Below are 55,905 nucleotides of genomic sequence, written 5' to 3'. Positions count from 1 at the left end.
GCGCACCACCGGCAGGATCTTCTTCGCCAGCAGCTCGTGACACAGCGGGGAGTCATCCGCCCAGTTGTCGCCATCCGACGCCTGAGCGGCGTAGATGTTCCACTGCGCGGGGTCGTAACGCTCGCGCACCACCTCGTCCATCAGCTTCAGGGCGCTGGAGACGATGGTGCCGCCGGTCTCCTGAGAGTAGAAAAACTCATGTTCATCCACCTCTTTGGCCTGGGTGTGGTGGCGGATATAGACCACCTCGACGTTTTTGTAGGTGCGGCTCAGGAACAGGTAGAGCAGGATGTAAAACCGCTTGGCCATGTCCTTGGTTGCCTGATCCATTGAGCCGGAGACGTCCATCAGACAGAACATCACCGCCTGGCTGGAGGGCTCGGGGCGTTTCTCGTAGTTTTTGTAGCGCAGATCGAAGGTGTCGATAAACGGCACCCGGGCAATCTTCTCGCGCAGCTCGGCGATCTCCTTGCGTAGCCGCTCCTCTTCAAGCAGCTGTGCGGGTTCGCTTTTCGCCACCGTCTCCAGAACCTCCTCCAGCGCCCGCAGCTGGCGGCGTTTACCCGCCGACATCGCGGTGCGGCGCGCCAGCGAATTTTGCAGGGAGCGCACCACGCTGATGTTGGCCGGTACGCCGTTTGAGGTGAACCCGGCGCGGTGGTTTTTGTACTCGTTGAGCTGGCGATGCTGATTTTTCTTCAGGTTGGGCAGGGCGAGATCCTCAAACAGCAGATCGAGGTACTCGTCTTTGGAGATCTGAAACACGAACTCGTCCTGGCCTTCGCCGTCGGCGCTGGCCTGGCCCTGACCGCTTCCCGAACCGCCGCCGCCACCCTGAGGGCGTTCGATGCGATCGTTCTGTACAAAGTGGTCGTTACCGGGGTGGACGCGATGGCGCAGGCCGCCGCGCCCCTGATGGAACATCGGTTCGCTGATGTCCTCGTTGGGAATCGAAACGGACTCGCCGCTCTCGACGTCGGTCACCGAACGCTTGTTGATGGCTTCGGAGATCGACTGTTTAATTTGCGATTTATAACGGCGTAAAAAGCGCTGGCGGTTAACCGTGCTTTTGTTTTTGCCGTTAAGACGCCGGTCGATAAACCAGGTCATATGCCTCTCCCGTTTTGTGCCGGTTTCGTTCAGCCTGCGTGACGACAGCGCCACGCAGGCTGAGGCGGTGAGCAGCGTGATGGTGCCTTACGAGGATTTGCGCACGCGCAGATACCACTCGCAGAGCAGGCGTACCTGTTTGCGGGTATAGCCTTTCTCCATCATGCGATCGACAAAGTCATCGTGCTTTTTCTGCTCATCGGTTGAGGTTTTGGCGTTGAACGAGATAACCGGCAGCAGCTCCTCGGTGTTAGAGAACATTTTCTTCTCGATCACCGTGCGCAGCTTCTCATAGCTGGTCCAGTTTGGATTGCGACCGTTGTTATTGGCCCTGGCGCGCAGCACAAAGTTGACGATCTCATTGCGGAAATCTTTCGGGTTGCTGATGCCCGCCGGTTTCTCAATTTTCTCCAGTTCCGCGTTCAGGGCTTCACGGTCAAACAGCTGACCGGTATCCGGGTCGCGGTACTCTTGATCCTGGATCCAGAAATCGGCGTAGGTGACATAGCGGTCGAAGATGTTCTGCCCGTATTCGGAGTAGGACTCCAGATAGGCGGTCTGGATCTCTTTGCCGATAAACTCGGCGTATTTCGGGATTAGATAGCCTTTCAGGAATTCGAGATAGCGTTCAGCCTGCTCCTGCGGGAACTGCTCGCGCTCAATCTGCTGCTCCAGCACGTAAAACAGGTGCACCGGGTTAGCCGCCACTTCGACATTATCAAAGTTGAACACCCGCGAGAGGATCTTAAACGCAAAGCGCGTCGACAGGCCGTTCATGCCTTCATCGACCCCGGCGTAGTCCCGGTACTCCTGATACGACTTGGCTTTCGGGTCGGTGTCCTTGAGGCTTTCCCCGTCATACACCCGCATTTTCGAATAGATGCTGGAGTTTTCCGGCTCTTTCAGGCGCGAGAGGATCGAGAAGCGCGACAGGGTTTCGAGGGTGCCCGGCGCGCAGGGCGCGTGGGTCAGCTCGCTGTGATTAAGCAGCTTCTCGTAGATTTTGATCTCTTCCGAGATGCGCAGGCAGTACGGCACCTTGACGATATAGACACGGTCAAGGAAGGCTTCGTTGTTCTTGTTGTTACGAAACGTCACCCACTCCGATTCGTTGGAGTGCGCCAGGATAATGCCGTTAAACGGCAGGGCGGAGATCCCTTCGGTACCGTTATAGTTACCCTCCTGGGTGGCGGTGAGGAGCGGGTGGAGCACCTTGATCGGCGCCTTGAACATCTCAACGAACTCCATGATCCCCTGGTTGGCGCGGCACAGCGCACCGGAGTAACCATAGGCGTCCGGGTCGTTTTGGGCGTAGTGCTCAAGCTTGCGGATATCCACTTTCCCGACCAGCGCCGAGATGTCCTGGTTGTTTTCATCCCCAGGCTCGGTTTTGGCGATGGCCAGCTGCTGCAGAATCGACGGCCATACCTTCACCACGCGGAATTTGGTGATGTCGCCGCCGAATTCGTGCAGGCGTTTGGCCGCCCAGGGGGACATAATTGTCCCGAGATAGCGGGTGGGAATGCCGTACTCTTTTTCGAGGATCTGCGCGTCCTCCTGCGGATTAAACAGGCACAGCGGATGGTCGTTGACCGGGCTGCGCTCGCCGTTGGCGCTCAGGACGTAAATAGGGACACGCTGCATCAGCGATTTAAGGCGTTCGGCCAGCGACGATTTCCCGCCGCCCACCGGGCCGAGTAAATAGAGGATCTGTTTCTTCTCTTCCAGCCCCTGGGCGGCGTGTTTGAGGTAGGAAACAATCTGTTCGATGGCCTCTTCCATGCCATAGAACTCTTCAAAGGCGGGATAGCGTGCCACTACCCGGTTTGAGAACAGTCGAGAAAGCCGCGGTTCCAGCGCCGTATCCACCATCACCGGTTCGCCGATGGCGGTCAGCAATCGCTCCGCCGCATTAGCATAGGCACTGCGATCCTGCCGGCACAGGGTGAGAAATTCCTGCAGGGTGAACTCTTCGTCCCTGGCAGCTTCATAACGCTGACGATAGTGATCGAATATATTCATAGCATGCCGTCCTTTCGTTTTAGCACAGGTATAAGAGCCGTTCGTATAGAAAGAGGAGGCTCTGGAAGACGTATACTGAATGCAGCAACCCTTATGCCAGGTTAGCGGATAGCGAGAAATAAAGGCGTGCGGCAAGGTAGCTTCTCTTAAATTTAAGCGTAGATGGCATTTGCGAAACTTGCATACGGCCCAAATTCAATTTCAATGACATATCAATAACTCATCCAAAATTATCCGCTTTTGTGATTAAGCTCCGCTGCGACATTCATGCCGCCGTCATACTGGCGTAAGCTGTGTGTCATCAATATCGGTCAGGCTGACGTGTTATCAGAAGTTTCTCGGGGGTAAATAGCTTGGGCGGTAGGAAAAGGGCGGTTACACTTATCGCGCGGATTATTCGATTATAGGAATGACGGACTGTGACCAATTTCAAACTTCTTGCTTTGGGTGCGCTGATTGCCTCATCTGCAACGCTGGTACAGGCAGAAGACTCCTTCTCCCTGGGAGCAGGTGTCGGGGTGCTGGAAAGCCCGTATAAAGACTACGACCGTGATGTGGTGCCGGTCCCGGTTATCAACTATGAAAGCGACAGCTTCTGGTTCCGCGGTCTTGGCGCAGGCTATTACCTGTGGAACGACGAGGCCGACAAACTGTCGGTGATGGCGTATTACTCCCCGCTGCACTTTAAGCCGGGCGACAGTGACGACGCGCAGCTTAAGCGCCTCGACAAACGTAAAAGCACGCTGATGGCGGGCCTCTCTTATATTCACAACACGCAGTATGGTTTCCTGCGCACCACGCTGTCAGGGGATACCCTGGATAACAGCAACGGTATCGTCTGGGATCTGGCGTGGCTCTATCGCTACACCAACGGCAACCTGATGATCACGCCGGGTATCGGTATTGAGTGGAACAGCGAAAACCAGAACGACTACTACTACGGCGTGTCCCGTAAAGAGTCCAACCGCAGCGGCCTTGCTCGCTACCGTGCGGACGACAGCTGGAACCCGTATCTGGAGCTGACCGCGGCGTACCGTCTGAGCGATAACTGGAACGTTTACGGCCTGGCGCGTTACACCCGTCTGGCAGACGAAGTGACCGACAGCCCGATGGTGGATCAGTCATGGGGCGCGGCGATGTCAGCCGGCATCACCTACCGCTTCTGACGGTCAGGTCGTGCACAACAACAGGGCGCTTGCGCCCTGTTTGCATTTCTGCGGTGCAGCGATGTAGTGCACGATGGTGCAACCACACAATCCCCTCATTCTCGTTCCGCCGCAACATAGCGTAATCGCCCACGCGTACTACGCTCAACGAACCCGACGCTATCTCAGGAGGACGTATGGCAAAGCAATCAGTAATCTTCCCCGAAGCCCTGGCGCTGCCCGCTATCGGACAGGGTACCTGGTACATGGGTGAGCAGGCCCATCAGCAGCGTGCGGAGGTTGCCGCGTTACAGGCGGGCATCGACGCGGGCCTGACGCTCATCGACACGGCGGAAATGTATGCCGAAGGCGGCGCAGAGCGGGTGGTCGGTGAGGCGATCCGCGGGCGACGTGACGAGGTGTTTCTGGTATCTAAGGTCTACCCGTGGAACGCGGGGGGACAAAAAGCGATAGCCGCCTGTGAAGCGAGCCTGAAACGGCTTGGCACCGACGCGCTCGATCTTTATCTGCTTCACTGGCGCGGACCCTTTGCGCTCGAAGAGACCGTAGCAGCGATGCATACCCTGATCCAACAGGGGAAAATCCGCCGCTGGGGCGTCTCTAATCTCGACTATGACGATATGCAGGCGCTGTGGCAGCTCGGTGCCGGTCGGGAATGCGTGACCGACCAGGTGCTGTACCATCTCGGGTCGCGCGGGATTGAGTATGATTTACTCCCCTGGTGCCAGCAGGAGCAGATCCCGGTGATGGCCTACTGCCCGCTGGCGCAGGCAGGACGTTTACGTCAGGAGCTGATGTCCGATCCGGTAGTCAAGGACGTGGCGCATCAGCACAACGCCAGCGTGGCGCAGGTGCTGCTCGCGTGGGTTATCAGCCACCGCGGCGTGATGGCGATTCCTAAAGCCGGGAGCGTAGAGCACGTGCGGGAAAACGCGGCGGCGCTGGCGCTAACCCTTTCCGATGAGGCGCTTGTCCGGTTGGATCGGGCGTTTCCGGCACCGGGGCGTAAAACGCCGCTGGATGTGGTATAGCGCTGAACGTTTCAGGCAGGCAGTACCGGGGGAGGAGAGCGGGGCAAGGCGAGCCTCACCCCGGCAGGCAGGATCAGGCTTTGCGAACCACGCGCAGGGTCTGGGACAGGCGCGACGGTTTCTCTTCGCTGGCTGTCTGCGGACGCGTCACGCAGGCCGTTTCCACACAGACGAAGGTTTTGTAGCCGTCATCCGGCATGTCGCCCATGCTGGCGGAGAGCGCCGGGCCCGGGTTCCAGCCAACCACGTTGCTGTGATGATGATGCACCACTTCGATGCAGCGATTAAGCGCACCGTCGTGAATCAGGCTGCACGCTTCCGGGTTCAGGTAAACGCGATCGGTGCGGTCCGGGAAGGTCTGCACGCCGTCAGCCAGCACGTCCTCTTTGGCATCGTTCACTTTATCGATAAAGCGATCGCCAAGGCCGCTCACCTTCACGGCGGCGATATCACCGACGTTGAAGTAGGTGTGCAGCGCCGAGGTGGTAGCAAACTCACCGTGCGCTTCGATTTCCGCTTCGCAGGTTTTTCCAAGACGGAAACGGGCATACAGCGTGAAGTCATGCGGCCAGTAGCGCTTTGACGCGTCGCTGCTCTGCAGTTCAAGGGTCAGCACCACGCCGTTGTCGTCTTCGTTATGCGCTTTCAGATGCCAGTCCAGGTTACGGGCAAAACCGTGCGAGGGCAGGGATTTGTCCTCGGCCGGGCCAAACCAGGGCCAGCAGATCGGGATGCCGCCGCGCAGCGCGACGCCGGTTTTAAACGGCGTGGTGTCGCTGAGCCACAGCACCTCGTCTTCACCCGCCGGTTTCCAGGAGAGCAGATGCGCGCCCTGCAGGGCCAGCGACGCTTTGACCTGCGGATGGTCAACCACGATAACATCCAGCTCGTCCATCCGACGGCGTGACAGTACCGGGGTCAGCTGTTCGACTACCGGAAGCGAAAAAATAGTATCGATCATCAAGTGAGTCCTCTTCATGACGTCGGCATCCCGACGCGTGCGCAAAAAAAAGAGCGACCGAAGTCGCTCTTTATTGTCAGATGCTCATCTCACTTATTTGGAGATGTGAGCGATCAGATCCAGAACCTTGTTGGAGTAGCCAGTTTCGTTGTCGTACCAGGAAACCAGTTTCACAAAGTTGTCGTTCAGCGCGATACCTGCTTTCGCATCGAATACGGAAGTGCAGATTTCGCCGTTGAAGTCGGTGGAAACCACGTCGTCTTCGGTGTAACCCAGAACGCCTTTCATTTCGCCTTCAGAAGCGGCTTTGATGGCTTTCTTGATTTCTTCGTAGGACGCTGCTTTTTCCAGACGTACGGTCAGGTCAACCACAGACACGTTCGGAGTCGGAACGCGGAACGCCATACCGGTCAGTTTGCCGTTCAGTTCCGGCAGTACTTTACCTACCGCTTTAGCAGCACCGGTAGAGGACGGGATGATGTTCTGGGATGCGCCGCGGCCGCCGCGCCAGTCTTTGTGAGACGGGCCATCAACGGTTTTCTGAGTCGCGGTGGTCGCGTGAACGGTGGTCATCAGGCCTTCAACGATACCGAAGTTGTCGTTGATGACTTTCGCCAGCGGTGCCAGGCAGTTGGTGGTGCAGGAAGCGTTAGAAACGATGTCCTGGCCTTCGTATTTGTCAAAGTTCGCGCCTTTAACAAACATCGGGGTGTTGTCTTTAGACGGGCCAGTCAGCACAACTTTTTTCGCGCCAGCGGTGATGTGCTTACGAGCAGTCTCGTCGGTCAGGAAGATACCGGTCGCTTCAGCTACAACGTCAACGCCGATTTCGTTCCACTTCAGGTTAGCCGGATCTTTTTCTGCGGTAACACGGATGGTTTTGCCGTTAACAACCAGGTGGCCGTCTTTGACTTCTACGGTGCCGTTGAAACGACCGTGAGTGGAGTCATATTTCAGCATGTACGCCATGTAGTCCGCATCCAGGAGATCGTTGATACCAACGATTTCGATGTCAGAACGTTCCTGGGCAGCACGGAAAACAATGCGACCGATACGGCCAAAACCGTTGATACCTACTTTGATAGTCATATATTCCACCAGCTATTTGTTAGTGAATAAAAGGTTGGCTGTAAAATTACAAAAACCTTACGCAGCGTCAAGCGGAATCGTGTCAATCATTGCGACAAATCAATACAGTGCCACACCCTTGCTCGACCGATCGCCTCACTATTCCTGTTGTGCTCCTTAGCACATGGGGACGACGCGTGGAAATTTAAAGGGCGGCGGGTTTTTAAATGTGAACCAGGTCACATTTGTTCCTCCACCCCTAACACAGGGCTAAGTGTAGAACAAAAGTGTACGCGTGGCTGTTAATGTTTTGTTAGAATCTGGGTGCAGATGTAACCTGCCCACTCATCAGGATGTACGCTTATGAACGATGAACATTCTCAGGATGACCTGAAAAAAGACCTGACGGAAATGCAGTTCTACGTGACCCAAAAACACGGTACCGAACCGCCGTTTACCGGGCGTCTGCTGCACAACAAGCGTGATGGGGTCTACCACTGTCTGATCTGCGACGCCGCGCTGTTTAACTCCCAGTCCAAGTACGACTCCGGGTGTGGCTGGCCGAGCTTTTATGAGCCGGTAAGCGACGATGCGATCCGCTACATCAACGACTACTCGCACGGCATGCAGCGCATTGAAATTCGCTGTGGCAACTGTGATGCGCACCTGGGGCATGTCTTCCCCGATGGCCCGCAGCCGACAGGGGAGCGCTACTGCGTTAATTCGGCGTCACTGAACTTCACCGATGACAGCAACGGCGAACAAATTAAGGGCTGATGAAACGTTTCAGCAAACTATTCCAACGGGAGTGGGAAAACGATGAATCTTGACGATGTGATTGCCAGCATGACCCCGGAGGTTTATCAGCGTCTCGCGACCGCCGTGGAACTGGGAAAATGGCCGGATGGCGTGGCCCTGACCGACGAGCAAAAAGAGAACAGCCTCCAGCTGGTGATGATGTGGCAAATGCGCCATAACACCGATCCGCAGCATATGACCATCGGCCCGGACGGGCAGATCGTGACCAAAAGCAAACAGCAGCTGAAAAGCGACTTTGGTATTGTCCCGCCGCCGCTTGCCACTCTCAAACCGCAGTAAGCCTGCCGCCCGTCGCTGAGTGTATCTGCGCCGGGCGGGGGACCGCCTTACGCCTGGGTTTCGCGCCAGTCGTCGAGCGTATAAAGCGTCGCGCCCGCCGCGGCCATCTCCATAAACGCCTGGGCGCTGTCCTGCGGGGACAGGTTTACGCCGCGGCAGCCGTCGGTGATGACGTTGACGCTGTAGCCCAGCTGAAGGGCGTCCAGCACGGTGTACTTCACGCAGTAATCCGTCGCCAGCCCCATCACCGTCAGCTCGATAATCTCATGATGGCGCAGCCAGGTATCCAGCGCGGTCTTCTGGCGGTGACCGTTATCGAAAAAGGCGCTGTAGCTGTCGATCGCCGGATTCTCACCCTTGTGGAACACCGCGTCGATGGCCTTGCTGTTGAGCAGCGGATGCAGCGCCGCGCCTTCGCTCTCCTGAATACAGTGATCCGGCCACCAGGTTTGCGGCAGCCCGTCCAGCTCCCCCTGGGTAAACGGCTCGGCGTCATGCTGGCTGGCAAAGCTGTCGTGATGCGCCGGATGCCAGTCCTGGCTTGCCACGACCGCTTCACCCCTGGCTTTGCTCCAGTCGATCAGCGTGTTTGCCACATCGATGGTGCTGTCGCCCTCCGCCACGGCCAGAGCGCCCCCGGCGCAGAAATCATTTTGCAGATCTACCAGTAACAGCGCACGTTGTTTCATACCTTCTCCTTAATGACGTCCGGCTCACTCGTCTGGGGTCAGCTCGCCGCGCAGGTTCGCCATCATGGCGTCGCGGATAGCCTGGGTATCAAGACCCTGAGAGAGCAAATAGTGCAGTTTAGTCAGCGTTGCCTCGACCGTCATGTCGAACCCGCTGATAACGCCCGCATGGGCGAGGGCGTTGCCGGTGGCATAGCCGCCCATATTCACTTTGCCGGACATGCACTGGGTCAGGTTGACCACCACGATGCCGCGCGCACAGGCATCGCGCAGCTCGTTAAGAAAGTCTCCGCTCTGCGGCGCATTCCCGACCCCGTAGGAGCGCAGGATCAGCGCTTTTACCGGCTGGCGCAGGAAGTTGCGCACCACATCGGCGCTGATCCCCGGATAGATGGTCACCACACCGACCGGCTGCGGGGTGATGGTATGCACGATCAGCTCCCCTTTGCCGTGCAGGGCCGGCGGCGTGTTCAGACGGCGGATATGGATCCCCGCTTCCAGCAGCGGCGGCAGGTTAGGGGAGGCGAAGGCGTCGAACCCGTCGGCGTGCGCTTTGGTGGTGCGGTTCCCGCGGTAGAGGCGGTTGTTGAAGAACAGCGTCACTTCGTTGATCGGATAGTTGGCCGCCACGTAGAGCGCGTTCAGCAGGTTGGTTTGCCCGTCGGAGCGCAGCTCCGCCAGCGGGATCTGCGAGCCGGTGACGATCACCGGTTTGCTAAGGTTCTCCAGCATGAACGACAGCGCCGAGGCGGTAAACGCCATGGTGTCGGTGCCGTGCAGGATCACAAAGCCGTCGTAGCGCTCGTAGTTGGCTTTGATGTCCTCGGCGATGTGCTGCCAGTCCTCGGGAGTCATGTCCGAGGAGTCCATGAGCGGATGATACTCATGGATGGTAAACGCCGGCATCTCCGGGCGGTGGAACTCCGGCATTAACGCCAGCTGCTGTTGCAGGTGTCCGGAGACCGGGATATACCCCTGTTCGGAACGCTGCATCCCAATGGTGCCGCCGGTATAGGCAACGTAAATCGATTTCTTTTGCATGAGTAGGCTTAGTGGTTGTGCGTGTGCGCGATCCGGCGAAGTATACCTTAACCCGGCGCGTGTGGCAGCGCAGGGGCATGTGGTCGGCGCAGAAAGAAAAAACCCGGCATGCGCCGGGTTTGGGTTTAGCGAACGTCGCCGCAGGTGAGGCAGAACGCGTAGCGGTTTTGCGGGTCGTTGAAAGCGGCGAACTTATCGCCCTGCACCTTCAGCTCCCGGGCCGCATCGGCCACCGGGGCCGGGAAATAGGCCTGCAGCGCCTGAGGCAGCATGGCGTGTACCGATCCGGTGACGCTGTCGAGCACCATATCGAAGAAGCCTTGCTCCTCCTGATAGTAGGCCAGATGCCAGCTTTTCAGCTTCGCCAGCTCGGCCGCTTTCTTAACTGCGTCGTCGAAGTCGCCGAGGCTGTCCACCAGCCCGTTGTTTTTGGCATCAAGCCCGGTCCAGACATGGCCCTGTGCAATCTGGTTAATCTGCTCCGGGGTGCGCTTACGCGACTCGGCAACCAGCGTAATAAAGCGCTGATAGCCGTTCTCGATGCCCAGCTGCATGATCTTCTGCACTTCCGGCGGCAGGTTTTTGGTCACCGCCACATCCGCCAGCGGCGAGGTGGATACGCCGTCGGTGTGCACGCCGATGCTGTCGAGGCTGTTTTCAAAGGTGTTGATCACCCCGAAGATGCCGATAGAGCCGGTGAGCGTGCTCGGATTCGCCACGATGTAGTTGGCCGGGGTCGAGATCCAGTAGCCGCCCGAGGCCGCCATACCGCCCATCGACACCACCACCGGTTTGCCTGCCTGCTTCGCGGCCGCCAGCTCCTCGCGGATAAGCTCGGAGGCGGTAACGCTGCCGCCCGGGCTGTTGACGCGCAGCACGATGGCTTTCACTTTCGGATCGAGACGCGCATCGCGAATTTGTGACGCGGTGGTATCCCCGCCCACGTTACCCGCGGTTTCCGGCCCGTCCATGATGGCACCGTTAGCGTAGACCACAGCGATGGCGCTGCCGTTATCCAGCGGTTTCTTCAGGGCATAGTCATACAGGCTGACGGCGCTGAAGTTTTTATCGACGCTGCTCCAGCCAAACTGTTTGGTGAGCGCTTTCTCGATGGTGGCGCTGCTGCCCAGCTCATCCACCAGCTTATTTTTCAGCGCGTACTGGGCGGTATCGCCGTTGGTGTTGGTCAGCCCCTCCAGCAGCCCCTGGGCGCCAGGGAACACCTGCTGCGCCGGAATGCTGCGGTTGGCGGCGATGGTGTTGAGGTAGTTCTGCCATAGCTCGCCAATCCAGCGGCTATCGGCTTCGCGCGCTTCCGGCGACATATCGTCGCGGATAAACGGCTCAACCGCCGACTTATAGGTGCCGACGCGGAACACGTGGGTCGAGACCTTCAGCTTGTCGAGCAGCGATTTGTAGTACAGCCCGTTGGTGGCAAACCCGTGCAGATCCACCACGCCCTGCGGCGAGAGCCACACTTTGTTGGCGAAGCTTGCGAGGTAGTACTGGCTCTGGCTGTAGCTCTCGCCGATGGCAAACACCGGCTTGCCGCTGTCGCGGAACTCGCGCAGCGCTTTACCGATATACTGCATCGAAGGCTGATCGGCCCCGGCGAAGTCTTTCAGATCCATCACGATACCGGTGATGTTACGGTCATCTTTCGCCTGACGAATGGCGTTGACGATATCGAACAGGGAGTTTTCCTGCAGGCGATCGGGGCTGGCACCAAACAGCTGGCGGCCGAGCGCCCCGAGCTTGTTGTTGACGGAGGGCTTATCAACCACCACCCCGGCGATGTCCAGCAGTAGCGCGCCGCGCGCGGGAGCAGACGGCCCGCTGCTGAGCTGCATCCAGATACCGACGCCGACCAGCACCAGTAAAATGAAGAACAGATTCAGCACCAGTTCCCTGATGAAATTCAGCAGGCGCCACGTCCATTTAAAGAAACCGGCAATAATTCGCCACAGGGTATGCATGTATTCTCCATATCCATTAATTGACCCTACTGGCTGGAACAGCCAGATGTGTCGGTTATCCTAAATACCCGGCGGCGCGTTGTCAGCAGGAATCGCTGCCGGGGCTGTAACAAAATCAGTCGCTATGCTAGCTTCCACGTTAAAAAACATATCAGGAGTGAATAAATGGATGCATTAGATCTGCTTGTGAATCGCCGTAGCGCCTCTCGTCTGGCGGAGCCTGCCCCCACCGGCGAGGCGCTGGAAAAGATCCTTCAGGCCGGCATGCGCGCCCCGGATCACGGCACGCTGCAACCCTGGCACTTCTTTGTTATCGAAAACGACGGCCGCGATCGCTTCTCCGCCGTGCTGGAGCAGGCGGCGCGTGAAAACGGCGGCGATGAGAAGGCCATCGATAAAGCGCGCAACGCCCCGTTCCGCGCCCCGCTGATCATCACCGTGGTGGCGAAATGCCAGGACCACCCCAAAGTCCCGCAGTGGGAGCAGCTGCTCTCTGCCGGTTGTGCGGTGATGGCGATGCAGATGGCGGCGCTGGCCCAGGGCTATAACGGCATCTGGCGCAGCGGCCCGCTGACCGACAGCCCAATCGTGCGCGAGGCGTTCAACTGCAGTGAGCAGGATCGCATCGTCGGTTTCCTCTACCTCGGTACCCCGCAACTGAAGGCCTCCACCACCATCAGCGTACCGGACACCCGTCCGTTCGTGACCCGTTTCTGATTCCCTTTCGCAAATCTGTCTGGATTGTGAGCAACCGACCGACCAATTCAGACAGGCAGACTTATCACCCGGGTATTTGAGCGCTACCATAGCGCGTTGCCAATGACAGGAGACGTCCATGAGCGAGTCAACCATTCGTTTGACCCAGTACAGCCACGGAGCAGGTTGCGGCTGTAAAATTTCCCCGAAGGTGCTGGATACCATTCTGCACAGCGATATGGCGAAGTTTATCGATCCCAGGCTGCTGGTCGGGAATGAAACCCGCGACGATGCCGCGGTATACGACCTGGGTAACGGCACCAGCGTCATTAGCACCACCGATTTCTTTATGCCGATCGTCGATTCACCGTTTGATTTCGGACGCATCGCGGCCACCAACGCCATCAGCGACATCTACGCGATGGGCGGTAAACCGATCATGGCGATCGCCATCCTCGGCTGGCCAATCAACACCCTCGCGCCGGAGATTGCCCGCGAAGTGGTTGAAGGCGGGCGCTATGCCTGCCAGCAGGCCGGTATCGCGCTGGCGGGCGGCCACTCTATCGACGCCCCGGAGCCGATCTTCGGCCTGGCGGTGACCGGCATCGTGCCGACCGAGCGCGTGAAGAAGAACAGCACCGCGGAAGCGGGCTGCACGCTCTACCTCACCAAACCGCTTGGCATCGGCGTGCTCTCCACCGCCGAGAAAAAATCCCTGCTGCGCGACGAGCACAAAGGGCTGGCAACGCAGGTGATGTGCCAGCTCAACAGCATCGGCGCGGAGCTGGCGAACATTGAGGGCGTGAAAGCGATGACCGACGTGACCGGCTTCGGTCTGCTCGGTCACCTGAGCGAGATCTGCCAGGGCGCGGGCGTGCAGGCGCAGGTGCGCTTTGCCGACGTGCCAACCCTGCCAGACGTGGCGTCCTACATCGAACAGGGCTGCGTTCCCGGCGGCACCGCGCGTAACTTCGCCAGCTACGGCCATCTGATGGGCGAGATGAGCGATGCCCAGCGCAGCCTGCTGTGCGATCCGCAAACCTCCGGCGGCCTGCTGCTGGCGGTCTCCCCGGATGCTGAAGCGCAGGTGAAAGGCCTGGCGGCGGAGCACGGCATTACCCTGACGGCCATCGGCGAGCTGGTTGAAGCGCGCGCCGGCCGCCCGATGATCGAGATCCGCTGACGCAATGCGCCTGTTTATTGCCGAAAAACCCAGCCTTGGCCGTGCCATCGCCGACGTGCTGCCGAAGCCGCATCGCCGCGGCGACGGCTATATCGAATGCGGAAACGGCCAGGTGGTGACCTGGTGCGTCGGGCATCTGCTGGAGCAGGCGCAGCCCGACGCCTACGACGGTCGGTTTGCACGCTGGGATCTCGGCGATCTGCCTATCGTTCCGGAAAAGTGGCAGCTGCAGCCCAGGGCCTCGGTCGCTAAACAGCTCAACGTGGTCAAGCGCTTGCTGAACGACGCCACTGAAGTCATCCACGCCGGTGACCCGGATCGCGAAGGGCAGCTACTGGTGGACGAAGTGCTGGACTATCTTCAGCTGGCGCCGGAAAAGCGCCAGCGGGTGCAGCGCTGTCTGATAAACGATCTCAACCCTCAGGCGGTGGAGCGCGCCATCTCACGTCTGCGCGCCAACAGCGAGTTTATCCCGCTGTGCGTCTCGGCGCTGGCCCGTGCCCGCGCCGACTGGTTGTACGGCATCAACATGACGCGCGCCTACACCATTCTCGGGCGCAACGCTGGCTATCAGGGCGTGCTTTCGGTGGGGCGGGTGCAGACCCCGGTGCTGGGGCTGGTGGTGCGGCGCGACGAAGAGATTGAGCACTTCGTGCCGAAGGATTTTTTCGATATCAAAGCGCACATCGTTACCCCGGCCGACGAGAGGTTTGTGGCGCTGTGGCAGCCGAGCGACGCCTGCGAGCCGTATCAGGATGAGGAGGGGCGTCTGCTCCACCGTCCGCTGGCCGACCACGTGGTTAACCGCATTGCCGGCAAACCGGCACTGGTGACCGCATGGAACGATAAGCGGGAGTCGGAAACCGCGCCGCTGCCGTTTTCACTCTCGTCGTTGCAGATTGAAGCCGCAAAGCGCTTTAACCTCAGCGCCCAGAACGTGCTGGATATCTGCCAGAAGCTCTACGAAACCCATAAGCTTATTACCTATCCGCGCTCCGACAGCCGCTACCTTCCCGAGGAGCATTTTGCCGGACGCCACGCGGTGCTGAAGGCCATCGGCGTGCACGCCAGCGAGCTGCTCCCGCAGCCTGCGGTGAACCCCGATACCCGCAACCGCTGCTGGGATGACAGCAAAGTGGATGCCCACCACGCGATTATCCCTACGGCGCGCAGCAGCGCGGTGACGCTCACCGCCCAGGAAGCGAACGTCTATGCCCTGATTGCCCGCCAGTATCTGATGCAGTTCTGCCCGGATGCGGTGTTCCGCAAGTGCGTGATTGAGCTGGATATCGAGGGCGGCAAGTTTGTCGCCAAAGCGCGCTTTCTTGCCGAAGCCGGGTGGCGGGCGCTGCTTGGCGGCAAGGAGCGTGATGAAGAGAACGACGGCACGCCACTTCCGGTGGTGGCAAAGGGCGACAGCCTGCTGTGCGAGAAGGGCGAAGTGGTGGAGCGGCAAACCCAGCCGCCGCGCCACTTCACCGACGCTACGCTGCTCTCGGCGATGACCGGTATCGCCCGTTTCGTGCAGGATAAAGATCTGAAAAAAATCCTGCGCGCCACCGACGGGCTGGGCACCGAGGCGACGCGCGCCGGGATTATCGAACTGTTGTTCAGGCGCGGCTTCCTGGTGAAAAACGGCCGCTACATCCGTTCCACCGATGCCGGACGGGCACTGATCCACGCATTACCTGAGCTGGCGGCGCGCCCGGACATGACCGCCCAGTGGGAATCCACCCTGACGCAGATCAGCGAGAAGCAGTGCCGCTACCAGGACTTTATGCAGCCGCTGGTCAGCACCCTCTACACGCTGATTGACCAGGCGCGCAGCACCCCGACCCGCCAGTTCCGCGGGATCGTGGCCCCGGCCTCCGCCAGTGCCAAAGCGAAAGGGGGCAAGCGTGCCGGAGGGAAACCGCGCGCCAGAGCGCCCAAAGCCGATGCGCCGCCCGCCTGATCTATCGCCAAAAGTGACGCCGGAAACAGCGCCTCATTTTGCCAATGCGCGTCATGGCAACGTATAGTTAAGGCGACAACATTAAGAAGCAGGAGTGAAGCGATGGTGAAGGTAACACAGGGAATACTTATCGCGGCGGCGCTGCTGGTGAGCCTGCCTGCGGCGGCAGACCGCTACCGCCCCGAGGTGCCGGACGTAGAGGTGAACGTGCCGGCTGAAGTGTTCAACAGCGGCGGGCATCGCGCCCAGCCCTGCGCGCAGTGCTGTATCTATCAGGACGAGAACTACTCTGAAGGGGCCGTGATCAGAACCGAAGGCGTGCTGATGCAGTGCCAGCGCGACGATAAAACCCTGAGCACTAATCCGCTGGTGTGGCGCCGCGTGCGCGAATAAACGCCTCCAGCAGCGGGATATCCGCCGGGGCGAGCGCGACATCGAACGCCTCGTGCGGATAGCACCAGCGCAACGCGCTGTGGCACAGGGCGTTTAGCGTCCCGCTGAAGGCCGGCACGTGCCAGGCGTGCAGGTGGATGTTGCGCCCTGACACCTCCCGCTGGTGGCTGGCAACGTAGTGACCGACCGTGGCATCAATGCCTAACTCCTCCAGCAGCTCACGGCGCAGCGCCAGCGGCTGCGACTCACCGGCCTCCACCTTGCCGCCGGGAAACTCCCACAGACCCGGCTGATCGCCGCTGGCCGGACGCTGCGCCAGCAAAATTTTTCCTTGCCGCTCAATAATGGCCGCGACCACGTCGATGGTTTTCATAGCCTGCCTTTGGGTACGGCTCTCCGGACGGAGAGCCTGAGATATCAGAGTTTGAAGGTGGCCCACACCGGCGCGTGATCGGAGGGCTTCTCCATGGCGCGGATGTCGTAGTCGATGCCGGTTTCCACGCAGTGCGGCATCAGCGCGTTGCTGGCCATCAGCAGGTCGATGCGCAGACCGCGGTTGTCGTCGAAGCCGCGGGAGCGGTAGTCAAACCATGAGAAACGGTCGTTCACGTCAGGATTGGCATCGCGGAAGGTATCCACCAGCCCCCAGTTTTTCAGGCGCGCCATCCACTCGCGCTCTTCCGGCAGGAAGGAGCACTTTCCGGTACGCAGCCAGCGTTTGCGGCTCTCTTCCCCGATACCGATATCGAGATCCGTCGGGCTGATGTTCATGTCACCCATGATCAGAACCGGTGCATCGGCAGCGAGTTCGGTCTCCAGGAACTGCTGCAGATCCTGATAGAACTTCTCTTTCGCCGGGAACTTGGTGGGGTGATCGCGGCTTTCACCCTGCGGGAAGTAGCCGTTGATCACGGTGATGTCGCCAATCGGGGAGGGGATCTGCGCCATGATAATGCGGCGCTGCGCCTCGTCGCTGTCGTTCGGAAAACCGCGGCGCACCAGTACCGGGGTGGCTTTGGTCAGCAGCGCAACGCCGTAGTGGCCTTTCTGACCGTGGTAGAAGACGTTGTACCCGAGCTTCGCGACGTCTTCGAGCGGAAACATGTCGTCATGCACTTTGGTTTCCTGCAGGCCGATCACATCCGGCGCATGCTTTTCAACCAGCGCCTCGAGCTGATGCGGTCTGGCGCGCAGGCCATTGATATTAAAAGAGACAAATTTCATAAATCGCAGTCACCGTGCAGAGAATCGAAGCCGGGATGGTAGCAGAAAAGGCGGGCGCATGCTGCACCGTCCGGCAGGTTTCTGCCTGTTGCAGCGAGTGGTGCCGTGGCGTGCTTTATTGCACGCTCATGTCGCGTTCTGCTCCGTTTCGGTGCATCCCGTGCCCTGAAATAACGCGGGGGATCACAGTTCCAACATGAAATTCTGACCTTGCATAATATTGCTGATTATTACCCCACCGAACGCCATCTTTCCCTAATTATTCACTTTTTATGCAAATATAGTGAATATCGCTGGGTTTTAAGTTGTTGATATTACGTTGCTGAACCCGGTTTATGCATTTTTAACGCTGGCTGGCACGAACCGTGCAATCTACAGTTACAGCGCTATGAACCATATTCATTAACATCTCAATAACTTTTTATTCACCGGATGAGGTCGCTATGTCGCAGTCAATTACCCGTCAACACTTTGATGAATGGATGCTCCCGGTCTATGCGCCGGCCCCCTTTATTCCGGTGAACGCCCAGGGATCCCGGCTGTGGGATCAGCAGGGCAAAGAGTATGTGGATTTCGCCGGGGGCATTGCGGTCAACGCGCTCGGTCACGCCCATCCGGCGCTCCAGGCTGCGCTGATGGAGCAGGCCGGCAAGCTGTGGCATACCGGCAACGGCTACACCAACGAACCGATTTTGCGTCTGGCGAAAACCCTCATCGACGCCACCTTCGCTGAACGGGTGTTCTTCTGTAACTCCGGGGCGGAAGCTAACGAGGCAGCGCTGAAGCTGGCGCGCAAATATGCCCACGATAACCACGGCGCACAGAAGAGCGGCATTGTGGCCTTCAAGAACGCCTTCCATGGCCGGACGCTGTTTACCGTCTCCGCCGGCGGGCAGCCCGCCTACTCTCAGGACTTCGCCCCGCTCCCGCCGCAGATCGACCACGCGGTGTTCAATGACCTGGACTCGGCGAGCGCGCTCATCGGCGACCACACCTGTGCGGTCATCGTTGAACCGATGCAGGGCGAGGGCGGCGTGGTGCCGGCGACCCGCGAGTTTTTACAGGGGCTGCGCGCGCTGTGCGATCGCCACAATGCGCTGCTGATTTTCGATGAGGTGCAGACCGGTGTCGGACGGACCGGATCGCTCTACGCCTACATGCATTACGGCGTTACGCCGGATGTGCTCTCCACCGCCAAAGCGCTGGGCGGCGGCTTCCCGATTGGCGCCATGCTGACCACCGATCGCGTCGGGCAGTGCATGGGGGTCGGTACCCACGGTACCACCTACGGCGGCAACCCGCTGGCCGGTGCGGTCGCCGGGCGGGTGATGGAGCTGGTGAATACCCCGGAGATGCTGGAGAACGTGCAGGTGCGTCATCAGCAGTTTATGACGCAACTTACGGCGCTGAATCGCGATCTGAATCTGTTCAGTGAATTCCGCGGGCTGGGGCTGCTGATTGGCGGCGTACTGCGCGAGGAGCACGCCGGAAAAGCGAAGCTTATCGCCCAGGCGGCAGCCCAGGAGGGGCTGATGATGCTGATTGCCGGCGGCAACGTGGTGCGCTTCGCCCCGGCCCTGAACATCAGCGAATCGGACGTGACCGAAGGGCTGACCCGCTTTACCCGCGCCTGTGAACGCTATCTGGCAGGAGGTTCATCATGATGATCATTCGACCCATTGAGCGCGGCGATCTCAGCGCCCTGATGCAGCTGGCGGGTAAAACGGGCGGCGGCCTGACCTCGCTGCCTGCGGATGAAGCCACTCTCTCAGCGCGCATTGAGCGTTCGCGGGCGACCTGGGAGGGCACGCTGCCTCCCGGCGAGCGCGGCTACGTTTTCGTGCTGGAAGAGCACAAAACCGGCACGGTGGCGGGGATCTGCGCCATTGAGGCGGCGGTGGGACTGAACGATCCCTGGTACAACTACCGGGTCGGCACTCTGGTTCACGCCTCCAAAGAGCTGAACGTCTACAACGCGCTGCCGACGCTGTTCCTCAGCAACGACCACACCGGCAGCAGCGAGCTGTGCAGCCTGTTTCTCGATCCGGAATGGCGTAAAGAGGGCAACGGCTATCTGCTCTCCAAGTCGCGCTTCCTGTTTATGGCGGCGTTTCGCGAGCACTTTAATGAAAAAGTGGTCGCCGAGATGCGCGGCATCATCGATGAGAACGGCTACTCGCCGTTCTGGGAGAGCCTCGGGGAGCGCTTCTTCTCGATGGAGTTTTCCCGCGCCGACTACCTGTGTGGCACCGGCCAGAAGGCGTTTATCGCCGAGCTGATGCCGAAACACCCGATCTACACCCATTTTCTTTCCCCCGAGGCGCAGGCCGCCATCGGCAACGTTCACCCGCATACCGCCCCGGCGCGTGCGGTGCTGGAGGCGGAAGGCTTCCGCTTTCGCAACTACATCGACATCTTTGACGGCGGCCCGACGCTGGAGTGCGACATCGACCGGGTGCGCGCCATCCGTAAGAGCCGCCTGGTCGAGGTGGCAGAAGGCCAGCCGGCGGACGAGACGCAGCCGCTGTGCCTGGTGGCTAACGAGCAGTACCACGCGTTTCGCGCCACCCTGGTTAACGCCAGCCCCGACGTGGAGCGGCTGGTGCTCGACGCCGCCACCCTCGATGCCCTGAAGTGTAAAGCAGGGGATCGCGTGCGCCTGGTGCGCCTGTGCCCTGAGGAGAAAACGGTATGAACGTATGGATCAACGGCGTCTGGCTGGCAGGCAGCGGCGAGGCGATGGAAAAACGCAACCCGGTGAGCGGGGAGCTGCTCTGGCAGGGAACGGCGACGGGACGTGAGCAGGTGGCAGACGCCTGTGCGGCGGCCCGGCGCGCCTTCCCCGGCTGGGCGAAAACGCCGTTCAGCGAGCGAGAGGCGGCGGTCAACCGGTTTGCCGTGCTGCTGGAGCAGAATAAAGTCCGGCTGGCGGAAACCATTGCCCGCGAAACCGGCAAGCCGCGCTGGGAGGCGACCACCGAGGTTACCGCGATGATCAATAAAATCGCCATCTCGGTGAAGGCCTACCACACACGCACCGGCGAGCAGCACACCCCGATGGCCGACGGGGCCGCCACCCTGCGCCATCGCCCTCACGGCGTGCTGGCGGTCTTCGGGCCGTACAACTTCCCAGGCCATCTGCCGAACGGGCATATTGTCCCGGCCCTGCTGGCGGGCAACACCCTGGTGTTCAAACCCAGCGAGCTGACCCCGCTGACCGGTGAAGTGGTGATGCGCCTCTGGGAGCAGGCCGGGCTACCGCCGGGCACCCTCAACCTGGTGCAGGGCGGGCGCGATACCGGGCAGGCGCTGGCTGCCGAGCCGGGCATCGACGGCCTGCTGTTTACCGGCAGCGCCGGAACCGGGTATCAGCTGCATCGCCAGCTCGCCGGGCAGCCGGAAAAAATCCTCGCGCTGGAGATGGGCGGCAACAACCCGCTGATCGTTGAAGATCCGGCGGATATCGAAGGGGCGGTGCATCTCGCCATCCAGTCGGCGTTTATCAGCGCCGGGCAGCGCTGCACCTGCGCGCGCCGTCTGCTGGTGAAGCGCGGCCCGCAGGGCGATGCCTTCCTGACGCGGCTGGTCGAGGTGGCCTCGCGCCTGACTCCCGCCGCCTGGGATGCCGAGCCGCAGCCGTTCATCGGCGGGCTGGTCTCGCCGCAGGCGGCGGAGCGCGTGCTGGAGGCGTTCCATCAGCATCTGGCGCGCGGCGCAACGGCGCTGCTGACGCCAGCGCTTCTCCGCCCCGGCAGCGCGCTGCTCTCGCCCGGCATTGTCGAGATGAGCGACGCCCGGGATGTTCCGGATGAAGAGGTGTTTGGCCCGCTGCTCGGCGTCTGGCGCTACGACAGTTTCGATGAGGCGATTGCGCTGGCAAACGACACCCGCTACGGGCTGGCGTGCGGGCTGATCTCACCCGACCGGGCGCAGTTTGACCAGCTGCTGCTGGAAGCGCGCGCCGGGATCGTCAACTGGAACAAGCCGTTGACCGGTGCGGCCAGCACCGCGCCGTTTGGCGGCATCGGGGCGTCCGGCAACCATCGCCCCAGCGCCTGGTACGCCGCAGACTACTGCGCCTGGCCGATGGCGACCCTGGAAAGCCCGACCTTTGCGCTGCCGGATAGCCTCAGCCCGGGCCTGGATTTCAGCCGTGAGGAGCAGGCATGAGCGCACGGGAATACAACTTCGACGGGCTGGTGGGGCTCACCCACCACTATGCCGGGCTGTCGTTTGGCAACGAGGCCTCCACCCGCCATCGTCTTCGGGTGTCGAACCCGAAACTGGCGGCGAAACAGGGGCTGTTGAAAATGAAAGCGCTGGCCGATGCCGGATTTGGCCAGGGGGTGATCCCGCCCCAGATGCGGCCCAACGTCGGCGTTCTGCGCCAGCTGGGCTTTGGCGGTTCGGATGCGCAGGTGCTGAAGCAGGCTTTCGAGCAGGCCCCGCATCTGCTGTCCGCCGCCGGGTCGGCGTCGTCCATGTGGGTGGCGAATGCCGCCACGGTATCGCCCTCCGCCGATTCGCTCGATGGCCGCGTCCACTTCACCGTGGCGAACCTCAACAATAAATTTCACCGTGCCAGCGAGGCGGTGACCACCGGGCGCCTGCTGCGCGCCATTTTCCCCGATCCCGAACGCTTTGCGGTCCACGGCGCACTGCCGCAGGTGGCGCTGTTTGGCGATGAAGGGGCAGCCAACCACAACCGGCTCGGCGGCGACTACGGTGCGCCGGGGGTGCAGCTGTTCGTCTACGGACGTGAAGAGAGCGGGGCGCTGATCCCCGCCCGCTACCCGGCCCGCCAGACCCTGGAGGCCAGCCAGGCGGTGGCGCGCCTGAACCAGGTCAACCCGGAGCAGGTGCTGTTCACCCAGCAGAATCCGGCGGTGATCGACCAGGGCGTGTTTCATAACGACGTTATCGCGGTGTCAAACCGTCAGGTGCTGTTCTGTCACGAGCTGGCGTTTCTGCATCAGGAGACGCTGTTCCGCCAACTGGCGGAGCGGGTGCCGGGCTTTACGCCCATCGTGGTGCCCCAGGAGGCGGTATCGGTGGGTGACGCGGTGGCGACCTACCTGTTCAATAGCCAGTTGCTGAGCCGGGAGGATGGCAGCATGATGCTGGTGCTCCCGGAGGAGTCGCGTCAGCATCAGGGCGTGTGGCGCTACCTCAACGGCATGCTGGCCGCGGACAACCCGATCGCCGAACTCAAGGTGTTCGATCTGCGCGAGAGCATGGCCAACGGCGGCGGCCCGGCCTGTTTGCGTCTGCGCGTGGTGCTGACCGACGACGAAGCGCGAGCGGTAAATCCGGCGACGCTGATGAACGACCAACTGTTTACCGCGCTTAACGGCTGGGTGGATCGCTGGTACCGCGACCGTCTGACCCAGGCGGATCTGGTGGACCCGCAGCTACTGCAGGAGAACCGCGAGGCGCTGGCGGCGCTATGCGGCATTCTCAATCTGCGGCTCGACGACTGCTACCCCGACTGCCGGACCTGGGCGTAAGGAGAGACGATGAGGGATTTTCTCGCACGTACCCTGCGCGCAGAGACGCCGCGCTGTACCGAAGGCGAGACGGCGTCGTTTCGCTGGCGCTGGCTGGAAGAGGGGGTGCTTACCCTGGAGCCACGGGAGCCGGTTGACCAGGCGCTGGTGCTCTCCGCCGGCATTCACGGCAATGAGACGGCGCCGGTGGAGCTGCTCGACTCCCTGATGGGCAAGCTGTTTCGCGGCGACATCCGCCTTCAGTGGCGGCTGCTGGTGATCCTCGGCAACCCTGCCGCGCTGCGTGCCGACCGCCGTTTTATCGACTATGACATCAACCGCCTGTTCAGCGGGCGCTGGCAGGCGGCGACGCCGGGCGTGGAGTCGGCGCGCGCCGGGCGGCTGGAAGCGCAGGTCAGCGCGTTTTTTTCCGCCGGGCAGGAGACGACCCGCTGGCATCTGGATATGCACACCGCCATTCGCGGCTCGCTCTACCCCCGCTTCGGCGTGCTGCCTGCCCGGACGCAGCCCTGGGATGAGGGCTTCCTGCACTGGCTGGGCAGCGCCGGGCTGGAGGCGATAGTCTTTCATCAGGCACCGGGCGGCACCTTTACCCACTACACCGGCGATCGCTGTGCGGCGCTGAGCTGCACTCTGGAGCTCGGCAAGGCGCAGCCGTTTGGCACCAACGATCTCAGCCAGTTTGCCGCCGCCGGCCAGGCGCTGGCTGCCCTGCTTGATGGCGCACCACTGCCCGCGTTCGCGGCGCCGCCGCGGCGCTACCGGGTGGTGGGGCAGATCACCCGTCACAGCGAGGCGTTTACGCTGCACATGCCCGCCTCGACCCTCAACTTCACGCCCTTTCCCCAGGGCACGCTGCTGGCTGAAGATGGCGAGACGCGCTACACCGTGGCGCATGAGGTGGAGAGGGTGCTGTTTCCTAATCCAGGCGTGGCCCCCGGATTACGTGCCGGGTTGATGCTGGTGGAAATAGCGTAATGAATCAGGCCCCGAATGACGGGGCTTATTTTTTGGGCTGCGGATAATTATCAGGAATTATCCTGGATTAACGCTTTTCTTCGGCAGCATGACTGTTTATACTTTCTCCACATTTTGCGCTAAATCAATCAGATAACATATTTGTTCACCCCTCTCCGCAATCTTTCCTTATTTTCTCCATAATTGAACAAACTTTCGGATTTACGCTTTCACAGCTTTACTGATGCTCTGATTACTTGACGCTGAACCCCCTAAACTCATTCTCGTCAACCCGGTGAACGCACCGAAAAATAAACGGAAAGAAAAGGACAATATTATGCGTAAATTAACAACGGCAATGATTGTGGCTTCTGGCATGATGTTCGGCGCGGCTAACCTGGCCCACGCGGCCGATGCACAGCCGGTGGTCGATAACGGTAAACCGATGATGCAGCACAAGCGCGGCCCGCATCACGACATGATGTTTAAAGATTTGAACCTGACCGACGCACAGAAACAGCAGGTGCGCGACATCATGAAAGAGCAGCGTGAGAAAATGCAGCGTCCGTCCGTTGAAGAGCGTCGTGCGATGCACAGCATCATCGCCAGCGACAGCTTCGACCGCGCCAAAGCGCAGCAGGAAGTGGACAAAATGGCCGAGCAGCACAAGGCCCGCATGATGGCGCACATGGAAACCCAGAACAAAATCTACAATATCCTGACCCCGGAACAGAAAAAGCAGTTCAATGCTAATTTTGAGAAGCGTCTGACAGAACGTGGCGCCCCGGCAGGTAAAATGCCTGAGTCTGCTGAATAAGCACGACAGATTTTCTAAGACCGCCGGTCCTGCTCATCCACGTTGGTGGGCAGGGTCGGCGGTCTTCTCATATCCGCTTATCCGCTTTCCCTTGCCTGTACGCCCCGACGCGTTATTCTCTCTGCGACTGAAATAATAAACTGATTCAGCGAGCTTTTTTTTTAAACTGCCCCTAAGGTAAATCGCCCTTCTGGTCGATAACGAAGGCAGTACGCACAACAATAATTTTTACTGCGCCTTTCAGGCGCGGTCGCGCGGTGCGCGTTTCAGGAGTCGCAATGGAATTTTTCGATATTAATAAAATGCCGGTGAATTTGTGGCGCAACGGGGCGGGCGAAACCCGCGAGATCTGCTGTTTTCCGCCGGCGACCCGGGATTTCACCTGGCGCGCCAGCATCGCCTCGATTGCCGGCAACGGCGAATTCGCCACGCTGCCGCAGGTGGACCGGGTGATTACGCTGATTGAAGGCGGGGAGGTGACGCTCGACGGCGGCAGCGCCTTTCGCCACACCCTGAAGCGCTATCAGCCGTTTGCCTTTTCCGGCGAGCAGCCGGTACGCGCCGAGCTGACCGAGGGGCGGATGTCGATGGATTTTAATATCATGACCCACCGCGAACGTTGCCGGGCGCAGGTGCGGGTCGCTGACCGCACCTTCACCACCTTTGGCAACCACGGTGGGATCGTGTTTGTGCTGAGCGGCGCCTGGCAGCTGGGAGAGACGCTGCTCAGCGTCGATCAGGGCGCCTGGTGGCAGGAGGGGCGACACACGCTGCGGCTGTTGAAAAACCACGGCCAGCTGCTGTTCACCGAAATTGCGGCGCTACCGGGACAGGCTGTCGCCTAGCTCGATAATATCGAAGTCGCCGCGGATCATCGGCTTGCAGAGGATTTTATACCCGTCGTTATCGAAGCCGCGCTGGGGCTGTTTAAACTGCGCGGCGTCTTCCAGACGTTCCACCGATCCCAGCCAGAACCAGTTGTGGATGATGTGATACTGGGTCATCTCGCCAAAGCTCTCTTTCAGGCCCACCGGGCCGTTCCACGGCCAGCACACCACGCGCATCTGCTCCAGGGCATCCAGCAGACGGGTAAAGTGCTCGGCTTCGCTTTCACGTCCGCAGCAGGCACCCGCGCAGCGCTTAAGCGCCGAACGGAAGCAGGCGCGGCCGCGCGGCAGGCTTTCAAGCCCCACCAGGCCGTAGCAGAGCTGCCAGTCATCGGCGATGGTTTTTAGCGTCTCCAGCGCCGCGCGCCGGTTAGCAAACAGGCCATAAAGCCCGGACTGGGCGGCGAAATCCACCTCTTTGGCATACACCACCTGCGGTTTACCGTTGGCGAGCAGCAGGGAGCAGAGCTGGCGGTTGCGGCGCAGACGCTTGTTGAACAGCGGCTGCTGCTCTTTGATCATCTGGGCTTCCAGCAGCAGCGCGCCAACTTCACCGGCGGTGCAGGTGAAGGTGATGCGCCGGGACTGGCGCAGCATGGCGGCTTCATCGGCAGTGCGCAGGTGCGACAGCACCCGGCTGCGGATGTTGACGCTCTTGCCGATGTAGAGCGGCATGGTGTCGCTCTCGCCATGGAAAATATACACCCCAGGATGGCGCGGCAGCGCCTCAAGCCAGGGGCGAAGATGTTCGGGATACTCATAGATGGCGGCGGAATCGAACTCCGGCCCGGCCGCACGGGGACGTCTTACCACGGAACACTCCTGAATACTGGTTGCCTGTACAGTGTAGCAGAGCGATCGTGGTGAAAAAAGCGTCTTTCACACGCCCGGTGGCGCGCGGTGAGAAGGAAGGGAGCGGCAGGCAAAAAAAAGGTGGCTTGCGCCACCTTCGGGTTATTTCTTCCAGAAGTCGTCAAACACGGTAATCGGCGGGCGACGCTTGTGCTCGGTTTTCTGATACCAGCCTTCGATGATGGCGGCGGTAGCCGGATCGATGGTTTTACCTTCCAGGTAATCATCAATCTGGTCATAGGTGACACCGAGCGCCACTTCGTCCGCCAGCGCAGGGCGGTCGTCTTCCAGATCCGCGGTCGGCACTTTCAGATAGAGGTGTTCCGGGCAGCCCAGCGCTTTCAGCAGCTGTTTACCCTGGCGCTTGTTCAGGCGGTAGATCGGGTTGATGTCGGTCCCGCCGTCGCCGTACTTGGTGAAGAAGCCGGTAATCGCTTCGGCAGCGTGATCGGTGCCGGCCACTACGCCGCTGGTCATGCTGGCGATGCTGTACTGCGCTTTCATACGCTCGCGGGCTTTTTCATTGCCGCGCACGAAGTCGCTGACCTCAATCCCCGCCTCGCGCAGCGCTTTTTCGCTCGCCAGCACCGACTCCTTAATGTTGACGGTCAGCACCCGGTTCGGCTGGATGAACGCGATGGCGTCCTGACAGTCCTGTTCGTCGGCCTGCACGCCGAACGGCAGACGCACGGCGATAAACTGGTAGGCGTCATCCCCGGTTTCGTCACGCAGTTCGTTGATGGCCAGCTGGCACAGCTTGCCCGTCAGGGTGGAGTCCTGACCGCCGCTGATACCCAGCACCAGGGTTTTTAAGAACGGGTGCGCCTGCAAATAACTTTTCAGGAAATCAATGCTGCGGCGAATTTCGTGTTGCGCGTCGATCTGCGGACTGGCGCCCAGCGCCTTAATGATTTCTTGTTGTAAAGCCATCTGTCCCTCCAAAGATTAACCTGACACATCAGGTAAATAGATATTAAGTAAAGCTAAACCTTTGTGGCAAAAACAACAAGCGCAGGGCCATAGTAAAACCGCATGCCTGCCGAAATGAGCAGCAGTTTGCCGCCACTTATTTCGGGCAGAGAATGTTCCTAAAGCCAGAAACATTTTTGGTAGCGAGTTGAAAAATCTTCTTTGTTATTCCAGGCTTATCTCACACGCTGAAAAAAACGAGGAAGGAAAATGAAAAAGAACTTTGCAGGAATTTTAAGTGCAGCGGCTGTTCTGACCATGCTGGCGGGCTGTACCGCATACGATCGCACTAAAGATCAGTTTACCCAGCCACTGGTTAAAGACGTTAAGAAAGGCATGAGCCGTGAACAGGTTCGTCAGATTGCCGGTCAGCCGTCAACTGAGATCAACATGGTTCACGCTCGCGGTACTTGCCAGACCTACATCCTGGGTCAGCGCGATGGCAAAGCGGAAACCTATTTCGTGGCGCTGGATGAAACCGGCCACGTGCTGAACTCTGGCTACCAGACCTGTGCGGAGTACGACACCGACCCGCAGGCTAAGCAGAAAACGCAGTAACAGTAAGTCAGTAAAAAAGAAACCGGCCACTGCGCCGGTTTCTTTTTGCCCTTATGCCGGGATAGTCAGCGCCTGCGGCGTGCGTGACCAGACCCGGTGATGGCACAGCTGCTGGATGAAGTCATCCACGAAGGTGCCGGTACCGTTATCCGCTTCCACCAGACCCTCTTCACCCTGCGGCCCGACGCCGAGCACGGTTTTCATCTGCCGCGCATCCCCGACCAGACCAATCACCTTCAAATGCTTATAGGCTTCCAGCAGGTAATAGACCGCATCGGCATTACCGGCAAGGCTGTCGATCTGCCCGCCGGGAACGATGACGGCATCGACGGTCACCGACGGTGAACCGGCGAAGGTAGCGGCAATCTCCAGCACTGAACCGTCGTCGACGGTCAGCTCGCCCATGCGGGAATAGAGCAGGCGGGCATGGACGCCCTGGGCTTTCAGCCCCTGCAGAATCGCCAGCAGATCGCTTGCCCGGGTGTGGTCATTAAGCAGAACCGCCACCACGCGACCCTTCACCGATCCGCCCGGCACCGCGTACAGACTCAGCGAGGCATCTTTTTTCAGGCCGTTCACGTCTTTTGGCGGCGCAAGGTGCATCTGCTCGTCGGTCAGGGTGATGCCGAGGTTCGTGGCCACCGGATGGGCCAGCGAAATATCAATGCGCGCCAGGTGATCCACCACCCGCTCGCGGATGTAGCCGCGCACCACTTTCGACAGCTCGAAGCTGAAGGCATCGATAATATGCTGCTGCTCCACCGGGGTCTGGCTCTGCCAGAACAGGCGCGGATGGGAGTAGTACTCGCCAAACGAGGGGCTGCGCTCGCGGATTTTGTGGCCTTCAACCCGGGTCTGGTACGACTCGAACCCACCGCGCTGCGGTGCCGGCGGCGTTTCACGCGGCCAGTTATCGTTGATGGAGTTCGGCTCGTAGTTGGCCGGGTTGGTATCAATATCCATGCGGTGCATGCCGTCGCGCTGGAAATTGTGGTACGGGCAGGTAGGCCGGTTGATGGGGATCTCGTGGAAGTTTGGTCCACCGAGGCGGCTTATCTGGGTATCGGTATAGGAGAACAGGCGCCCCTGCAGCAGCGGATCGTTTGAGAAGTCGAGGCCCGGCACGATATGGCCCGGGTGGAACGCGGCCTGCTCGTTCTCGGCGAAGAAGTTATCCGGGTTGCGGTTTAACACCATTTTGCCCACCAGCTGCACCGGCACCAGCTCTTCCGGGATCAGCTTCGTCGGGTCGAGCAGGTCGAAGTCGTAACGGAACTCGTCCTCTTCAGGGATCAGCTGCAGCCCCAGTTCGTACTCCGGATAATCGCCCGCTTCAATGGATTCCCACAGATCGCGGCGGTGGAAGTCCGGGTCGCGACCGGTCAGCTTCTGGGACTCATCCCACAGCAGCGACGCTTTCCCCGCGACCGGCTTCCAGTGGAAGCGCACGAAGGTGGCTTTGCCGTCGGCGTTGATCATGCGGAAGGTGTGAATGCCAAAGCCTTCCATGGTGCGGTAGCTGCGCGGAATGCCGCGATCCGACATGGCCCAGATGACATTATGCAGCGTTTCCGGCTGGAGGGAGACGTAGTCCCAGAAGGTGTCGTGGGCGCTTTGCCCCTGCGGGATCGCCCAGTGCGGCTCCGGTTTTACGGCGTGGACAAAATCCGGGAACTTGTGGGCGTCCTGAATGAAGAACACCGGCGTGTTGTTGCCCACCAGATCGAAGATGCCTTCGTCGGTATAGAACTTGGTCGCGAAACCGCGGATGTCACGCACCGTGTCGGCCGAGCCGACGCCGCCCTGAACGGTGGAGAAACGGACAAACACCGGCGTGATTTTATCCGGATCGGCCAGGAAACTGGCTTTGGTGATGTCGCTCAGGCTGCGGTAGGGCTGGAAGTAACCGTGCGCCGCGGAACCGCGGGCGTGCACGATGCGCTCCGGGATACGCTCGTGGTCAAAGTGGGTGATCTTTTCGCGCAGGATAAAGTCTTCGAGCAGCGTCGGCCCGCGGGTGCCGGCGCGAAGTGAATTCTGATCGTCAGCGATGCGCACGCCCTGGTTGGTGGTCAGCGCTTCGTTCTCGCCGTTTTTGCGGAACGCATCAAGGCGGTTGAGCTTGTCGTTGGCGGTGTCGGGGGCTTTCAGCCTGCCGGGGGCGGTGGGTTCAGCGCCGGGCGGGGTAGGGTGTGAGGGCGGGCGGTGGGAGCCATCCTCGGGGGCCAGGGAGCCCAGTCCCGGTTTCGCCTGGCGGGCGTCATGTACCGGCGCCCGGTGGGTGGGCTTGTTGTTCTCATTGTGCGACATTTCGCGTCTCCTGTTTTCATCACTGATAACGGGTGGGAGTATAAAAACCCCTCTAACTATAGAACAATTTGCCCATTACACCGGGGCGCGGCGGGCGTTCCCTGCCGCTTCGGCTGTTGTTTTTTAACGGGAAAGCGCACGCCGGGCGCGACGAAAAGCGCTGCAATCCGCTATCATAAGCGCTCTTTTTTCTGAACGAGTGACCGATCAACGTTTTGCCTATGAAACCGTTACGCCAACAGAATCGACGTGTAATCAGCTACGTACCGCGGGTAGAGCCGGCGCCGCCGGATCACGCCCTGAAGATGGACGGTTTTAAAGATGTGTGGTTGCTGCGCGGGAAATACGTCGCCTTTGTACTGGTGTCGAATCACTTTCGCCGCTCGCCCCCCTTTACCACGCCGGATGCGGCGCAGCGCTGGGCCGCGCAGGTGCGCCAGGAAGAAGAGCTTTAACGCGCGCGTTGCGCGCCACCTGCCGTTCATCGTCTGGATGACAGCCATAAAAAAACCTGCGCGATGTTGCCACCGCGCAGGTTTTTTTGCGTCGTGCTTAGCGGTGCGCCAGTTCGGCTTTCTCATCGCTGTTGAGCACGGCTTTATCCGTCTGTTTCATCCACTGGCTGGTCAGGGTGCCCGCCGTCATGGAGCCGCTCACGTTCAGGGCGGTACGGCCCATGTCGATCAGCGGTTCAACGGAGATCAGCAGGGCGACCAGCGTCACCGGCAGACCCATCGCCGGCAGGACGATCAGCGCGGCGAAGGTGGCACCGCCGCCCACGCCCGCCACCCCGGCGGAGCTCAGCGTCACGATACCGACCAGCGTGGCGATCCACATTGGGTCGAGCGGGTTGATGCCCACGGTCGGCGCAACCATTACGGCCAGCATGGCCGGATAAAGACCGGCACAGCCGTTCTGTCCGATGGTGGCACCAAAGGAGGCGGAGAAGCTGGCGATGGCTTCCGGTACGCCAAGACGACGGGTCTGGGCTTCCACGCTCAGCGGAATGGTCGCGGCGCTGGAGCGGCTGGTGAAGGCGAAGGTCAGCACCGGCATCACTTTGCGGAAGAAGCGCAGCGGGCTCACGCCGTTAACCGCCAGCAGCAGGGCGTGTACCCCGAACATGATGGCCAGGCCAAGGTAAGAAGCCACCACGAAGCTGCCGAGCTTGATGATGTCCTGCAGGTTGGAGCCGGCCACCACTTTAGTCATCAGGGCCATTACACCGTACGGCGTGAGCAGCATCACCAGACGTACCAGCTTCATCACCCAGCTCTGCAGGGTGTCGATCGCGGTCAGCACGCGCTGGCCTTTCGGCGCATCGTCTTTCAGCAGCTTCAGCGCAGCGACCCCGAGGAACGCGGCGAAGATAACCACGCTGATGATGGAGGTCGGGTTCGCCCCGGTCAGATCGGCAAACGGGTTTTTCGGCACGAAGGAGAGCAGCAGCTGCGGCACCGTCAGGTCAGCCACTTTGCCCGCGTAGTTGGTTTCAATCGCCGTCAGACGCGCGGTTTCCGCGGTGCCCTGGACCAGACCTTCAGCGGTCAGACCGAACAGGTTGGTCACCAGCACACCCACCAGCGCAGCGATTAGGGTGGTGAACAGCAGCGTACCGATGGTCAGGAAGCTGATTTTACCCAGCGACGCCGCGTTATGCAGACGCGCCACGGCGCTGAGAATCGAGGCGAAAACCAGCGGCATGACGATCATTTGCAGCAGCTGGACATAGCCGTTCCCGACGATGTTAAACCACTGGATTGAATCCTTCAGCACCGGGCTGTTGTCGCCGTAAATAGCGTGCAGCGCCAGACCGAACACCACACCGATGACCAGACCCACCAGCACTTTTCTGGCGAGGCTCCACTGCGCGTTGCTGGCTTTTGCCAGCCCCAGCAGCAGGATGACGAACACCGCAATGTTCGCGATTAATGGAAAGTTCATCCCCGTTCTCCTGAATTATTATGTGCAGGCACGCGCCTTTGTCGTGCCTTTATGGCGCAAGGTTAGCAGATGCGCTGCACGCTCCCTTATATCCAAATGGAATGGTTTATGACGAAAATGAAAAATTCGTCTGCTTATTGACCGGTGTGCGGCGAAATAAAGCGATTAAAGCCATTTTGCAGGGAGTTGATGAGCTGGGACGAGGTGCGGATAACGCTGTTCTCCGGGATGCCCTGGGGCATCCAGACCGCCCAGGCGAAAAACGCCAGGCACAGTACGCGCTCCAGCTGGTTGCCTTTTTGCGGTGCCAGCAGCGGCAGGCGAAAGCGCCAGCGGCAGGGCCACAGTAGGGGGACACCGGCCGGGGTAATCATATCGGCGACGATATGGCTCAGATAACCCACCACCATCCCCTGAATGGCATCCGAGGGGACGACCCAGGTTTCCGGCACCTGTAAATAGAAGAAGGTGAGAACGGCGAACACCGCCAGCAGACTGTGCGTAAACCCGCGATGCCCGAAGGCGCGGGCGATGGGTTTGGCAATCCACTTCAGGCGCTGGCCCAGGAAGGATTTCGGGTGATCGATGTCCGGCAGCAGGCAGGTCAGTATCGCCGAGGGAATAATGTGCCACCAGTCGCCATCCGCGAGCACCGGCGTGAGTTCGGCGTTTTTAGCAAACACCGCACTGGCAATAGAAAAAAGCAGATGGCCTTCCGCCGTCATGATAAAACCCGCTGGAGCTGTCGATTCATCCAGTATAGGGTTTTTATACAGTAGACGGAAGTGGTGACGGTGTAACAATTTCCCTTTGGGAATCAGCGCGCCAGCCAGCCGCCGTCTACCGCCAGGGTATAGCCGTTGACATAGTTTGAGGCGCGAGAGGCAAGAAACACCACCGGGCCCTGCAGATCGTCCGGCGTGCCCCAGCGGCCAGCGGGAATACGGTCGGTGATGGCCTGGTTGCGGTCAGGGTCGTCGCGCAGTGCCTGGGTGTTATCGGTTGCCATGTAGCCGGGGGCAATGGCATTGACGTTGATGTTATGTGGCGCCCACTCGTTCGCCAGCAGACGCGTCAGGCCCAGCACGCCGCTTTTCGATGCGGTATAGGAGGGCACGCGGATGCCGCCCTGCCAGGAGAGCATCGAGGCGATATTAATGATCTTCCCGCCGCTGCCCTGGGCGATAAACTGCCGGGCAACCGCCTGGGAGAGGAAAAACAGCGATTTGAGATTCAGGTTCATCACGTCGTCCCAGTCCTTCTCGCTGAAGTCGATAGCGTCTTCGCGGCGAATAGTTCCGGCGTTGTTGACCAGAATGTCCACCTTGCCGAAGGTGGCAAGGGTATGGCTGAGGATGCGCTCAATGGGTTCAAGGGTGCTGAGGTCGGCCTGCACCACGGTAAAGCGACGGCCCAGCGCCTCCACTTTGCGCGCCGTTTCGTCCGGCCTTTTACGGTTTACCGCCACAATATCGCACCCCGCCTGGGCCAGGCCGAGCGCCATTCCCTGCCCAAGTCCGGTATCGCAGCCGGTCACGATGGCCACTTTTCCGTCCAGATTAAAGGCATCTTCACCCATAACTACCTCGCTGTCAGTCGACGAGTCACAGCCCTGTGGCCGACCCGAATCAGATGAGCTTAGGCAGGCGGATATAAAAACTCAAATTAAACTGAAACAAGGTTTTAAAAACGGGACGGCGGTGGCACAAGCGGGGTACGGGCGACGAACGCCGCCCGCCTGTCGTCAGCCGATAAGATGCGCCGGGAGCAGGGCTTCCAGCGAGGTCAGTTTGACATCCGCCAGCGCCCAGCGCGGATCGTCGCGATTTTCTTCGGCCGGCACCACGATGGAGCGCATGCGCGCCGCCTTCGAGGCGATCATACCGTTGACCGAATCCTCCAGCGTCACGCAGGTGAGCGGCGAGACGCCGAGCTTCGCGGCGGCATCAAGATAGACCTGTGGATGGGGCTTGCTGTAGGGAAGGTGCTCCGCCGAGGCGAGGGCGTCGAAGTTGTCGCGCAGGTCAAACATCTCCAGCACGCGCTCAAGCATGTGCAGCGGGGAGGCGGAGGCGAGGCCCACTTTCAGCCCCTGGGCTTTGCACAGCTGCACCGCCGCCAGCACACCCGGCAGCAGCGGCTTTTTCTCCTCCACCAGCGTCAGGGTGCGGGCGATAATGCGTCGGGTAACTTCGGCATTATCCGGTCCGTTCCACGGCTGACGGGCAAACCACAGATCCACCACCATGTCGATACGCAGCCCGAGGGTGTCCGGTAGTTCGTGCCGCCGGGTGATATCCACCCCGAGGCTCGCCATCACCTCCAGCTCGGCCTGGTCCCACAGCGGCTCAGAGTCAATCAGTAAACCATCCATATCAAATACTGCAGCAAGGATCTGGCGCGAACTCGTCATTGGTTACTCCTGTGATTACGGCATCATGGCTCCGGCCTAAAGCTGACACATCAGGCCGCTATTATCAAACGTCGTGAAAGAACAGGCGAAAACGGGAGGGAGCAGGTAGACTTAACGCGGTAACAAAGCGTCTTTATCAAGGGGAACCAATGACGTATCAACAAGCTGGACGCATCGCGATAGTTAAGCGTATTGCCGGGTGGGTAATTTTTATTCCGGCGCTGATCTCGACCATTATCTCGATCCTGAAATACATGTACGCGCACAGTGAGAAGCAGGCCGGCATCAATGCCGTGATGCTCGACTTTGCCCACGTCATGATCGACATGATGCGGTTTAACACCCCGTTCCTGAATGTGTTCTGGTTCAACTCTCCAACCCCGGACTTTGGCCGCTCGCTGAATCTGGTGTTCTGGGTGATTTTCGCGCTGATTTTTGTCGGGCTGGCGCTGCAGGCGTCCGGCGCGCGCATGAGCCGTCAGGCGAGGTTCCTGCGTGAAGGCGTTGAGGATCAGCTGATTCTTGAGCGGGCAAAAGGGCCGGAAGGGCTGACGCGCGAGCAGATTGAAAATAAAATCGTGGTGCCGCGCCACACCATTTTCGTGCAATTTTTCCCGCTCTATGTGCTGCCGGTAATCGTGATTATCCTCGGCTACCTGCTGTTCTCGCTGATGGGCTTCCTCTAGCCTGACGGACCGGCGGTGTTACACCGCCAGCACGCGTTCCAGGGCGCGCTGCGCCACCATCAAATGCTCGCCGCCAAACAAATTCGCACGGTTTAGCAGGGTATACAGCTGATAGAGCGGCTGTCGCTCAACGAACCCGGCCGGAAGCGGAGCCACGGACTGGTAACCATCGTAGATCTGCGGCGGCTGACCGCTGTGCAGCGGCAGCATCGCCAGATCGCACTCGCGATCGCCCCAGTAGCAGGCCGGATCGAAGATGTAGGGGCCGTTCGGGCCAAGGGCGCAGTTATCGGACCACAGGTCGCCGTGCAGCAATGATGGCTGCGGCTGATGCGAGCCCAGCTGCTGCTGCACGCTGTCGACGATGCGATCGATATCGCCAAAGTCGAGTCCTTTCTCCGCCGCCAGCTCCAGCTGCCAGCCGATGCGCTGTTCGGCAAAGAACGTTGACCAGCGGCGCTGCCAGGCGTTGGGCTGCGGGGTGGTGGAGAGGTCGTTATCAAAATCGAGCCCAAACTGCGGCTGATCGCTCCACTGATGCAGACGCGCCAGCTGCTGACCAAGCAGGAACGCGTTGTGGGCATCCAGCGGGCGCGGCTCAAGGTACTCCTGCAGGATAAAGCTGTAGCCGCGATCGCTGCCAACGCCGTACACGTGCGGCACCGTCACGGATTTACTGCGCGACAGCAGCTCAAGCTGGTCGGCTTCAGCCGCAAAGATGGGCAGCAGTTCACGCTCATCGCACTTCACGAAAACGTCGTGCCCGGCGTAACGAATACGCCATGCGGCGTGGATCTCACCGCCGGGAAGCTCGATGCGCTGTTCGATCTCTGCTTCGCCTAACTGATCACGTAACAGACGACTGATGGCTTGCCACATAATGTCTCTCCGTAGGTTGTCTGGCAAATCATAAGCTTAACGTAAACCGCCGATCTGGAAACCGGCGCTGACGCACAGTGTGGGAGGGTTAACGGCTTTCGTTCTCCGCCAGCCAGTCGTGCAGCGGCACCACGGTGACCTCCGGTTTGCGGCCAATGGCCGACTCGGCCAGACCCTCGGCCATGGCTTTCACCTCATCCGCCTCCTGGGGACCGAGCAGGCTGAAGGTCATCGGCCCCAGCTCACGCACTTTACCGTCGTCATCGGTAATGGTGAGCGCGAATCCGCTGCCGGTCATGGCATTCGTCAGCTCATTGACGTCGGTCAGCGACCGGTCGGCCCCGGTAACGGTGACGATGAAACGTTTGATATCGTCGTTGCTCATACTTACCTCGCGGTTGCGTTAAATTTTTTTAGCATAGTCGACGCGGGAAAAACCGCCTGGGGCGGTTTTCCGGTGAACTAGCGGTTGAGCCAGGTGAAGATCTTATCGGTGTCTTCACGCGAGCACAGACGGGTGCCCTGGTTGATGGTCGCCGCGCTGCCTGCCGCAACGCCATAGCGCGTCATCTCTTCAAGGGAGGCGTCCTGGGCAAGCTTGAGGGTCATCGCCCCGACCATGCTGTCCCCGGCGCCGACGGTGCTCTGGCTTTTCATCGGCGGAGGGACTACCTGCACGCAGTCGGTGCCGTCTACGGCCAGCGCCCCCTGTGGGCCAAGCGACACCACCACGCGCCGCACTTTGCCGCTGTTAACCAGCTCCTGCGCCGCCTCGCGTACCGCGTCCGGCTCGGCCAGCTCGCGTTTAACCAGGCCGCTCAACTCTTTCTGGTTCGGCTTCACCATTTCCAGCCCGCCCACGTCGAGGGCCGCGGCCAGCGCCTCACCGGAGCTGTCGACGATCACCCGCAGCCCTTTGCTCTGGGCGGCCTTGATCAGTTGGGTCAGCTTCGCCACTTCCACTCCCGGCGGCAGGCTGCCGCTTATCACCAGAATCGATCCGCTTTCACACGCCAGCACCTTCTCCTCCAGCTGGCGGAACTCGTCGGCGCTGAGCGTGGCGCCGGGCATCACGAAGCGATACTGCTCGCCGCCCGCTTCCACATGCACGTGCAGGTTCTGGCGCGTCCAGTCTTTGGTTTGCACGGTAATCGCGGTGACCTGTTCGTCGTGGAGCAGGGCGGTGAGGTGTTCACCGGTGGCGCCGCCCGCCGGGAAGATGGCGGTGGCGTGACCGCCCAGATGCGCAATGGCGCGGGCGACGTTGATGCCGCCGCCGCCCGGTTCAAACACCGGGGCGGTACAGCGCAGTTTCCCTTCCGGGTAGATTTGCGGCGTGATGGTGGCGCTGTCCAGCGAGGGGGCGAGCGTCAGCGTATAAATGCGTACCATAGTCACTCCTTATCATGTGGGCTTTCCTAAGCGTAGCAGTCGACAGGCGATCCGACAGATTTAACCGCCTGATAACTCAATTGATCCTGCGCCTGATTACGGTATTCCGGTTATTCATTTAATGCCGGTTTAAGAGGCCTCTTATTCAAAAAACGAAACAGGAATACATTGCTATGTTTACCCGGCCTTTTTATAATTTGTTACCTTTCTACGAAACGGATGTCATTGATTCGTAGTAAAGATTCCGGGACCGTGTTGGTCTCTTTTTTTTGTTGTACGGACTTGATAAATGAAGCTTTTAAAGACAGTACCCGTGGCGCTGATGCTCGCGGGGGGCATGATTGCGGCGCAAACTGCGTATGCCGATGATTCCGTTTTTACTGTCATGGATGATCCTGCTACTGCTAAAAAACCTTTCGAAGGCAATCTCAACGCCGGTTATCTTGCCCAGTCTGGCAATACTGAAAGTTCGTCACTGACCGCTGACACCCAAATGACCTGGTACGGCGAAACTACCGCCTGGTCGCTGTGGGGCAACGCCAGCAACACGTCCTCCAACGATGAGCGCTCCTCCGAGAAATATGCGGCGGGCGCACGTTCGCGCGTCAACGTGAACGATCGCGACTACCTGTTTGGTCAGGGGAGCTGGCTGACCGACCGCTATAACGGCTATCGTCAGCGCGATATCGCCACCGTAGGTTATGGTCGTCAGATCCTTAACGGCCCGGTGCACAGCCTGCGTCTTGAATTCGGTCCGGGCGTACGTTACGACGAGTACACCAACGGCGAAGACAAAACCCAGGGGCTGGGTTATGCCTCCGGTACCTACGCCTGGCAGTTCTCTGACAATGCGAAGTTCACCCAGGGTGTTTCCGTGTTTGGTGCAGACGACACCACCGCCAACTCCGAAACCGCGCTCAACGTGGCGATCAACGACCACTTCGGTCTGAAAGTCGCTTACAACGTCACGTGGAACTCTGAGCCACCGTCATCGGCACCGGATCACACCGACCGCCGTACTACGGTATCGCTTGGCTATACCATGTAAGTAGCAAGGCCAGCTTCCGCGCTGGCCTTATTATTTCATCTGCTTTTTTACGCTTTGTGCGTTTATTATTTCTCTCCGCGCGCGTAATGCCCTTCATAATCCCTTCATATTGCTGTGGTTTGACATATCTTCAGTTTCTTTGACACCGACAGACAAATAAATTGACTATTAAGAAGTGTGATCTGGATCTACAATTTATCTACAGGCGACACACGCCGTTAATGAATCCAGAACAGAGAGTATCCCTATGAAAAACGTAAAAATTACCGCGGTAGCAGCGCTGCTTGGCACGCTGTCTTTCGGGGCTTTTGCCGCCGCACCGGTTCAGACTTCTGCCCCGTCCGCCAGCTGGCACGCGACCGATATTGAAGCAGGTTCGAATATCGTTCCAGGCGCAACAACAACCGGCAAAACGATGGATGATGCGTTTGACTCGCACACCCTGGTTGCAGGCGAATGGTATTAATCGTTCTCTCGCCACGCTGCGTAGTGCCCATTGCACTGCGCAAATAATAAAAAAACCGGCAAGCTGTACCGGTTTTTTTATTATGGATGGCGAGTGGTGCGCAGAAAAATATACGGGGACAGAAGGTCCCGTTTTACACAAAGCGAATAATTAACTCGGTGAATTATTCGCTTTGTGTAAATAGTCCGTCGCGCAATGCGAAAAAGAGCAGTTCTGCATAGCAGAGCTGCTCTTTCTTCTTTTACCGCGTGCTATTAGCTGGGTTTTCGTCCGCCGCCGTGGCTATTTTTCCCACCTTTACGGCCAGCTTCGGATGCGCGTTCCGGATTATTTTTGAAGTTGCCTCCGCTATTCTGGCCGCCTTTGCGACCCGCCGCGGAAGCGCGTTCACGATCTTCAGCAAAATTACCGGAACCACCACGATGTTGCGCCATATTGTTTCTCCTCAGTTTATCCATTCTAAGTAAGAGCGTCGGGAATTACCGTCGCGTAAATAAGTTTAGCCCCCCACAGCGGGGCGGCAATGTTTTATGACGGCCATTCCGACATTACGGGCGCTTTAAGATTAATCTCAGCATAAGATAATTGCGGAAGAAATTTCCTTGTAATAGTCTTAAATGCGTAACGTGTTGAGCAGTAACTAATTACCAGTAAGGAGTGAAGAATGCGCACATGGTTTTCACACACAAAAGGTGAAGTACGTGGGAAATTTATTCCAATGGTGATCGGTAATAAAGTCTGTCTGATGATGCGCTCCGGCGGCGCAATATACAAACCCTACACATGGTTACTGCGTGAAAAACATAATTTAAAAGCCGTATCCTGATGACAAATAAAAAAAGAGGCGCCAGGGCGCCTCTTTTTTTATGGAGCAACGCGGAAAAAACCCGGCGCGTACCTTACTTATGATCCCGTGGCCGGGTGGATGCCTTACGCTCATGCGCAGGCAGCGACGCTCCCGATTCGGCACCGCGTACCGGGTCGATAAAGGTCGTGTGTTGGACGTTGGTCATCATAATCAAACCCTCATAACAGTAATGGCTGGTTACGGTCAGTGCTTCGCCCCGGCGCCCGCAGGCGCAGAGCGTAAAAGAAACTGGTCGGTGATATCGGGAAGGTGACGTAGCGCCCACTCTGCCATGCTTTTTTCCTGCTGCAGCATAGATTCAAATACCGGCACGGCGGTGAGATCGCCTGCCTGGCGGGCAGCGGTAATCAGCGTGATATAGCAGGCGACTTCCAGCTGCTCAAATACCGCGCTGCTGATGGCGTTTTTAACTATTTCATCAGAGGTTAATTTAGTGACGGATGCCATGCCGAAGGCTTCAAGTTTACTCACGGTATCTTTAATAATTGAGTGACTAATATTATTGCGCTCAAATATTTCATCAAGCAGGGTAATCTGGTGACGCGTCTCAATTAAATGTTGTTCAAGACGCTGTCTGAATTGGGGATAGCGATCGCTACGCTCAATCAGCGTAGAAAGCATTTTTTCCGCCTGTTTTTCCATGGCGTAAGCATCGCGCAGCCAGTCGTGATAATTCTCAGCGAACGTCATGCTATCCCTCCTGATAAATAATTTTCCGATACAGGCCATTCCTGCGGGCTAATAGCGGCAGCATAGCAATATTAACTATTACTTTATGATTGCCTGTTACGTAATTCAGTTGTTCACTAATGCAACATCAAGAATAGCAGATTTTCCCGCAAGCCCAGCGCAAAGGTAAGCTTTCCTTATAAGACTATTCTTAATTGCAATTTTCTCTGCAATATCAAGCCGCTCGGTACGGGATATTTGTACAAGGCACAGCGGCACGTACAGAAATAATGCTTATGTTATTCAGGCGGGGCGACCCGGCAAAACCTACCGGGTCGACAGAGAGCGAGGCGGTCAGGGGTGGAGCGACAGGCCTTTTACGGCTTTATCGACGGCTTTTTTAGGGCCATGCAGCGCCAGACCCACCAGGTTGAGGTGCGCCGGGTCTTCGGCCAGAAACGCCTGGCGGTTATCGTGGTCATTGCCGGTGGAAAACATCGCCTCAACGTAGGGGTGCAGCGCAAGCTCGCGGGTAAGCCCGATGCCGTGCGCCTTTTGCAATCCTGCCAGGTCGGCTTCAAACACCATCATCGGCTGGCCCAGCAGCGTACCGTAGCGATTGCCCGCAGCGTCAACATAGGGTTGGCCCATGGCGTCCGGGGCGGCGGAGGCTACGCCGGTTGCCAGAAACGCCACTACGTTCAGCCGCTGCCAGGCCGCCAGGTCATTACGCACAATAATCGCCACTTTGGTATCAAACATCAGATTCTCCATCAGGTCGCTGTCAAAACCCAATAGTGAGCGTTACCGGAGAATCAGGATAGAACGTTTGTGCACTGACGCTGATAGGCCGCGGGACTCATCCGCCAGGCGCGCTGGAACCAGCGCCCCAGATGGCTCTGGTCGGCAAAGCCCACGTCAATCGCCACCTGGGCAGGCCGTACACCCTGCGCCAGCAGCATACGCGCGCAGCGCAGGCGCAGGCTGACCAGGTACGCGTGCGGCGACTGCCCGAAGGCTTTTTTAAACTGGCGCGTGAGCCGGAACCGGTCAGTGCCCGCTTCGCGGGAAAGCGTATCGAGACTGACATCCTGTGCCATGCAGTCATGCAGAAAATCCCGCACCCGCAGCATCTGTAGCGTGGCATCACACAGCTCGGCATCCGGCCTGGTATAGAGCTGGCGCGCCAGCAGGCCGAGCAGATAATCCAGGCTCTGGTCACGGGCCAGGCGGCCCTCCCGCTGGTGTACTGCATAAAACGCCTGCTGAATGGCGGTATTGAGAAAGGCATCCTCGCTCAGGGTGCTGCGAAACGCCGCCTGCAACGTGGAGATGTCCCCAAGACCGCGCTGATCCAGCATGCCGGATACCCAGGGCTGGGGAAGATAGAGCATCACATAGGTGAAGCCCTCCGACTGCGGGGCATGCCCGTCATGCACCGCTCCCGGCTCAATCAGGATTGCCCGGCCAGGGGTGCTGGTATGTAGGGCGCGATGGCAGGTAAATCGCTGTGTGCCCTGTTGGGTGACGCCCACCAGCACTTCATCGTGGGCATGAGGATCGTAGGCATGCCCGGTGAAATGGGCATGAACGCTTTCGATGCCGGTGTCATGATCGCGGCGCAGGTTAACCCAGTCGCGATTTTCTGTGCTGTGCGAAGACGCTGTCATCGATGCCTGGCCTGCTAACCGGTAAGGAAAGTTTATTTGTACCCTGCGCCGTGCGCCAGGTAAAGCCTCACGGGGATCGATACCGTAATGAAATATTCCCCATCATTTTAAGGGGTTACTCCAGACAGGCTTATTATTACGTCGCTTTATTATTGCGATCCCTGGCAAAGCGCAGGGCTATACGCCATGCTTCGATAAGAGAACATAATGCTTTAAGGCAAATATCGCCGCATTTCGGTGGTGAGTTCCGGTTAACGCGCCGGTTTTACAGAGCATCCCAGCACGCGTTTCACGCCACTCTCTTCCGCACTGTTTTGTCGTCACTATTACCGCTACAGCGTTCGCGATCCTTTCCGGTCTACCGGCAGAGGCCCGTCCGCTGTGCCGTCTGACGGGAGGTTCCTGTGCCGTTTCACAGTTTCTGGCAGGCCGGGTATGAGGGAGCAGACCACATTACGACTCAGGGCGTTGCGCTTGCGATGAACGAAGCCACCGGCCATCTGACCCGCGCGGCGGAGGATTACGCTGTCCTGGCCGCTTACGCCATGAAAACGGTGCGCGAGAGCGTGGGGTGGCGGTTGAGCGAGCGCAACGGGAACCCGGACTTTCAGGGGATTGAGGCGCGTATGCGCGCTGCGAAAGCGCACGATATTCAGATCTGCTGGACGCTGCTTCACTACGGCTGGCCGACGGATCTGACGCTGCTGGATCCGGCGTTTGTCCCGCGCTTTGCGGATTTCTGCGGCCGGGTGGCGCGATTTCTGGCGCCCTGGTACGACGAGGCGCCGGTCTACTCGCCGATAAATGAGATCTCCTTTACCAGCTGGGCGCTGGGCGTGGGCTATTTTCCCAGCGGCGAAGCGCTGGGCGAGAACGCGGGCGAGAGGTTTAAGCGCCAGCTGGTGCGGGCCGCGCTGGCCGGCTGCGATGCGATACGCGACGCCGATCCCCGGGCGCGCTTTCTGCACTGCGACCCGATTATTTATGTCGGCAGCGGGGACGATGCGCCCTCACGCGAGCAGGCGGCGGGCGAGCATGCCGCCCAGTATGACGCCTGGGACATGATCGCTGGTCGCCGCGCGCCGGAGCTGGGCGGGGCGGGACACTATCTCGATCTTATCGGCGCCAACTACTATCACGATAACCAGTGGCAGGCTCCGGACCGCCAGCGGCTGCCGTGGCACCTCGGCGACGCACGTCGTCAGCCGCTGCACCGCATGCTGGATGAACTCTATCAGCGCTACCGTCGGCCGCTGCTGCTGGCGGAAACCAGCCATGTTGGCAGCGGGCGGGGGGCATGGATTGCGGATGTCGCCGCCGGGGTTGCCCAGGCGCAGCTCGACGGGACGGATATCCTCGGCGTCTGTCTCTATCCGATTCTCGATCGTCCCGACTGGGACAATGGTTCGCTGTGGCACCACAGCGGCCTGTGGGAGCCGGGCCACGATGGCCCCGATCCGCTGGCACGCAGGCTCTGTGTTCCGTATTCGCTGGCGCTACGCGGCGCGCAGCACTCCCTCTCTCTCTTTCACTCCCGGCGACATTCCTGCCACACGGGAAAGGAGCATTCCATGACGACGCTTATCGTGTTCAGCCACCTGCGTTGGGATTTTGTCTACCAGCGCCCCCAGCATCTGCTTTCTCGCCTCGCGCGCTACTGGCAGGTGCTTTTTATTGAAGAGCCGGTGTTCGAGGCGGGGCCTGCGGGGCTGCGTTACGCGACGCCCGCGCCGGGGGTGACGGTGATCACGCCGCATACGGCGGTGCCTGCACCGGGGTTTCACGATGAGCAGATTGCCGGGCTGCTGCCGTTGTTGACCGCCCTGAACGCTGAGCATGAAGCGCCGCTGGTCTGGTTCTACACGCCGATGGCGCTGCCGCTGCTGGCCGCGTTTCGACCGGCGCTAGTGGTCTACGACTGCATGGACGAGCTGGCCTCGTTTAAAAACGCGCCGCGTCAGCTGTTGCAGCGCGAGTCGGCCCTGATGAGCCGGGCTGACCTGCTGTTCACCGGCGGGCCAAGCCTGCATGCGGCCAAACAGGGGCGACACGACAACGCCTGGTGTTTTCCCAGTAGCGTAGACGCGGCGCATTTCGAGCAGGCGCTGGATCGCACTAACGGGCATCCGTTACAAAACGCGCTGCCGCATCCCCGGCTCGGGTACTACGGTGTGATCGATGAGCGTATGGATCTCGGGCTGATTGCCGCCCTGGCCGATGCCCATCCGTCGTGGCAGATCGTAATGGTGGGGCCGGTGGTGAAAATCGATCCGGCCAGCCTGCCGCAGCGAGAGAACATCCACTATTTCGGCCAGCAGTCCTATCAGGCTCTGCCACAGTTTCTCGCCGGGTGGGATGTCTGCCTGATGCCGTTTGCCCTTAACGCCTCGACCCGCTATATCAGCCCCACCAAAGTGCTGGAGTACATGGCGGCGGCGCTGCCGGTGGTCAGCACGGCGATTACCGATGTGAAAATCCCCTACGCTGGGCTGGTGGCGATTGGCCATACCCCGGCGGAGTTTATCGCCGGCTGCGAAGCGGCGCTGGCGGCCACTGCCGACGATCGAAGCCATCAGGCGCAGCGGATGCGTGCTGTGGTGGATGCGACGTCCTGGGATGCGACCGCCGCGGCGATGCAGTCGCTGATTGCCCGGGCGATGAGTGAGGGCGAACCGGATAGCTCCGGCACCGATCTGGCCTCGGAGCAGGCACGGCGGCGACTTCAGTCAGCTAACAAAGAGGAGGCAGAGTTTACGCCCTGCCTGATCCTCGGCGCCGGACCCACCGGGCTCAGCGCCGCCTTCCATTATGGAGAAGAGGCGACCCTGCTTGAGCGCAATGCCGAGGTTGGCGGCTGGTGCCGCTCCATCGAAAGCAACGGGTTCACCTTCGATTATGCCGGGCACATTATGTTCTCCGCCGATCCCTATGTGCTTGACATGTACCAGTTGCTGCTGAAGGACAACCTGCACTGGCAGGATCGCGAGGCGTGGATTTACAGCCAGCGGGTCTACACGCGCTATCCGTTCCAGAGCGCGCTCTATGGCCTGCCGGCGCCGGTGATTAAGGAGTGCATCCTCGGGGCGGTCGACGCCCGGTTCGGCAGCGCGGCAGCGCCGCTACAAAATGGTAGCGGGGCGGGCGGACGTAAACCCGAAGACTGCTGTGCTGACGGCGTTGCACCGCCGGACGGGGACTGCGTACTTACCGCCCGGGACAAAAGCGCCGCCAATTTCGAAACCTTCATCTACCAGACCTGGGGCGCCGGTATCGCCCGGCATTTCGCCATTCCCTATAACCGCAAGCTGTGGAAAGTGCCGTTGGCGGAGATGGAGACTTCCTGGCTGGGCGGGCGCGTGCCGCTTCCCGATCTGGGGCAGATCATCGAGGGGGCGCTGTCGCCGGTGGAGAAACCGATTGGACCCAACGCCCGCTTTGGGTATCCGCTGCGCGGCGGCTTCCAGGCTCTGATGTCCGGCTTTCTGCCGCTGCTCAAAGGGCCGCTGGTGACCGGTGCCGAGGTGGTGGCGATTCATCCCCACGAGCATATTGCGCTGCTGGCCGACGGAAGAAGCTACCGCTACGAGCAGATGATCAGCACGCTGCCGCTGCCGGTACTGCTGCGAATGGTGGGGGATGACGTACCGCCTGAGATTGCAGCGGCGGCGAACGGGCTGCGGCACACCTCGGTGCGCTGCGTGAATCTGGGCATCGGGCGCGAGGCGGTAACCGAAAAACACTGGATCTACTACCCGGAAGAGACGATTTTTCACCGCATCTTCGTCCAGGGCAACGCCAGCCCGTTCTGCAGTCCGCCGGGCGGCTGCGGCTTAACCTGCGAAATCAGCTATTCCGACAAAATGCCGCTGCCGGTAGAAGGGCAGGCGCTGATCGACCGCTGCATCGCCGAGTGCATCATGGTCGGTATCATTAATGCGGATGATGTCATCCTCACCGCCAGCCAGGCGGATATCCCCTATGCCTACGTCATTTACGATCACGCCAGGGAGCATAACGTCGCGCTGGCGCGCGCCTGGCTGCAGCAGTTCGATATCACCCTGGCAGGACGCTACAGCGAGTGGGAGTATTACAATTCGGACCATGCGTTCCTTGCCGGGAAACACGCGGCGGAGAAAGTCACCGCCGGGCGGCGCCTGCACGTGACCGGGGCCTAAGCGTCACGACCGCAGATTTTTCACTTCCTCTGCGCCGTTCTGTCCGTCGCGACAGGGCGGCGCACGCGATAAATAGCTTTATGCATTTTATTAGTGTTACCATAGGCCTACGCGTAGAGGCAGGGACCTGCTTCATTTTTTAAAAGTACGAACCAATTTAACAACGGTTGGTTAGATGGTGTCGCTACTTGCTAAAAACCAATACTCATTAATGTCATATGTGATCTTTCGTGTGGGTCACCACTGTGAATAAGGATTTATAATGCCGGTAATTACTCTTCCTGATGGCAGCCAACGCCATTACGATCGTGCTGTTAGCCCCATGGACGTTGCACTGGACATCGGTCCAGGTCTGGCGAAAGCCTGTATCGCGGGTCGCGTTGACGGTGAGCTGGTCGACACCAGCGACCTGATTGACCACGACGCCCACCTCGCCATTATCACCGCTAAAGATGACGCCGGACTGGAAATTATCCGTCACTCCTGCGCGCATCTGCTGGGTCATGCGATTAAGCAGCTGTGGCCCCACACCAAAATGGCGATTGGTCCGGTTATCGATAATGGCTTTTACTACGACATCGATCTCGAGCACACCCTGACCCAGGAAGATCTGGATCAGCTTGAGAAGCGCATGCACGAGCTGGCCGAGTCCAACTACGACGTCATCAAGAAGAAAGTAAGCTGGCAGGAAGCGCGCGAGACCTTCGTGCAGCGCGGTGAAATCTACAAAGTCGCGATTCTGGATGAAAACATCGCCCCGGATGATAAGCCGGGTCTGTATCATCACGAAGAATATATCGACATGTGCCGCGGTCCGCACGTTCCGAACATGCGCTTCTGTCACCATTTCAAACTGATGAAGACCGCGGGCGCTTACTGGCGTGGCGACAGCAGCAACAAAATGCTGCAGCGTATCTACGGCACCGCATGGGCAGATAAAAAAGCGTTGAACGCCTATCTGCAGCGTCTGGAAGAGGCCGCGAAGCGCGACCACCGTAAAATCGGCAAGCAGCTCGACCTGTACCATATGCAGGAAGAGGCGCCGGGCATGGTGTTCTGGCACAACGACGGCTGGACTATCTTCCGCGAACTGGAAACCTTTGTACGTAGCAAGCTCAAAGAGTACCAGTATCAGGAAGTGAAAGGCCCGTTCATGATGGACCGTGTGCTGTGGGAAAAAACCGGCCACTGGGACAACTACAAAGATGCGATGTTCACCACCTCATCAGAGAACCGTGAATACTGCATTAAGCCGATGAACTGCCCGGGTCACGTGCAAATCTTCAATCAGGGTCTAAAATCATACCGCGACCTGCCATTGCGTATGGCTGAGTTCGGTAGCTGCCATCGTAACGAGCCGTCCGGTGCGCTGCACGGTCTGATGCGCGTGCGTGGCTTTACGCAGGACGATGCACACGTCTTCTGTACGGAAGAGCAGGTGCGTGACGAAGTGAACAGCTGTATTCGCATGGTTTATGACATGTACAGCACCTTCGGCTTTGAAAAAATTGTCGTGAAGCTCTCGACCCGTCCGGAAAAACGCATCGGTACCGACGAAATGTGGGACCGTGCTGAGGCGGATTTGGCCGTGGCGCTTGAAGAGAATAATATTCCTTTCGAGTACCAGCCGGGTGAAGGGGCGTTCTACGGCCCGAAAATTGAGTTCACACTTTATGATTGCCTGGATCGTGCGTGGCAGTGTGGTACCGTGCAGCTTGACTTCTCGCTGCCGTCCCGTCTGAGCGCATCGTATGTAGGTGAAAACAATGAGCGTCAGGTTCCGGTGATGATTCACCGTGCCATCCTGGGCTCAATGGAACGCTTTATCGGTATTCTGACCGAAGAATTTGCGGGCTTCTTCCCGACATGGCTTGCCCCGGTACAGGTGGTGGTCATGAATATTACGGATTCACAGGCAGAATACGTCAACGAATTGACCCGAAAACTTCAAAATGCGGGCATTCGTGTTAAAGCGGACTTGAGAAACGAGAAGATTGGCTTTAAAATCCGCGAGCACACTTTACGTCGTGTCCCTTATATGCTGGTTTGTGGCGACAAAGAGGTTGAAGCAGGCAAAGTTGCCGTGCGCACCCGTCGCGGGAAAGACCTCGGAAGCATGGACGTAAACGACGTGATCGCGAAGCTGCAACAAGAAATTCGCAGCCGCAGTCTTCAACAACTGGAGGAATAAGGTATTAAAGGCGGAAAACGAGTTCAAACGGCACGTCCGAATCGTATCAATGGCGAGATTCGCGCCCAGGAAGTTCGCTTAACAGGTCTGGAAGGCGAGCAGCTGGGAATTGTGAGTCTGAGAGAAGCTATCGAAAAGGCTGAAGAGGCTGGAGTAGATTTAGTGGAAATCAGCCCTAACGCCGAGCCGCCAGTTTGTCGCATCATGGACTACGGCAAGTTCCTTTATGAAAAGAGCAAATCTTCTAAGGAACAGAAGAAGAAGCAAAAAGTTATCCAGGTGAAGGAAATTAAATTCCGCCCTGGTACAGATGAAGGTGACTATCAGGTAAAACTCCGCAGCCTGATTCGCTTTCTTGAAGAGGGTGACAAGGCCAAAATCACACTGCGTTTCCGCGGTCGTGAGATGGCGCACCAACAGATCGGTATGGAAGTGCTTAATCGCGTGAAAGAAGATCTGAATGAACTGGCAGTTGTCGAATCCTTCCCATCGAAGATCGAAGGCCGCCAGATGATTATGGTGCTCGCTCCTAAGAAGAAACAGTAAGGCCATCAAGTAGCATCTCTGCGGGGTGTTAAGCCTCATGGAGATGCTCGCCTATGTTTCATTTATTAACAATGCGAAGTGGAAAGTTAAAAAATGCCAAAAATCAAGACCGTACGCGGTGCTGCTAAGCGCTTTAAAAAAACCGGTAAAGGTGGCTTTAAGCACAAGCACGCTAACCTGCGTCATATTCTGACCAAAAAAGCTACCAAGCGTAAACGTCACCTGCGCCCGAAAGCCATGGTTTCTAAAGGCGATCTGGGTCTGGTAATCGCGTGCCTTCCGTACGCATAAGTCGTTAACCTTATTAACTTTTTTTCAAGAATAGAACAGGAGAGCTAAATGGCTCGCGTAAAACGTGGTGTAATTGCACGTGCTCGTCACAAAAAAATCCTTAAACAAGCCAAAGGCTACTACGGTGCGCGTTCACGCGTTTACCGCGTTGCTTTCCAGGCTGTTATCAAAGCTGGCCAGTACGCTTATCGTGACCGTCGTCAGAAAAAGCGTCAGTTCCGTCAGCTGTGGATTGCGCGTATCAACGCAGCAGCACGTCAGAACGGTATCTCTTACAGCAAGTTCATCAACGGCCTGAAAAAGGCGTCTGTTGAGATCGACCGTAAGATTCTGGCTGACATCGCCGTATTCGACAAAGTGGCATTCACTGCACTGGTTGAGAAAGCGAAAGCAGCTCTGGCGTAAGCCGGTGGAAGAGGGAGCTTGCTCCCTCTTTTCATTTCTGCCTTATCGCCTCTGGCAATTGACTTTTTACCCGTAGAATTTTTCAATAGCGTTTTCAACTGAATCAACAAGGTAACTGCAAGCATGAACGCTGCTATTTTCCGCTTCTTTTTTTACTTTAGCGCCTGACACCAGGGGGCTTTGCGCGTAAGAAAAGAAACGGAAAACAACACGCCAAAAGCCTCCCTCGCGGAGGCTTTTTTTATGTTTTACGCAGGCCTGTCGCGTAAGCGGGCGATGAAACGCATTAAACCACTACACCGGTGATGAGACCGGCATAACGAGGAAAACCATGCCACATCTCGCAGAGCTGGTTGCCAGTGCTACGGCAGCCATAAACGATGCCCAGGATGTTGCCGCACTCGATAACGTGCGCGTTGAATATCTTGGCAAAAAAGGGCACCTGACCCTTCAGATGACTACCCTGCGTGAGCTGCCGCCAGAAGAGCGTCCGGCGGCGGGTGCCGTGATTAACGAGGCCAAAGAGCAGGTTCAGCAGGCGCTTAACGCACGTAAAAACGATCTCGAAAGTGCAGCCCTGAACGCGCGCCTGGCGGCCGAAACCATTGATGTCTCTCTGCCGGGGCGCCGTACCGAAAACGGGGGTCTGCATCCGGTCACCCGTACCATCGACCGTATTGAAAGCTTCTTTGGCGAGCTGGGCTTCACCGTCGCCACGGGCCCGGAAATTGAAGACGACTACCACAACTTCGACGCGCTGAATATTCCTGGTCATCATCCGGCTCGCGCCGATCACGACACCTTCTGGTTTGACGCTACCCGTCTGCTGCGCACCCAGACTTCCGGCGTGCAGATCCGCACCATGAAAAACCAGCAGCCGCCGATCCGCATCATCGCCCCGGGCCGCGTCTACCGTAACGATTACGATCAGACCCACACCCCGATGTTCCACCAGATGGAAGGGCTGATCGTCGACAAAAACATCAACTTCACCAACCTGAAGGGCACGCTGCACGATTTCCTGCGCAACTTCTTTGAAGAAGACCTGCAGATCCGCTTCCGTCCGTCCTACTTCCCGTTCACCGAACCTTCCGCAGAAGTGGACGTGATGGGCAAAAACGGCAAATGGCTGGAAGTGCTGGGCTGCGGCATGGTGCATCCGAACGTGCTGCGCAATGTCGGCATTGACCCGGAAGTCTACTCCGGCTTCGCCTTCGGCATGGGGATGGAGCGTCTCACCATGCTGCGTTACGGCGTGACCGATCTGCGCGCCTTCTTCGAAAACGATCTTCGTTTCCTCAAACAGTTTAAATAAGGGCAGGATAAACCAATGAAATTCAGTGAACTCTGGTTACGTGAATGGGTTAATCCGGCCCTCGACAGCGACGCGCTGGCCGGGCAGATCACCATGGCGGGTCTGGAAGTCGACGGCGTTGACGCGGTCGCAGGCGCGTTTCACGGCGTAGTCGTCGGGGAAGTGGTGGAGTGCGGTCAGCACCCGAACGCCGACAAGCTGCGCGTGACAAAGGTTAACGTCGGCGGCGAGCGCCTGCTGGATATCGTCTGCGGCGCGCCAAACTGCCGTCAGGGTCTGAAAGTCGCCGTGGCGACCATCGGCGCGGTTCTGCCGGGCGATTTCAAAATCAAAGCGGCTAAGCTGCGCGGTGAGCCGTCGGAAGGGATGCTGTGCTCCTTCTCCGAGCTGGGCATTTCCGACGACCACGCGGGGATCATCGAACTCCCGGCCGATGCGCCGATCGGCACCGATATTCGTGACTATCTGAAGCTCGACGACAACACCATCGAAATCAGCGTTACCCCGAACCGTGCCGACTGCCTCGGCATCATCGGTGTCGCGCGCGATGTGGCGGTGCTGAACCAGCTGCCGCTCACCGAGCCGGAGATAGCCCCGGTGGCCGCAACTATCAATGACACGCTGCCGATCCGCGTTGAGGCCGCTGAAGCCTGCCCGCGCTATCTGGGCCGCGTGGTGAAAGGGATTAACGTTGGCGCGCCAACGCCGCTGTGGATGCGCGAGAAGCTGCGCCGCTGCGGTATTCGCTCCATTGACGCGGTGGTGGATATCACCAACTACGTCCTGCTGGAGCTGGGTCAGCCGATGCACGCCTTCGATCTGGATCGCATCAACGGCGGTATCACCGTGCGCATGGCGCAGCCGGACGAAACCCTGGTGCTGCTGGACGGCAGCGAAGCCAAACTGAAAACCGACACCCTGGTGATTGCCGACGACCGCGGCGCGCTGGCGATGGGCGGTATCTTTGGTGGTGAGCACTCCGGTGTGAACGGCGAAACCCGCAACGTGCTGCTGGAGTGTGCTTTCTTTAGCCCGCTGTCCATCGCCGGTCGCGCACGCCGTCACGGCCTGCACACCGATGCCTCTCACCGCTACGAGCGCGGTGTCGATCCTACCCTGCAGTACAAAGCCATGGAGCGCGCTACGCGCCTGCTGCTTGATATCTGCGGCGGCGAAGCCGGCCCGGTTATCGATGTCACCCATGAGGCACACCTGCCAACGCGCGCCACCATCACGCTGCGTCGCAGCAAGCTCGATCGCCTGATCGGCCATCACATTGAGGATGCTCAGGTCAGCGACATCCTGCGCCGTCTGGGCTGCGAGGTTACCGAAGGTCAGGACGAGTGGCAGGCGGTCGCGCCGGGCTGGCGTTTTGATATGGAAATCGAAGAAGACCTGGTAGAAGAGGTCGCGCGCGTCTACGGTTATAACAACATTCCGGATACCCCGGTGCAGGCGGGTCTGGTCATGGGCAGCCACCGCGAAGCGGCGCTCTCCATGAAGCGTGTCAAAACCATGCTGGTGGACAAAGGCTATCAGGAAGTGATCACCTACAGCTTCGTCGATCCGAAAGTGCAGCAGCTGCTGCATCCGGGTGAGGAAGCGCTGATCCTGCCAAGCCCAATCTCCAGCGAAATGTCCGCGATGCGCCTGTCGCTGTGGACCGGTCTGCTGGGCACGGTGATGTATAACCAGAATCGTCAGCAAAACCGCGTGCGTATTTTCGAAACCGGTCTGCGCTTTGTGCCTGATACGCAGGCGGACCTCGGTATTCGTCAGGATGTTATGCTGGCTGGCGCTATCTGCGGCAACCGTACCGATGAGCACTGGGATATGGCAAAAGGCGCGGTCGATTTCTACGATCTGAAAGGCGATCTGGAGTCGGTTCTGGAGCTTACCGGTAAACTTTCTGAAATTGAATTCAGAGCGGAAGCCATTCCGGCCTTGCATCCTGGCCAAAGTGCTGCCATTTATTTACAGGGTGAACGCATTGGTTTCATTGGCGTTGTCCACCCTGAGCTGGAGCGCAAGCTCTCCCTCAATGGCCGTACGCTGGTGTTTGAGCTGCTCTGGGACCGCATCGCAGAGCGCACCGTACCCGAAGCGCAGGAGATTTCTCGCTTCCCGGCGAACCGGCGCGACATCGCTGTCGTGGTCGCTGAAAACGTCCCCGCAGCAGATATTTTGGTCGAATGTAAGAAAGTTGGCGCAAATCAGGTAGTTGGCGTAAACTTGTTTGACGTGTACCGTGGCAAGGGCGTTGCAGAGGGCTATAAGAGCCTCGCGATCAGCCTTATCCTGCAGGATACCAGCCGTACACTCGAAGAAGAGGAGATTGCCGCTACCGTTGCAAGATGCGTAGAGGCACTAAAAGAGCGATTCCAGGCATCATTGAGGGATTGAACCTATGGCGCTTACAAAAGCTGAAATGTCAGAATATCTGTTTGATAAGCTTGGGCTTAGCAAGCGGGATGCCAAAGAGCTGGTAGAGCTGTTTTTCGAAGAGATCCGTCGCGCTCTGGAAAACGGTGAGCAGGTCAAACTCTCGGGCTTTGGTAACTTTGATTTGCGCGATAAAAATCAACGTCCGGGACGTAACCCGAAGACCGGTGAAGATATTCCCATCACTGCTCGTCGGGTTGTGACCTTCAGGCCCGGCCAGAAGCTGAAAAGCCGTGTCGAAAACGCAACGCCGAAAGACGATTAAGCGTCGCTGACCAAAAAAAGGCCGCTGTGCATGCAGAGAGTGAAAGCCCGAATATCGATGTGGGCAACAACATCACTCTTGCTGGCAAGCGGCCTTTTTTATTTCCTGATTTTCTACAGGCCATTACCGCTATGGCGTGTCTCCCATGATCGCATTTCCTATGCATGAATTTATCCTTGTTACGCGACGTCGCGAACGCCGCCTGTTGTGCTGGCTGGCGCTGTGCCTGCTGCTGACCGCGCTTATCAGCCTGTGCGCCGGCGAAATCTGGATTACTCCCACGCACTGGCTCGATGACGCCAGCCAGCTATTTCTCTGGCAGATCCGTCTGCCCCGCACCCTGGCGGTGCTGCTGGTGGGGGCGGCGCTGGCCATCTCCGGCGCGGTGATGCAGGCGCTGTTTGACAACCCGCTCGCCGAGCCGGGGCTGTTGGGCGTCTCTAACGGTGCCGGGGTAGGCGTTATCGCCGCGGTGATGATTGGCCAGGGCGCGCTGCCCGACTGGTCGCTGGGGCTGTGTGCCATCCTCGGCGCGCTGGCCGTCACCGTCATTCTGCTGCGCTTCGCCCGTCGCCACCTCTCCACCAGCCGCCTGCTGCTGGCCGGGGTAGCGCTCGGCATCATCTGTAGCGCGCTGATGACCTGGGCGGTCTACTTCTCCAGCAGCCTCGATCTGCGTCAGCTGATGTACTGGCTGATGGGCGGGTTCGGCGGGGTGGACTGGCGTCAGGGCTGGCTGATGGTGGCGTTAGTGCCGGTGACGCTCTGGCTGTGCCGCCAGGCGCAGCCGCTGAATATGCTGGCGCTGGGGGAGGCCTCGGCGCGCCAGCTTGGGCTGCCGCTCTGGCTGTGGCGCAACCTGCTGGTGGTGAGCACCGGCTGGCTGGTGGGCGTCAGCGTGGCGCTGGCCGGCGCGATTGGCTTTGTCGGGCTGGTGATCCCCCACATGCTGCGCCTGTGCGGCCTGACCGACTACCGGGTGCTGCTGCCCGCCAGCGCGCTGGCCGGAGCAGCGGTGCTGCTGGGGGCAGATATCGTCGCCCGGCTGGTGCTGCGCGCCGCCGAGCTGCCCATCGGCGTGGTTACCGCCACCCTTGGCGCTCCGCTGTTTATCTGGCTCCTGCTGCGCGCGCAGCGCTAAGTGGCGCGGCGATACGTAATTTCTCACATTTTGCCTGGCCAGGAAGTTGCTCTTTTTGTTCATTATCTGGCTATGCTTAAAAGCCGGACGCGACGTCCGGGTATCACACTGATTAAGGGGTTGCTATGTCTGATGTACTGAACACCACCGTGACGACCATTGATGGCGAAGAAACGACGCTCGAGAAGTACCGGGGTAAGGTGCTGCTGGTGGTCAATGTGGCATCGCAGTGCGGCCTGACGCCGCAGTACGAACAGCTGGAAAACATCCACAAAGCCTGGGAGAAGGACGGCTTTAGCGTGCTGGGCTTCCCGTGCAATCAGTTTTTAGGCCAGGAGCCGGGCAGCGAGGAGGAGATCAAAGCCTTCTGCAGCACCACCTATGGCGTCACCTTCCCGATGTTCAGCAAAATCGAGGTTAACGGCGAGCAGCGTCATCCGCTGTATCAAAAGCTGATTGCCGCCGCGCCGACCGCCGTTGCGCCCGAGCAGAGCGGCTTTTACGAGCGTCTGGCAAGCAAAGGCCGCGCACCGCTCTATCCGGACGATATCCTGTGGAACTTTGAAAAGTTCCTGATCGGACGCGACGGTGAAGTGGTCCAGCGATTCGCCCCGGACATGCTGCCGGAAG

Annotated in this window: 55 protein-coding genes and 1 other annotated feature (2 of these 56 running past the window's edge); of the genes, 32 read left to right on the top strand and 23 right to left on the bottom strand. The window is 59.2% G+C overall.

Annotation, left to right across the window (positions count from 1 at the left end):
* Positions 1-1,110: the 5' portion of a YeaH/YhbH family protein gene (locus tag DW58_RS06015; protein WP_024550056.1), read on the bottom strand. 177 nt of this gene lie to the left of the window's left edge; 1,110 of the gene's 1,287 nt are visible here — the first part of the coding sequence; it begins with the start codon at positions 1,108-1,110; the stop codon falls past the left edge of the window.
* 87 nt (positions 1,111-1,197) lie between these two features.
* Positions 1,198-3,132: a protein kinase YeaG gene (yeaG, locus tag DW58_RS06010; RefSeq protein ID WP_024550270.1), complete on the bottom strand. Its 1,935-nt coding sequence runs from the start codon at positions 3,130-3,132 to the stop codon at positions 1,198-1,200.
* Between the two features lie 419 nt (positions 3,133-3,551).
* Here yeaG and DW58_RS06005 point away from each other — a divergent pair, with 419 nt between their 5' ends.
* Both DW58_RS06005 and DW58_RS06000 read left to right on the top strand, forming a co-directional pair.
* Entirely contained in the window at positions 3,552-4,298 is a 747-nt protein-coding gene (locus tag DW58_RS06005) for a MipA/OmpV family protein (RefSeq protein WP_024550271.1), read from the top strand.
* A gap of 176 nt (positions 4,299-4,474) precedes the next feature.
* A complete protein-coding gene (locus DW58_RS06000; RefSeq protein WP_024550272.1) occupies positions 4,475-5,329 on the top strand; it encodes an aldo/keto reductase in 855 nt (284 codons plus the stop codon).
* Positions 5,330-5,402: 73 nt separating this feature from the next.
* Here the strand turns inward: DW58_RS06000 and DW58_RS05995 are convergent, their stop codons facing one another.
* Positions 5,403-6,290, bottom strand: a complete 888-nt coding sequence (locus DW58_RS05995) for a D-hexose-6-phosphate mutarotase (protein ID WP_024550273.1) — start codon at positions 6,288-6,290, stop codon at positions 5,403-5,405.
* 93 nt (positions 6,291-6,383) lie between these two features.
* Positions 6,384-7,379, bottom strand: a complete 996-nt coding sequence (gene gapA, locus DW58_RS05990; RefSeq protein WP_024550274.1) for a glyceraldehyde-3-phosphate dehydrogenase — start codon at positions 7,377-7,379, stop codon at positions 6,384-6,386.
* Between the two features lie 342 nt (positions 7,380-7,721).
* On the opposite strand from gapA, the gene msrB reads away from it, so the two are divergent.
* Positions 7,722-8,135, top strand: coding sequence for a peptide-methionine (R)-S-oxide reductase MsrB (gene msrB, locus DW58_RS05985; protein WP_024550275.1), 414 nt, complete (start codon positions 7,722-7,724; stop codon positions 8,133-8,135).
* 42 nt (positions 8,136-8,177) lie between these two features.
* On the top strand, positions 8,178-8,456 hold the full coding sequence (locus DW58_RS05980) for a YeaC family protein (protein ID WP_024550276.1): 279 nt from the start codon (positions 8,178-8,180) through the stop codon (positions 8,454-8,456).
* Positions 8,457-8,503: 47 nt separating this feature from the next.
* Here DW58_RS05980 and pncA read toward each other — a convergent pair whose 3' ends face one another.
* The 3 genes from pncA to sppA all read right to left on the bottom strand — a co-directional run bounded on the left by pncA (position 8,504) and on the right by sppA (position 12,162).
* A complete protein-coding gene (gene pncA, locus DW58_RS05975) occupies positions 8,504-9,145 on the bottom strand; it encodes a bifunctional nicotinamidase/pyrazinamidase (protein ID WP_024550277.1) in 642 nt (213 codons plus the stop codon).
* 24 nt (positions 9,146-9,169) lie between these two features.
* Complete coding sequence (gene ansA / locus DW58_RS05970; protein ID WP_024550278.1) at positions 9,170-10,186, bottom strand: asparaginase; 1,017 nt, start codon at positions 10,184-10,186, stop codon at positions 9,170-9,172.
* Positions 10,187-10,311: 125 nt separating this feature from the next.
* A complete protein-coding gene (sppA, locus tag DW58_RS05965; protein WP_024562588.1) occupies positions 10,312-12,162 on the bottom strand; it encodes a signal peptide peptidase SppA in 1,851 nt (616 codons plus the stop codon).
* 165 nt (positions 12,163-12,327) lie between these two features.
* On the opposite strand from sppA, the gene DW58_RS05960 reads away from it, so the two are divergent.
* From DW58_RS05960 to DW58_RS05945, 4 genes are all read left to right on the top strand, one after another.
* Positions 12,328-12,879, top strand: coding sequence for an NAD(P)H nitroreductase (locus DW58_RS05960; RefSeq protein ID WP_024551118.1), 552 nt, complete (start codon positions 12,328-12,330; stop codon positions 12,877-12,879).
* A 118-nt stretch (positions 12,880-12,997) separates the two neighbouring features.
* Positions 12,998-14,041, top strand: a complete 1,044-nt coding sequence (selD, locus tag DW58_RS05955) for a selenide, water dikinase SelD (protein WP_024551117.1) — start codon at positions 12,998-13,000, stop codon at positions 14,039-14,041.
* Positions 14,042-14,045: 4 nt separating this feature from the next.
* Complete coding sequence (locus DW58_RS05950) at positions 14,046-15,995, top strand: DNA topoisomerase III (protein WP_024551116.1); 1,950 nt, start codon at positions 14,046-14,048, stop codon at positions 15,993-15,995.
* Between the two features lie 102 nt (positions 15,996-16,097).
* Positions 16,098-16,388, top strand: coding sequence for a DUF1496 domain-containing protein (locus DW58_RS05945; RefSeq protein WP_035885725.1), 291 nt, complete (start codon positions 16,098-16,100; stop codon positions 16,386-16,388).
* Here DW58_RS05945 and DW58_RS05940 read toward each other — a convergent pair.
* Both DW58_RS05940 and xthA read right to left on the bottom strand, forming a co-directional pair.
* Entirely contained in the window at positions 16,354-16,761 is a 408-nt protein-coding gene (locus DW58_RS05940; protein WP_024550931.1) for a pyrimidine (deoxy)nucleoside triphosphate diphosphatase, read from the bottom strand. The two genes, DW58_RS05945 and DW58_RS05940, sit on opposite strands and share 35 nt — an antisense overlap.
* 44 nt (positions 16,762-16,805) lie before the next feature.
* Positions 16,806-17,612, bottom strand: a complete 807-nt coding sequence (xthA, locus tag DW58_RS05935; RefSeq protein WP_024550932.1) for an exodeoxyribonuclease III — start codon at positions 17,610-17,612, stop codon at positions 16,806-16,808.
* A gap of 443 nt (positions 17,613-18,055) precedes the next feature.
* On the opposite strand from xthA, the gene DW58_RS05930 reads away from it, so the two are divergent.
* The 7 genes from DW58_RS05930 (at position 18,056) to ves (ending at position 25,738) form a co-directional block, all read left to right on the top strand.
* Positions 18,056-19,276, top strand: coding sequence for an aspartate aminotransferase family protein (locus tag DW58_RS05930; protein WP_024550933.1), 1,221 nt, complete (start codon positions 18,056-18,058; stop codon positions 19,274-19,276).
* The gene (astA, locus tag DW58_RS05925; RefSeq protein WP_024550934.1) at positions 19,273-20,307 is read left to right on the top strand and encodes an arginine N-succinyltransferase; all 1,035 of its coding nucleotides are present in this window, start codon (positions 19,273-19,275) and stop codon (positions 20,305-20,307) included. The genes DW58_RS05930 and astA overlap by 4 nt, the downstream gene beginning before the upstream one ends.
* Positions 20,304-21,782: a succinylglutamate-semialdehyde dehydrogenase gene (gene astD, locus DW58_RS05920; protein WP_024550935.1), complete on the top strand. Its 1,479-nt coding sequence runs from the start codon at positions 20,304-20,306 to the stop codon at positions 21,780-21,782. Before astA ends, astD begins: the two co-directional genes overlap by 4 nt.
* A complete protein-coding gene (astB, locus tag DW58_RS05915) occupies positions 21,779-23,119 on the top strand; it encodes an N-succinylarginine dihydrolase (protein WP_024550936.1) in 1,341 nt (446 codons plus the stop codon). The genes astD and astB overlap by 4 nt, the downstream gene beginning before the upstream one ends.
* 9 nt (positions 23,120-23,128) lie before the next feature.
* Positions 23,129-24,097, top strand: a complete 969-nt coding sequence (gene astE / locus DW58_RS05910) for a succinylglutamate desuccinylase (protein ID WP_024550937.1) — start codon at positions 23,129-23,131, stop codon at positions 24,095-24,097.
* A 316-nt stretch (positions 24,098-24,413) separates the two neighbouring features.
* A complete protein-coding gene (spy, locus tag DW58_RS05905; RefSeq protein WP_024550938.1) occupies positions 24,414-24,893 on the top strand; it encodes an ATP-independent periplasmic protein-refolding chaperone Spy in 480 nt (159 codons plus the stop codon).
* A gap of 278 nt (positions 24,894-25,171) precedes the next feature.
* Positions 25,172-25,738 (top strand): environmental stress-induced protein Ves, encoded by a 567-nt coding sequence (gene ves, locus DW58_RS05900; protein ID WP_024550939.1) that lies wholly within the window; start codon positions 25,172-25,174, stop codon positions 25,736-25,738.
* Here ves and cho read toward each other — a convergent pair.
* Both cho and nadE read right to left on the bottom strand, forming a co-directional pair.
* Complete coding sequence (cho, locus tag DW58_RS05895; RefSeq protein WP_024562598.1) at positions 25,715-26,593, bottom strand: excinuclease Cho; 879 nt, start codon at positions 26,591-26,593, stop codon at positions 25,715-25,717. The two genes, ves and cho, sit on opposite strands and share 24 nt — an antisense overlap.
* 141 nt (positions 26,594-26,734) lie before the next feature.
* A complete protein-coding gene (gene nadE / locus DW58_RS05890) occupies positions 26,735-27,562 on the bottom strand; it encodes an ammonia-dependent NAD(+) synthetase (RefSeq protein ID WP_024551160.1) in 828 nt (275 codons plus the stop codon).
* Between the two features lie 249 nt (positions 27,563-27,811).
* Between nadE and osmE the strand changes: the two genes are divergently transcribed.
* A complete protein-coding gene (gene osmE, locus DW58_RS05885; protein ID WP_024551159.1) occupies positions 27,812-28,159 on the top strand; it encodes an osmotically-inducible lipoprotein OsmE in 348 nt (115 codons plus the stop codon).
* 51 nt (positions 28,160-28,210) lie between these two features.
* On the opposite strand, the gene katE is transcribed toward osmE, so the two are convergent.
* Positions 28,211-30,469: a catalase HPII gene (gene katE, locus DW58_RS05880; protein ID WP_029592601.1), complete on the bottom strand. Its 2,259-nt coding sequence runs from the start codon at positions 30,467-30,469 to the stop codon at positions 28,211-28,213.
* A 221-nt stretch (positions 30,470-30,690) separates the two neighbouring features.
* On the opposite strand from katE, the gene cedA reads away from it, so the two are divergent.
* Positions 30,691-30,924, top strand: a complete 234-nt coding sequence (cedA, locus tag DW58_RS05875; RefSeq protein ID WP_029592599.1) for a cell division activator CedA — start codon at positions 30,691-30,693, stop codon at positions 30,922-30,924.
* A gap of 97 nt (positions 30,925-31,021) precedes the next feature.
* On the opposite strand, the gene DW58_RS05870 is transcribed toward cedA, so the two are convergent.
* The 4 genes from DW58_RS05870 to hxpB form a co-directional block, all read right to left on the bottom strand.
* Positions 31,022-32,413, bottom strand: a complete 1,392-nt coding sequence (locus DW58_RS05870; protein ID WP_024548702.1) for an L-cystine transporter — start codon at positions 32,411-32,413, stop codon at positions 31,022-31,024.
* 134 nt (positions 32,414-32,547) lie between these two features.
* On the bottom strand, positions 32,548-33,138 hold the full coding sequence (locus tag DW58_RS05865) for a metal-dependent hydrolase (protein ID WP_024548701.1): 591 nt from the start codon (positions 33,136-33,138) through the stop codon (positions 32,548-32,550).
* A gap of 92 nt (positions 33,139-33,230) precedes the next feature.
* Positions 33,231-33,992 carry a 2-dehydro-3-deoxy-D-gluconate 5-dehydrogenase KduD gene (kduD, locus tag DW58_RS05860; protein ID WP_024548700.1) on the bottom strand — a complete coding sequence of 254 codons (762 nt, stop codon included), beginning with the start codon at positions 33,990-33,992 and terminating at the stop codon, positions 33,231-33,233.
* A gap of 165 nt (positions 33,993-34,157) precedes the next feature.
* Positions 34,158-34,826, bottom strand: coding sequence for a hexitol phosphatase HxpB (gene hxpB, locus DW58_RS05855; RefSeq protein WP_024548699.1), 669 nt, complete (start codon positions 34,824-34,826; stop codon positions 34,158-34,160).
* 149 nt (positions 34,827-34,975) lie between these two features.
* Here hxpB and DW58_RS05850 point away from each other — a divergent pair, with 149 nt between their 5' ends.
* Positions 34,976-35,512: a YniB family protein gene (locus DW58_RS05850; RefSeq protein ID WP_024548698.1), complete on the top strand. Its 537-nt coding sequence runs from the start codon at positions 34,976-34,978 to the stop codon at positions 35,510-35,512.
* A gap of 18 nt (positions 35,513-35,530) precedes the next feature.
* Here the strand turns inward: DW58_RS05850 and DW58_RS05845 are convergent, their stop codons facing one another.
* The 3 genes from DW58_RS05845 to pfkB all read right to left on the bottom strand — a co-directional run bounded on the left by DW58_RS05845 (position 35,531) and on the right by pfkB (position 37,783).
* Positions 35,531-36,391 carry a fructosamine kinase family protein gene (locus DW58_RS05845; RefSeq protein WP_024548697.1) on the bottom strand — a complete coding sequence of 287 codons (861 nt, stop codon included), beginning with the start codon at positions 36,389-36,391 and terminating at the stop codon, positions 35,531-35,533.
* Positions 36,392-36,479: 88 nt separating this feature from the next.
* Positions 36,480-36,776 carry a type V toxin-antitoxin system endoribonuclease antitoxin GhoS gene (ghoS, locus tag DW58_RS05840; RefSeq protein WP_024548696.1) on the bottom strand — a complete coding sequence of 99 codons (297 nt, stop codon included), beginning with the start codon at positions 36,774-36,776 and terminating at the stop codon, positions 36,480-36,482.
* Between the two features lie 77 nt (positions 36,777-36,853).
* Positions 36,854-37,783 (bottom strand): 6-phosphofructokinase II, encoded by a 930-nt coding sequence (gene pfkB / locus DW58_RS05835; RefSeq protein ID WP_024548695.1) that lies wholly within the window; start codon positions 37,781-37,783, stop codon positions 36,854-36,856.
* 289 nt (positions 37,784-38,072) lie between these two features.
* On the opposite strand from pfkB, the gene DW58_RS05830 reads away from it, so the two are divergent.
* Positions 38,073-38,831: a DUF481 domain-containing protein gene (locus DW58_RS05830; protein WP_024548694.1), complete on the top strand. Its 759-nt coding sequence runs from the start codon at positions 38,073-38,075 to the stop codon at positions 38,829-38,831.
* A gap of 247 nt (positions 38,832-39,078) precedes the next feature.
* Positions 39,079-39,297 (top strand): hypothetical protein, encoded by a 219-nt coding sequence (locus DW58_RS05825; RefSeq protein ID WP_024548693.1) that lies wholly within the window; start codon positions 39,079-39,081, stop codon positions 39,295-39,297.
* Between the two features lie 254 nt (positions 39,298-39,551).
* On the opposite strand, the gene DW58_RS05820 is transcribed toward DW58_RS05825, so the two are convergent.
* Positions 39,552-39,731 carry a con-10 family general stress protein gene (locus tag DW58_RS05820; protein WP_024548692.1) on the bottom strand — a complete coding sequence of 60 codons (180 nt, stop codon included), beginning with the start codon at positions 39,729-39,731 and terminating at the stop codon, positions 39,552-39,554.
* A 230-nt stretch (positions 39,732-39,961) separates the two neighbouring features.
* Between DW58_RS05820 and DW58_RS21115 the strand changes: the two genes are divergently transcribed.
* The gene (locus DW58_RS21115) at positions 39,962-40,123 is read left to right on the top strand and encodes a hypothetical protein (protein WP_155889599.1); all 162 of its coding nucleotides are present in this window, start codon (positions 39,962-39,964) and stop codon (positions 40,121-40,123) included.
* Positions 40,124-40,348: 225 nt separating this feature from the next.
* Here the strand turns inward: DW58_RS21115 and DW58_RS05815 are convergent, their stop codons facing one another.
* The 3 genes from DW58_RS05815 to DW58_RS05805 form a co-directional block, all read right to left on the bottom strand.
* Positions 40,349-40,855 carry a ferritin-like domain-containing protein gene (locus DW58_RS05815; protein ID WP_024548691.1) on the bottom strand — a complete coding sequence of 169 codons (507 nt, stop codon included), beginning with the start codon at positions 40,853-40,855 and terminating at the stop codon, positions 40,349-40,351.
* Positions 40,856-41,188: 333 nt separating this feature from the next.
* Positions 41,189-41,596 carry a DUF2000 domain-containing protein gene (locus tag DW58_RS05810; RefSeq protein WP_024548690.1) on the bottom strand — a complete coding sequence of 136 codons (408 nt, stop codon included), beginning with the start codon at positions 41,594-41,596 and terminating at the stop codon, positions 41,189-41,191.
* Positions 41,597-41,649: 53 nt separating this feature from the next.
* On the bottom strand, positions 41,650-42,504 hold the full coding sequence (locus DW58_RS05805; protein WP_029592596.1) for an AraC family transcriptional regulator: 855 nt from the start codon (positions 42,502-42,504) through the stop codon (positions 41,650-41,652).
* A gap of 404 nt (positions 42,505-42,908) precedes the next feature.
* Here DW58_RS05805 and DW58_RS05800 point away from each other — a divergent pair, with 404 nt between their 5' ends.
* The 11 genes from DW58_RS05800 to DW58_RS05755 all read left to right on the top strand — a co-directional run.
* A complete protein-coding gene (locus DW58_RS05800; RefSeq protein ID WP_029592595.1) occupies positions 42,909-46,679 on the top strand; it encodes an NAD(P)-binding protein in 3,771 nt (1,256 codons plus the stop codon).
* Between the two features lie 262 nt (positions 46,680-46,941).
* The gene (gene thrS, locus DW58_RS05795; protein ID WP_024550578.1) at positions 46,942-48,870 is read left to right on the top strand and encodes a threonine--tRNA ligase; all 1,929 of its coding nucleotides are present in this window, start codon (positions 46,942-46,944) and stop codon (positions 48,868-48,870) included.
* A gap of 3 nt (positions 48,871-48,873) precedes the next feature.
* Positions 48,874-49,416: a translation initiation factor IF-3 gene (infC, locus tag DW58_RS05790; protein ID WP_071789309.1), complete on the top strand. Its 543-nt coding sequence runs from the start codon at positions 48,874-48,876 to the stop codon at positions 49,414-49,416.
* A 93-nt stretch (positions 49,417-49,509) separates the two neighbouring features.
* Complete coding sequence (rpmI, locus tag DW58_RS05785) at positions 49,510-49,707, top strand: 50S ribosomal protein L35 (protein WP_001124225.1); 198 nt, start codon at positions 49,510-49,512, stop codon at positions 49,705-49,707.
* 48 nt (positions 49,708-49,755) lie between these two features.
* Positions 49,756-50,112 carry a 50S ribosomal protein L20 gene (rplT, locus tag DW58_RS05780; RefSeq protein WP_013366084.1) on the top strand — a complete coding sequence of 119 codons (357 nt, stop codon included), beginning with the start codon at positions 49,756-49,758 and terminating at the stop codon, positions 50,110-50,112.
* 118 nt (positions 50,113-50,230) lie between these two features.
* Positions 50,231-50,357 (top strand) — a sequence feature (Phe leader region).
* Positions 50,236-50,280, top strand: coding sequence for a pheST operon leader peptide PheM (gene pheM / locus DW58_RS20855; RefSeq protein WP_106120997.1), 45 nt, complete (start codon positions 50,236-50,238; stop codon positions 50,278-50,280). It overlaps the preceding feature by 45 nt.
* 86 nt (positions 50,358-50,443) lie before the next feature.
* The gene (gene pheS, locus DW58_RS05775) at positions 50,444-51,427 is read left to right on the top strand and encodes a phenylalanine--tRNA ligase subunit alpha (RefSeq protein WP_024550576.1); all 984 of its coding nucleotides are present in this window, start codon (positions 50,444-50,446) and stop codon (positions 51,425-51,427) included.
* 15 nt (positions 51,428-51,442) lie between these two features.
* Positions 51,443-53,830, top strand: a complete 2,388-nt coding sequence (gene pheT, locus DW58_RS05770) for a phenylalanine--tRNA ligase subunit beta (protein WP_024550575.1) — start codon at positions 51,443-51,445, stop codon at positions 53,828-53,830.
* Positions 53,831-53,834: 4 nt separating this feature from the next.
* Positions 53,835-54,134 carry an integration host factor subunit alpha gene (gene ihfA, locus DW58_RS05765; protein ID WP_024550574.1) on the top strand — a complete coding sequence of 100 codons (300 nt, stop codon included), beginning with the start codon at positions 53,835-53,837 and terminating at the stop codon, positions 54,132-54,134.
* A 160-nt stretch (positions 54,135-54,294) separates the two neighbouring features.
* Positions 54,295-55,275 (top strand): vitamin B12 ABC transporter permease BtuC, encoded by a 981-nt coding sequence (btuC, locus tag DW58_RS05760; protein WP_029696600.1) that lies wholly within the window; start codon positions 54,295-54,297, stop codon positions 55,273-55,275.
* Positions 55,276-55,400: 125 nt separating this feature from the next.
* Positions 55,401-55,905, top strand: partial view of a glutathione peroxidase gene (locus DW58_RS05755; RefSeq protein WP_024551090.1) — the 5' portion only. 44 nt of this gene lie beyond the right edge of the window; the window shows 505 of its 549 coding nt (coding positions 1-505); the start codon lies at positions 55,401-55,403; the stop codon falls past the right edge of the window.

It is taken from the genome of Siccibacter turicensis LMG 23730 (genome assembly GCF_000463155.2).
Taxonomy (GTDB): domain Bacteria; phylum Pseudomonadota; class Gammaproteobacteria; order Enterobacterales; family Enterobacteriaceae; genus Siccibacter; species Siccibacter turicensis.
The sequence above is the reverse complement of the archived record's forward strand: the minus strand, read 5'-3'. Positions and strand labels throughout refer to the sequence as shown.

What these genes read in the sequence shown, in the direction of transcription:
- yeaG (WP_024550270.1), bottom strand. Translation starts at nt 3,132, where the DNA reads ATGAATATATTCGATCACTATCGTCAGCGTTATGAAGCTGCCAGGGAC.
- DW58_RS06000 (WP_024550272.1), top strand. Translation starts at nt 4,475, where the DNA reads ATGGCAAAGCAATCAGTAATCTTCCCCGAAGCCCTGGCGCTGCCCGCT.
- DW58_RS05995 (WP_024550273.1), bottom strand. Translation starts at nt 6,290, where the DNA reads ATGATCGATACTATTTTTTCGCTTCCGGTAGTCGAACAGCTGACCCCG.
- gapA (WP_024550274.1), bottom strand. Translation starts at nt 7,379, where the DNA reads ATGACTATCAAAGTAGGTATCAACGGTTTTGGCCGTATCGGTCGCATT.
- msrB (WP_024550275.1), top strand. Translation starts at nt 7,722, where the DNA reads ATGAACGATGAACATTCTCAGGATGACCTGAAAAAAGACCTGACGGAA.
- DW58_RS05980 (WP_024550276.1), top strand. Translation starts at nt 8,178, where the DNA reads ATGAATCTTGACGATGTGATTGCCAGCATGACCCCGGAGGTTTATCAG.
- pncA (WP_024550277.1), bottom strand. Translation starts at nt 9,145, where the DNA reads ATGAAACAACGTGCGCTGTTACTGGTAGATCTGCAAAATGATTTCTGC.
- ansA (WP_024550278.1), bottom strand. Translation starts at nt 10,186, where the DNA reads ATGCAAAAGAAATCGATTTACGTTGCCTATACCGGCGGCACCATTGGG.
- sppA (WP_024562588.1), bottom strand. Translation starts at nt 12,162, where the DNA reads ATGCATACCCTGTGGCGAATTATTGCCGGTTTCTTTAAATGGACGTGG.
- DW58_RS05960 (WP_024551118.1), top strand. Translation starts at nt 12,328, where the DNA reads ATGGATGCATTAGATCTGCTTGTGAATCGCCGTAGCGCCTCTCGTCTG.
- selD (WP_024551117.1), top strand. Translation starts at nt 12,998, where the DNA reads ATGAGCGAGTCAACCATTCGTTTGACCCAGTACAGCCACGGAGCAGGT.
- DW58_RS05950 (WP_024551116.1), top strand. Translation starts at nt 14,046, where the DNA reads ATGCGCCTGTTTATTGCCGAAAAACCCAGCCTTGGCCGTGCCATCGCC.
- DW58_RS05945 (WP_035885725.1), top strand. Translation starts at nt 16,098, where the DNA reads ATGGTGAAGGTAACACAGGGAATACTTATCGCGGCGGCGCTGCTGGTG.
- DW58_RS05940 (WP_024550931.1), bottom strand. Translation starts at nt 16,761, where the DNA reads ATGAAAACCATCGACGTGGTCGCGGCCATTATTGAGCGGCAAGGAAAA.
- xthA (WP_024550932.1), bottom strand. Translation starts at nt 17,612, where the DNA reads ATGAAATTTGTCTCTTTTAATATCAATGGCCTGCGCGCCAGACCGCAT.
- DW58_RS05930 (WP_024550933.1), top strand. Translation starts at nt 18,056, where the DNA reads ATGTCGCAGTCAATTACCCGTCAACACTTTGATGAATGGATGCTCCCG.
- astA (WP_024550934.1), top strand. Translation starts at nt 19,273, where the DNA reads ATGATGATCATTCGACCCATTGAGCGCGGCGATCTCAGCGCCCTGATG.
- astD (WP_024550935.1), top strand. Translation starts at nt 20,304, where the DNA reads ATGAACGTATGGATCAACGGCGTCTGGCTGGCAGGCAGCGGCGAGGCG.
- astB (WP_024550936.1), top strand. Translation starts at nt 21,779, where the DNA reads ATGAGCGCACGGGAATACAACTTCGACGGGCTGGTGGGGCTCACCCAC.
- astE (WP_024550937.1), top strand. Translation starts at nt 23,129, where the DNA reads ATGAGGGATTTTCTCGCACGTACCCTGCGCGCAGAGACGCCGCGCTGT.
- spy (WP_024550938.1), top strand. Translation starts at nt 24,414, where the DNA reads ATGCGTAAATTAACAACGGCAATGATTGTGGCTTCTGGCATGATGTTC.
- ves (WP_024550939.1), top strand. Translation starts at nt 25,172, where the DNA reads ATGGAATTTTTCGATATTAATAAAATGCCGGTGAATTTGTGGCGCAAC.
- nadE (WP_024551160.1), bottom strand. Translation starts at nt 27,562, where the DNA reads ATGGCTTTACAACAAGAAATCATTAAGGCGCTGGGCGCCAGTCCGCAG.
- osmE (WP_024551159.1), top strand. Translation starts at nt 27,812, where the DNA reads ATGAAAAAGAACTTTGCAGGAATTTTAAGTGCAGCGGCTGTTCTGACC.
- katE (WP_029592601.1), bottom strand. Translation starts at nt 30,469, where the DNA reads ATGTCGCACAATGAGAACAACAAGCCCACCCACCGGGCGCCGGTACAT.
- cedA (WP_029592599.1), top strand. Translation starts at nt 30,691, where the DNA reads ATGAAACCGTTACGCCAACAGAATCGACGTGTAATCAGCTACGTACCG.
- DW58_RS05870 (WP_024548702.1), bottom strand. Translation starts at nt 32,413, where the DNA reads ATGAACTTTCCATTAATCGCGAACATTGCGGTGTTCGTCATCCTGCTG.
- DW58_RS05865 (WP_024548701.1), bottom strand. Translation starts at nt 33,138, where the DNA reads ATGACGGCGGAAGGCCATCTGCTTTTTTCTATTGCCAGTGCGGTGTTT.
- kduD (WP_024548700.1), bottom strand. Translation starts at nt 33,992, where the DNA reads ATGGGTGAAGATGCCTTTAATCTGGACGGAAAAGTGGCCATCGTGACC.
- hxpB (WP_024548699.1), bottom strand. Translation starts at nt 34,826, where the DNA reads ATGACGAGTTCGCGCCAGATCCTTGCTGCAGTATTTGATATGGATGGT.
- DW58_RS05850 (WP_024548698.1), top strand. Translation starts at nt 34,976, where the DNA reads ATGACGTATCAACAAGCTGGACGCATCGCGATAGTTAAGCGTATTGCC.
- DW58_RS05845 (WP_024548697.1), bottom strand. Translation starts at nt 36,391, where the DNA reads ATGTGGCAAGCCATCAGTCGTCTGTTACGTGATCAGTTAGGCGAAGCA.
- ghoS (WP_024548696.1), bottom strand. Translation starts at nt 36,776, where the DNA reads ATGAGCAACGACGATATCAAACGTTTCATCGTCACCGTTACCGGGGCC.
- pfkB (WP_024548695.1), bottom strand. Translation starts at nt 37,783, where the DNA reads ATGGTACGCATTTATACGCTGACGCTCGCCCCCTCGCTGGACAGCGCC.
- DW58_RS05830 (WP_024548694.1), top strand. Translation starts at nt 38,073, where the DNA reads ATGAAGCTTTTAAAGACAGTACCCGTGGCGCTGATGCTCGCGGGGGGC.
- DW58_RS05825 (WP_024548693.1), top strand. Translation starts at nt 39,079, where the DNA reads ATGAAAAACGTAAAAATTACCGCGGTAGCAGCGCTGCTTGGCACGCTG.
- DW58_RS05820 (WP_024548692.1), bottom strand. Translation starts at nt 39,731, where the DNA reads ATGGCGCAACATCGTGGTGGTTCCGGTAATTTTGCTGAAGATCGTGAA.
- DW58_RS21115 (WP_155889599.1), top strand. Translation starts at nt 39,962, where the DNA reads ATGCGCACATGGTTTTCACACACAAAAGGTGAAGTACGTGGGAAATTT.
- DW58_RS05815 (WP_024548691.1), bottom strand. Translation starts at nt 40,855, where the DNA reads ATGACGTTCGCTGAGAATTATCACGACTGGCTGCGCGATGCTTACGCC.
- DW58_RS05810 (WP_024548690.1), bottom strand. Translation starts at nt 41,596, where the DNA reads ATGTTTGATACCAAAGTGGCGATTATTGTGCGTAATGACCTGGCGGCC.
- DW58_RS05805 (WP_029592596.1), bottom strand. Translation starts at nt 42,504, where the DNA reads ATGACAGCGTCTTCGCACAGCACAGAAAATCGCGACTGGGTTAACCTG.
- thrS (WP_024550578.1), top strand. Translation starts at nt 46,942, where the DNA reads ATGCCGGTAATTACTCTTCCTGATGGCAGCCAACGCCATTACGATCGT.
- rpmI (WP_001124225.1), top strand. Translation starts at nt 49,510, where the DNA reads ATGCCAAAAATCAAGACCGTACGCGGTGCTGCTAAGCGCTTTAAAAAA.
- rplT (WP_013366084.1), top strand. Translation starts at nt 49,756, where the DNA reads ATGGCTCGCGTAAAACGTGGTGTAATTGCACGTGCTCGTCACAAAAAA.
- pheS (WP_024550576.1), top strand. Translation starts at nt 50,444, where the DNA reads ATGCCACATCTCGCAGAGCTGGTTGCCAGTGCTACGGCAGCCATAAAC.
- pheT (WP_024550575.1), top strand. Translation starts at nt 51,443, where the DNA reads ATGAAATTCAGTGAACTCTGGTTACGTGAATGGGTTAATCCGGCCCTC.
- ihfA (WP_024550574.1), top strand. Translation starts at nt 53,835, where the DNA reads ATGGCGCTTACAAAAGCTGAAATGTCAGAATATCTGTTTGATAAGCTT.
- btuC (WP_029696600.1), top strand. Translation starts at nt 54,295, where the DNA reads ATGCATGAATTTATCCTTGTTACGCGACGTCGCGAACGCCGCCTGTTG.